General features: G+C 53.2%; 50 protein-coding genes and 2 pseudogenes (1 of these 52 running past the window's edge). 29 read left to right on the forward strand and 23 right to left on the reverse strand.

Going from position 1 to position 57,671, the window contains the following annotated elements:
• The 7 genes and pseudogenes from L1D43_RS00005 to L1D43_RS00035 form a co-directional block, all read right to left on the reverse strand.
• A protein-coding gene (locus tag L1D43_RS00005; protein WP_239849444.1) for an IS3 family transposase occupies positions 1–1,112 on the reverse strand; the annotation gives its coding sequence in 2 pieces (ribosomal slippage) (positions 1–845 and positions 845–1,112; 1,113 coding nt annotated over the 2 pieces). This gene is flagged as partial in the annotation.
• 80 nt (positions 1,113–1,192) lie between these two features.
• Positions 1,193–1,532, reverse strand: a pseudogene (locus L1D43_RS00010) (transposase); the annotation flags it as partial.
• 279 nt (positions 1,533–1,811) lie between these two features.
• Positions 1,812–3,119 carry an McrC family protein gene (locus L1D43_RS00015; RefSeq protein ID WP_239849445.1) on the reverse strand — a complete coding sequence of 436 codons (1,308 nt, stop codon included), beginning with the start codon at positions 3,117–3,119 and terminating at the stop codon, positions 1,812–1,814.
• Positions 3,120–4,316 carry an AAA family ATPase gene (locus tag L1D43_RS00020; RefSeq protein WP_239849446.1) on the reverse strand — a complete coding sequence of 399 codons (1,197 nt, stop codon included), beginning with the start codon at positions 4,314–4,316 and terminating at the stop codon, positions 3,120–3,122.
• A complete protein-coding gene (locus L1D43_RS00025; RefSeq protein ID WP_239849447.1) occupies positions 4,258–4,857 on the reverse strand; it encodes a hypothetical protein in 600 nt (199 codons plus the stop codon). Before L1D43_RS00025 ends, L1D43_RS00020 begins: the two co-directional genes overlap by 59 nt.
• A gap of 313 nt (positions 4,858–5,170) precedes the next feature.
• Entirely contained in the window at positions 5,171–7,360 is a 2,190-nt protein-coding gene (locus L1D43_RS00030) for an N-6 DNA methylase (RefSeq protein ID WP_239849448.1), read from the reverse strand.
• A gap of 2 nt (positions 7,361–7,362) precedes the next feature.
• Positions 7,363–8,397, reverse strand: a complete 1,035-nt coding sequence (locus L1D43_RS00035; protein WP_239849449.1) for a DNA adenine methylase — start codon at positions 8,395–8,397, stop codon at positions 7,363–7,365.
• Positions 8,398–8,800: 403 nt separating this feature from the next.
• On the opposite strand from L1D43_RS00035, the pseudogene L1D43_RS00040 reads away from it, so the two are divergent.
• Positions 8,801–9,693: pseudogene (locus L1D43_RS00040) on the forward strand (IS3 family transposase).
• 394 nt (positions 9,694–10,087) lie between these two features.
• The gene (locus L1D43_RS00045) at positions 10,088–11,551 is read left to right on the forward strand and encodes a serine hydrolase domain-containing protein (RefSeq protein WP_239849450.1); all 1,464 of its coding nucleotides are present in this window, start codon (positions 10,088–10,090) and stop codon (positions 11,549–11,551) included.
• Between the two features lie 123 nt (positions 11,552–11,674).
• On the opposite strand, the gene rraA is transcribed toward L1D43_RS00045, so the two are convergent.
• Positions 11,675–12,160, reverse strand: a complete 486-nt coding sequence (rraA, locus tag L1D43_RS00050) for a ribonuclease E activity regulator RraA (RefSeq protein ID WP_011867166.1) — start codon at positions 12,158–12,160, stop codon at positions 11,675–11,677.
• Between the two features lie 336 nt (positions 12,161–12,496).
• Between rraA and L1D43_RS00055 the strand changes: the two genes are divergently transcribed.
• The 4 genes from L1D43_RS00055 (at position 12,497) to L1D43_RS00070 (ending at position 17,735) form a co-directional block, all read left to right on the forward strand.
• Positions 12,497–12,751: a YgjV family protein gene (locus L1D43_RS00055; RefSeq protein WP_033539479.1), complete on the forward strand. Its 255-nt coding sequence runs from the start codon at positions 12,497–12,499 to the stop codon at positions 12,749–12,751.
• Positions 12,752–12,848: 97 nt separating this feature from the next.
• Positions 12,849–13,379 (forward strand): phosphatase PAP2 family protein, encoded by a 531-nt coding sequence (locus L1D43_RS00060; RefSeq protein ID WP_239849451.1) that lies wholly within the window; start codon positions 12,849–12,851, stop codon positions 13,377–13,379.
• Between the two features lie 25 nt (positions 13,380–13,404).
• A complete protein-coding gene (locus L1D43_RS00065; RefSeq protein WP_239849452.1) occupies positions 13,405–14,457 on the forward strand; it encodes an MJ1255/VC2487 family glycosyltransferase in 1,053 nt (350 codons plus the stop codon).
• Between the two features lie 98 nt (positions 14,458–14,555).
• Positions 14,556–17,735, forward strand: a complete 3,180-nt coding sequence (locus tag L1D43_RS00070) for an HD domain-containing phosphohydrolase (protein WP_239849453.1) — start codon at positions 14,556–14,558, stop codon at positions 17,733–17,735.
• A 36-nt stretch (positions 17,736–17,771) separates the two neighbouring features.
• Here L1D43_RS00070 and accC read toward each other — a convergent pair whose 3' ends face one another.
• The 4 genes from accC to arfB all read right to left on the reverse strand — a co-directional run bounded on the left by accC (position 17,772) and on the right by arfB (position 20,586).
• Positions 17,772–19,124: an acetyl-CoA carboxylase biotin carboxylase subunit gene (gene accC / locus L1D43_RS00075; protein WP_239850998.1), complete on the reverse strand. Its 1,353-nt coding sequence runs from the start codon at positions 19,122–19,124 to the stop codon at positions 17,772–17,774.
• A gap of 34 nt (positions 19,125–19,158) precedes the next feature.
• Complete coding sequence (gene accB / locus L1D43_RS00080) at positions 19,159–19,602, reverse strand: acetyl-CoA carboxylase biotin carboxyl carrier protein (protein ID WP_239849454.1); 444 nt, start codon at positions 19,600–19,602, stop codon at positions 19,159–19,161.
• Positions 19,603–19,608: 6 nt separating this feature from the next.
• Positions 19,609–20,061, reverse strand: coding sequence for a type II 3-dehydroquinate dehydratase (gene aroQ, locus L1D43_RS00085; protein WP_239849455.1), 453 nt, complete (start codon positions 20,059–20,061; stop codon positions 19,609–19,611).
• A gap of 114 nt (positions 20,062–20,175) precedes the next feature.
• Positions 20,176–20,586 (reverse strand): alternative ribosome rescue aminoacyl-tRNA hydrolase ArfB, encoded by a 411-nt coding sequence (gene arfB, locus L1D43_RS00090; protein ID WP_239849456.1) that lies wholly within the window; start codon positions 20,584–20,586, stop codon positions 20,176–20,178.
• A 110-nt stretch (positions 20,587–20,696) separates the two neighbouring features.
• On the opposite strand from arfB, the gene L1D43_RS00095 reads away from it, so the two are divergent.
• From L1D43_RS00095 to L1D43_RS00125, 7 genes are all read left to right on the forward strand, one after another.
• Entirely contained in the window at positions 20,697–21,080 is a 384-nt protein-coding gene (locus tag L1D43_RS00095) for an STAS/SEC14 domain-containing protein (RefSeq protein WP_160793814.1), read from the forward strand.
• 49 nt (positions 21,081–21,129) lie between these two features.
• Positions 21,130–21,312 carry a DUF3012 domain-containing protein gene (locus L1D43_RS00100; RefSeq protein ID WP_011867156.1) on the forward strand — a complete coding sequence of 61 codons (183 nt, stop codon included), beginning with the start codon at positions 21,130–21,132 and terminating at the stop codon, positions 21,310–21,312.
• Between the two features lie 141 nt (positions 21,313–21,453).
• The gene (locus L1D43_RS00105) at positions 21,454–21,885 is read left to right on the forward strand and encodes a hypothetical protein (RefSeq protein ID WP_239849457.1); all 432 of its coding nucleotides are present in this window, start codon (positions 21,454–21,456) and stop codon (positions 21,883–21,885) included.
• Positions 21,886–22,097: 212 nt separating this feature from the next.
• The gene (locus L1D43_RS00110) at positions 22,098–23,378 is read left to right on the forward strand and encodes a TolC family protein (RefSeq protein ID WP_239849458.1); all 1,281 of its coding nucleotides are present in this window, start codon (positions 22,098–22,100) and stop codon (positions 23,376–23,378) included.
• An 81-nt stretch (positions 23,379–23,459) separates the two neighbouring features.
• Positions 23,460–24,683 (forward strand): efflux RND transporter periplasmic adaptor subunit, encoded by a 1,224-nt coding sequence (locus L1D43_RS00115; protein WP_239849459.1) that lies wholly within the window; start codon positions 23,460–23,462, stop codon positions 24,681–24,683.
• Between the two features lie 12 nt (positions 24,684–24,695).
• Positions 24,696–27,926 carry a CusA/CzcA family heavy metal efflux RND transporter gene (locus L1D43_RS00120; RefSeq protein ID WP_239849460.1) on the forward strand — a complete coding sequence of 1,077 codons (3,231 nt, stop codon included), beginning with the start codon at positions 24,696–24,698 and terminating at the stop codon, positions 27,924–27,926.
• Positions 27,927–28,752: 826 nt separating this feature from the next.
• The gene (locus tag L1D43_RS00125; RefSeq protein ID WP_239851000.1) at positions 28,753–29,973 is read left to right on the forward strand and encodes a carbohydrate porin; all 1,221 of its coding nucleotides are present in this window, start codon (positions 28,753–28,755) and stop codon (positions 29,971–29,973) included.
• 97 nt (positions 29,974–30,070) lie between these two features.
• Here L1D43_RS00125 and L1D43_RS00130 read toward each other — a convergent pair whose 3' ends face one another.
• The 4 genes from L1D43_RS00130 to L1D43_RS00145 all read right to left on the reverse strand — a co-directional run bounded on the left by L1D43_RS00130 (position 30,071) and on the right by L1D43_RS00145 (position 34,768).
• Positions 30,071–32,350, reverse strand: coding sequence for an aminotransferase class V-fold PLP-dependent enzyme (locus tag L1D43_RS00130; protein ID WP_239849461.1), 2,280 nt, complete (start codon positions 32,348–32,350; stop codon positions 30,071–30,073).
• A gap of 361 nt (positions 32,351–32,711) precedes the next feature.
• Positions 32,712–33,173, reverse strand: a complete 462-nt coding sequence (locus L1D43_RS00135) for a YhcH/YjgK/YiaL family protein (RefSeq protein ID WP_239849462.1) — start codon at positions 33,171–33,173, stop codon at positions 32,712–32,714.
• Between the two features lie 99 nt (positions 33,174–33,272).
• Positions 33,273–34,298, reverse strand: coding sequence for a DUF3080 family protein (locus L1D43_RS00140; protein WP_239849463.1), 1,026 nt, complete (start codon positions 34,296–34,298; stop codon positions 33,273–33,275).
• A 38-nt stretch (positions 34,299–34,336) separates the two neighbouring features.
• Positions 34,337–34,768 carry a hypothetical protein gene (locus L1D43_RS00145; protein ID WP_239849464.1) on the reverse strand — a complete coding sequence of 144 codons (432 nt, stop codon included), beginning with the start codon at positions 34,766–34,768 and terminating at the stop codon, positions 34,337–34,339.
• Positions 34,769–34,885: 117 nt separating this feature from the next.
• Here L1D43_RS00145 and L1D43_RS00150 point away from each other — a divergent pair, with 117 nt between their 5' ends.
• The 3 genes from L1D43_RS00150 (at position 34,886) to L1D43_RS00160 (ending at position 37,914) form a co-directional block, all read left to right on the forward strand.
• Positions 34,886–35,941, forward strand: coding sequence for an alpha/beta hydrolase (locus L1D43_RS00150; RefSeq protein WP_239849465.1), 1,056 nt, complete (start codon positions 34,886–34,888; stop codon positions 35,939–35,941).
• A gap of 210 nt (positions 35,942–36,151) precedes the next feature.
• Positions 36,152–36,730, forward strand: a complete 579-nt coding sequence (locus tag L1D43_RS00155) for an LON peptidase substrate-binding domain-containing protein (RefSeq protein WP_041509900.1) — start codon at positions 36,152–36,154, stop codon at positions 36,728–36,730.
• Between the two features lie 242 nt (positions 36,731–36,972).
• Positions 36,973–37,914, forward strand: coding sequence for a pseudouridine synthase (locus tag L1D43_RS00160; protein ID WP_239849466.1), 942 nt, complete (start codon positions 36,973–36,975; stop codon positions 37,912–37,914).
• Positions 37,915–37,974: 60 nt separating this feature from the next.
• On the opposite strand, the gene L1D43_RS00165 is transcribed toward L1D43_RS00160, so the two are convergent.
• Entirely contained in the window at positions 37,975–39,855 is a 1,881-nt protein-coding gene (locus L1D43_RS00165; RefSeq protein WP_239849467.1) for an alkaline phosphatase D family protein, read from the reverse strand.
• Position 39,856: 1 nt separating this feature from the next.
• Positions 39,857–40,540 carry an MliC family protein gene (locus L1D43_RS00170; protein WP_239849468.1) on the reverse strand — a complete coding sequence of 228 codons (684 nt, stop codon included), beginning with the start codon at positions 40,538–40,540 and terminating at the stop codon, positions 39,857–39,859.
• Positions 40,541–40,886: 346 nt separating this feature from the next.
• Here L1D43_RS00170 and yegS point away from each other — a divergent pair, with 346 nt between their 5' ends.
• From yegS to L1D43_RS00195, 5 genes are all read left to right on the forward strand, one after another.
• Positions 40,887–41,810 carry a lipid kinase YegS gene (gene yegS / locus L1D43_RS00175; protein WP_239849469.1) on the forward strand — a complete coding sequence of 308 codons (924 nt, stop codon included), beginning with the start codon at positions 40,887–40,889 and terminating at the stop codon, positions 41,808–41,810.
• Positions 41,810–42,733, forward strand: coding sequence for an SDR family oxidoreductase (locus L1D43_RS00180; RefSeq protein ID WP_239849470.1), 924 nt, complete (start codon positions 41,810–41,812; stop codon positions 42,731–42,733). Before yegS ends, L1D43_RS00180 begins: the two co-directional genes overlap by 1 nt.
• A 69-nt stretch (positions 42,734–42,802) precedes the next feature.
• Entirely contained in the window at positions 42,803–43,984 is a 1,182-nt protein-coding gene (locus L1D43_RS00185; RefSeq protein ID WP_239851002.1) for an ATP-binding protein, read from the forward strand.
• A complete protein-coding gene (locus L1D43_RS00190) occupies positions 43,981–44,517 on the forward strand; it encodes a response regulator (protein WP_239849471.1) in 537 nt (178 codons plus the stop codon). The genes L1D43_RS00185 and L1D43_RS00190 overlap by 4 nt, the downstream gene beginning before the upstream one ends.
• A gap of 200 nt (positions 44,518–44,717) precedes the next feature.
• Positions 44,718–45,698, forward strand: a complete 981-nt coding sequence (locus tag L1D43_RS00195) for a sensor domain-containing diguanylate cyclase (RefSeq protein ID WP_239849472.1) — start codon at positions 44,718–44,720, stop codon at positions 45,696–45,698.
• A 75-nt stretch (positions 45,699–45,773) separates the two neighbouring features.
• Here the strand turns inward: L1D43_RS00195 and L1D43_RS00200 are convergent, their stop codons facing one another.
• On the reverse strand, positions 45,774–47,831 hold the full coding sequence (locus tag L1D43_RS00200) for a TonB-dependent receptor (RefSeq protein WP_239849473.1): 2,058 nt from the start codon (positions 47,829–47,831) through the stop codon (positions 45,774–45,776).
• A gap of 513 nt (positions 47,832–48,344) precedes the next feature.
• Here L1D43_RS00200 and L1D43_RS00205 point away from each other — a divergent pair.
• Both L1D43_RS00205 and L1D43_RS00210 read left to right on the forward strand, forming a co-directional pair.
• Positions 48,345–48,500: a hypothetical protein gene (locus tag L1D43_RS00205; RefSeq protein ID WP_160290145.1), complete on the forward strand. Its 156-nt coding sequence runs from the start codon at positions 48,345–48,347 to the stop codon at positions 48,498–48,500.
• A gap of 181 nt (positions 48,501–48,681) precedes the next feature.
• Positions 48,682–49,056: an aldehyde-activating protein gene (locus L1D43_RS00210; protein ID WP_239849474.1), complete on the forward strand. Its 375-nt coding sequence runs from the start codon at positions 48,682–48,684 to the stop codon at positions 49,054–49,056.
• A 161-nt stretch (positions 49,057–49,217) separates the two neighbouring features.
• Here L1D43_RS00210 and L1D43_RS00215 read toward each other — a convergent pair whose 3' ends face one another.
• Complete coding sequence (locus L1D43_RS00215; RefSeq protein WP_144202655.1) at positions 49,218–49,427, reverse strand: molybdopterin-binding protein; 210 nt, start codon at positions 49,425–49,427, stop codon at positions 49,218–49,220.
• An 88-nt stretch (positions 49,428–49,515) separates the two neighbouring features.
• Entirely contained in the window at positions 49,516–50,412 is an 897-nt protein-coding gene (locus L1D43_RS00220; protein ID WP_239849475.1) for an EamA family transporter, read from the reverse strand.
• Positions 50,413–50,601: 189 nt separating this feature from the next.
• On the opposite strand from L1D43_RS00220, the gene L1D43_RS00225 reads away from it, so the two are divergent.
• The 6 genes from L1D43_RS00225 to L1D43_RS00250 all read left to right on the forward strand — a co-directional run bounded on the left by L1D43_RS00225 (position 50,602) and on the right by L1D43_RS00250 (position 55,637).
• Positions 50,602–51,102, forward strand: coding sequence for a MarR family transcriptional regulator (locus L1D43_RS00225; protein ID WP_239849476.1), 501 nt, complete (start codon positions 50,602–50,604; stop codon positions 51,100–51,102).
• 403 nt (positions 51,103–51,505) lie between these two features.
• On the forward strand, positions 51,506–52,684 hold the full coding sequence (gene nirK / locus L1D43_RS00230; protein WP_239849477.1) for a copper-containing nitrite reductase: 1,179 nt from the start codon (positions 51,506–51,508) through the stop codon (positions 52,682–52,684).
• Between the two features lie 64 nt (positions 52,685–52,748).
• Positions 52,749–53,609 carry a hypothetical protein gene (locus L1D43_RS00235; protein WP_239849478.1) on the forward strand — a complete coding sequence of 287 codons (861 nt, stop codon included), beginning with the start codon at positions 52,749–52,751 and terminating at the stop codon, positions 53,607–53,609.
• A 17-nt stretch (positions 53,610–53,626) separates the two neighbouring features.
• A complete protein-coding gene (locus L1D43_RS00240; RefSeq protein ID WP_239849479.1) occupies positions 53,627–54,265 on the forward strand; it encodes an SCO family protein in 639 nt (212 codons plus the stop codon).
• Positions 54,266–54,285: 20 nt separating this feature from the next.
• Positions 54,286–54,738, forward strand: coding sequence for a copper chaperone PCu(A)C (locus L1D43_RS00245; RefSeq protein WP_239849480.1), 453 nt, complete (start codon positions 54,286–54,288; stop codon positions 54,736–54,738).
• A gap of 122 nt (positions 54,739–54,860) precedes the next feature.
• The gene (locus L1D43_RS00250; RefSeq protein ID WP_239849481.1) at positions 54,861–55,637 is read left to right on the forward strand and encodes a Crp/Fnr family transcriptional regulator; all 777 of its coding nucleotides are present in this window, start codon (positions 54,861–54,863) and stop codon (positions 55,635–55,637) included.
• On the opposite strand, the gene L1D43_RS00255 is transcribed toward L1D43_RS00250, so the two are convergent.
• Together L1D43_RS00255 and L1D43_RS00260 are read right to left on the reverse strand one after the other, a co-directional pair.
• On the reverse strand, positions 55,621–56,823 hold the full coding sequence (locus L1D43_RS00255; protein WP_239849482.1) for a GGDEF domain-containing protein: 1,203 nt from the start codon (positions 56,821–56,823) through the stop codon (positions 55,621–55,623). The genes L1D43_RS00250 and L1D43_RS00255 overlap by 17 nt on opposite strands.
• 178 nt (positions 56,824–57,001) lie before the next feature.
• Positions 57,002–57,671: the end of a GGDEF domain-containing protein gene (locus L1D43_RS00260; protein WP_239849483.1), read on the reverse strand. Its footprint extends 1,262 nt past the window's final position; only the last 670 of its 1,932 coding nucleotides appear in the window; its start codon lies beyond the right edge, outside the window — the gene reads right to left on this strand; the stop codon is at positions 57,002–57,004.

Consider the following 57,671-nt stretch of genomic DNA (forward strand, 5'->3'; position numbering starts at 1 on the left):
GCCGCCATTGTACTGATGCGGCCTGATTTGACTGTAGTATCTAATTATATAGCCAACCATGCTGTGCCAAGCTTCAGTTAAACTACGATAACCACAGCTCGGCACCCATTCTGTTTTCAAGCTTCTAAAGAAGCGCTCCATCGGACTATTATCCCAGCAATTACCTTTTCGAGATAAGCTTTGTTTAATTCGGTATCGCCACAGGGTTTGACGATATTTTCGACTCGTATAATGCGTGCCTTGATCGCTATGGAACATGACTCCTGTAGGCCTTCCTCGTGACTCATAAGCCATCTTTAATGCTTTGCTTGTTAGCTGACTGTCGGGTGAAAAGGATATAGCCCAACCAACAGGTTTTCGTGCAAACAAGTCGAGGACAACCGCTAGATAAGCCCAACGGCTTCCGGCACAGRCATAAGTGACGTCTCCGACCCAAACCTGGTTTGGTGCAGTAACAGCGAACTGCCTCTCCAAATGATTAGGGATCTCTACATGCTCTAGAGGTTGCTTCCTATACTTGTGCTTTGGTAATTGCCGACTTACCAAATCGAGTACCTTCATGATTTTAGTTGCTCGATATCGACTCAGGCTAATGCCAGCATTAGTGACGATACCTGCAATGGTTCGGGCTCCTGCTGAACCATTGCTAGCGTTGTGAGCCTCTTGAACAAGTGCTCTTACTCGAGCTTCAGGCGCAGGAATGGCTTTTGGCCGTGTTTTCCTGTACTTGTAACTGCTGCGATGGACGTCGAATATGCGACATAGTTTTAAAATGCTGTAGCTCTGTTTGAGTCTCTCAATTATCGAGAATTTTTCAATGAGTCTGACATCAACAGAGCTGTAGCCTTTTTTATGATTTCGTTGTGCTCTTCTAGCTCGGCGATCCGTTTTTTAAGCTCTCGGATCTCTATCTGTTCTGGCGTCAATGGCGCGGCTTTTGGGGTGATCCCCAGCCTCTCTTGTATTAGCTGCCTTACCCACTTATCCATAGCAGATTTGCTCACATTCATAGCTTTAGCTGCTTCGACTACTGAGTAACCTTGGTCAACAACCAGCTGAGCTGCTTCAAGCTTGAATTCTGGGCTGAAAGTTCTTCTCGTACGCTTTGTCATAGTTCCACCTGTTGTGTACGAGGTGCATCTTAACACCTCTAATCAGGTGGCCTAATTCACTATGCCACTACANGTTTTAAAATGCTGTAGCTCTGTTTGAGTCTCTCAATTATCGAGAATTTTTCAATGAGTCTGACATCAACAGAGCTGTAGCCTTTTTATGATTTCGTTGTGCTCTTCTAGCTCGGCGATCCGTTTTTTAAGCTCTCGGATCTCTATCTGTTCTGGCGTCAATGGCGCGGCTTTTGGGGTGATCCCCAGCCTCTCTTGTATTAGCTGCCTTACCCACTTATCCATAGCAGATTTGCTCACATTCATAGCTTTAGCTGCTTCGACTACTGAGTAACCTTGGTCAACAACCAGCTGAGCTGCTTCAAGCTTGAATTCTGGGCTGAAAGTTCTTCTCGTACGCTTTGTCATAGTTCCACCTGTTGTGTACGAGGTGCATCTTAACACCTCTAATCAGGTGGCCTAATTCACTATGCCACTACAAAACAACAAAGCCTCGACCGAAGTCAAGGCTTTGTCATATGAGATATGGTGCCCGAGGACGGACTTGAACCGTCACTCCCGAAGGAAACGGATTTTGAATTCACTGCTAACACTTTGAAGTGGCTAGCTGTGTTTGGATTTTTTTAGATTTATTTATCACTCTCCGAGGAAGGCTTAGGATCTAGTTTGCAGGTGTTAAACACATTTTTAACCAATGATACTTGATATGCCTTCACAGAGATTCAAAGCAAATTGATTCAACCCACCTTCTTTAGATATACAACGCACCTCAACTTGAACACCAATAACTTCAATATCATCGATGTTTATTCTCTCAAAAACAGTACAACGCCCTGTTATTATTTGATCTTCACATGGAGCAGCTGGATAAATCAACACCACCTTGCCACATTTAGAAGCACGAGAAAAAGCCAAAGCCTCATAGATATCACTTTCATCAATTCGAAGTCGTCTCTTCTCAATATGACCTTTATACTTAGCATCCACTATAACTCTAGGGCGCTTCCCATTAGATTCAATTATGCAGTCAGGGTAAACAGATATTTTAGTTTTCGAGTAACTATCCAGTCTTTCCCTTCTTCCTAATAAGAATTGCTTCTGAGATGAAACAAAATGAGCACCAAAACCCAGTCTAACAGCAATAGTTACTAAATCTTCCCAAACTCTCCAAGTAGATATTACGTAACCTGGAGCGCTAGCTAATCCTTGATTATAATGCAAGCCAAGTCCATTAAGGATATCGACCGAAAGAGCGTGAATAGAGTTCCAAGAACGATGCCTCGGTGGTACTTTTTTCCTACTAACATGACTGAAGTTTCTTTGTGGAGATAAATCACTTCTTAAACGCAACAACCTCCCCATAACACCGGGGTCTTGCACTTGAGGGAGCAAAATGTTAGTAGCAGCTAATATATTCGAATTCCATTCATTAACTCGATCAAACCTAATAACTTCTTGCTTGAAACCCTCAGAGGATGGAAATATTAAATCAATGGGTTCAGGCTCTCCATCCAGAAAAAAATCTTCCGAATAAACTTTGCGATAAGTTCTTAGAGGCCTGCGTTTCACCTCGTCATACATACATACCAAAGCATGAGCTACGAGAGTTGGCAGCCCCCTCGAAACCCCACCAGAAGACGACAGCTTTTCAAAAGCTAACAATTGACCATGTGAAGAGAGAAAAGATAGATAAAAAAAGTCTTCTCTCCAGGTCGAATCCGTTTCATCAAGACCAAGAAACTTTGGAGCAACTTCAAGCTCCAAAGAAGGGGATAACCTAACTAACCCGGCAAATTTAATTGCTCTATAACCATTTTCCCCATTTATTATTGGATTTTCGGATAGGTTTAAAAGTGAGGCAATTCTCTTTCCCGCATTATTTAATAGCAAGTCTACGTTTGATTTATCGACTCCCAGTTTCTTCGATATCTCTTTGGTAAGATTTTTTGAAGACCCATACTCTACTAAAGATATTCTTTCGCGAAAGTTACCCATTTACTCATCTCTAGAGAAAGCTCGCAGCGCATCGTAAATCATACTAGCGTCAAATCTACTAGGCCCTTCAAGCTTAAACCTAATCTCACTCGCAAAAGTGGTTTCTACTAATTCAAAAGGGTTATACTCGGGACCATCGATTGCATTAAGAGTTGAAGCTAACCCTCTTATATCTCCGAAAAAAACCTCTTCAACATGTGCAAATATCTTTGTCCAACCAACACATATAAATTCCAACGCTTCAAAGACGTCCAAGTCTTCGGGAAGTTCGTGAGTCATCAATATACCGTGACCGATTCTAAATTCAGAACCACGCCCAAGAGAAACCTGTTCATTAATAGATATCCAAGCAAGAACCGAAGCTTCAAAGACATCAGATATTGAGCTAGGCTCCGCCGGTAATGCATATGAATCATCGCGTTTTATGTTATAAAAATCCCTTAAAGCTCTTTCATTAGGCTCTAATTTAAGAGGTTCCCAACGTCTTAAGAAAGCAACATCTAGAGGTTCTACTGAGGCATCAGCTTGGTTCATTGCAGCCAATATATACAGGTCACTCGGTAAAGCATACTCAATAAACTCACCTGAAAGTGGATCGAGTAACTCAAAATACTGAGTTCCGACTAATTTACTTCCATCAGGGGCTAAACGTTTATCTGACTCAATCGCAACCAAAGAGCCACCAAAAACCTGAACTGCTGGTCCACGATTAATTTCATCAATAATAAGAAGTGAAGCGCTATTAGAGGAGTTTGCGTGCTCACTTGCTCTGTATAATACCCCTTTAACAATGTAGAAACCTGAACCCGATTCGACATTGTTAACACAAGGTAAAACACCAGAAACAAAATCACGATACTTGGAGTTTTGGTGAAACACCGTTCGAAAAACCATACGGTTTGTTTTATATGGAGCGGGAACCCCCTCCATCACTTTACCTGGAGAAGGAGGAATTGGAATTGGATTGGAGCGTTCTAACGCTGGGGTACCGTGAGAAGAAGATACGCCAAGCCCAGTTTCAAAGGCCAATGCTACTTCGGCAAGCAGGCGAGATTTTCCTGTTCCAGGAGCACCAGACACTAGCACGTTTTTCGAACGTGCTAGTAGTTTAAGGGTTTCTAAACATTCGTCAGAGAAATCACTTACCATTACAGTAGCAATCTCCTGTAATGAAATCCTTAAAGCCAATTGCTGCATGACCTACTGGACGCTGAGCATCTAGACAAGCTAACAATACATCTGCGACTAAAGGATCCCAGTAACCAGCAGCACGAAGAGTTCTTTCTTCGGCGTAATAAGGCCAAACTGAATTATCATTTAACTGAATAAGTAGTAAAAGTACCCGGTTTCCAACACCACCATGAGGCATAAGACTAGTATCAAAACATCCATACTCATGAACCCTAACGATACGTCCCTCAGAAGGACGTGCATCGGTCGGTGGTTCGAAAAAGGACTCTTTAGTCTGAACATTGCCGTGAGAATCATTCCAGCAAAAATGTCCTTTGAATACGTCAATAACTTCTCTACGACCACCGCGTCTCCGTTCTTCTTGTACAAGGAATGGAAACATTTTGGCTATGGCAGGTTGAAGACGTGAAAAAGCTCCGAAACGAAAATCTCGAGCACCTCCTCCTGAAGGAGTATCATTCGACTGTGCATGAATTTTTCGTAAATCACCAGGAACAATCTCTTTAAACAGAATGCGCGCAACTTGGTTGTTAGATGAAGTAGTCACAGCTTTTCAATCCTCATTACAAAACAAAAGCATTACTAGCAGTCAACCGCTAGACTACATAGGAACAACTTTCTATCGATCTAAGCCAAATAGCTAAAGTCGCAATGCAGAGTCATTAAAAAGCGCTCAGTTTTTTTGACAAGCTCATCATTTCTGTTGCAATACGACCCCATATTGTGTCAACTGCTCGAAACTATAGACCAAAGAAAGATTCTCTCCAAATAATCCTGTCATATCATGAACATAAAGTCCACAAATACAAAAGTCATTTTCTCTCATTTGAGCCCACAAAGATTCAGGGAGAATAGCACCATTAGACAGATTGACCTCTAACTGAAGCTTGTGAAGGTATAAAAGGAATCGCACCTCTAGCTAGCGCATTTTCTAATCGAGATTTATACTTGTTCCGAACATCTTCAGACAAACCATATGTTTCACACAGCCGAAACAGAATGAAGTCCCTGGTCACCGTGGAACGAGTTTCGTCTTTCAAGCAAGGTTGACTGCGATCTAACAGTGGAAAATCGTGAAAGATAAGCTCTACGTCATCGAAGGATAATTGATAGGCAGAAAAACATAACAACTCTATAGAAGTTCGGATTTCAGCCATTTTCATAGCATTATCATACCCAGCACCATTGTGATCTAAGTCAATTAATTTCCTGACTGAATTAATAATTTTCTGGCCCACTTCACTGCTAACTTCAATTGGGGCGAGAGGAATACTGCGTAAAAGAAAGTAGTTGACCGTGGTTGTCAAGACACGCCTCAATAACCAATCGAAAGCAAAGCTGTTAACAATTCCCAACCACAACAGAGTTTTTTCGTTAGCATCATCCCCAAAGAAGCTAACTGTAGGCACTTTATTCCCACATACAACACCAGAAGGAATCAGAGTTGCCATCATCGCTCGTTCATTAGTTTGACCAGCAATATCACAAAAACCAGCTCGAGCAACTCTCACTCTTTCTTCTAACTTACTCGGTAACTCATCTGGAAGAATACGAAACTGCGGTTGAATTGAAGACTCTCCGATTTGAATCGTTTCCCAGACTGCCTTTCGACCTGTTCCAGACCTATAAGCTTTAGCTCCAAGCCTAAATTGATGCACCATTCTCCCCTCAACTAGAGGTATTCCGCTTTTATCAAAACGTTTAAACACCCCTTTATCTCGGGTCATATCAACTTCTCGATAGAACTTTGCATTCCACTTACCCTGCCATTCTTCACCATTTTCATACATCTTTTTGAATACATTGTATTCTTCTTGATTTCTAAGCTCAGGTAACGACAAGTCCGGACGATATTGTTTTAAAACCTCATAGTCAAATATTACACCAAGATCTGTAAATACCCTTCCATCTAAAGACTTGGCATGTTTTAGAACAATTTCGTCTGTTTTATTTTCCGCCCCCCCCTGAAAAACCATGTTTACAAATTTCACACGACTATCTATTGCAAAGTATTTAGCCTTATTATCGAAAACAGTAAAACTGATAAAGCCTGAAGATTCTAAAATTTTACGTCGTAATTTTAATGTTCCTTCCGATCTAATAACCCCACCAGGAATAAGAATGGAAGCAGTTCCATTAGAACCGAACAACCTAAGTATTAATGCCGTAAAAGCCATATATAAATCCATTTCACCACTATCAGCTTCAGGATATAAAATCGCTAGTTTTTCAGCATAGCTTTTAGTTTTTAATCTCATGTTTTGATAACTTTCGTCATCTATATTTGAGATTTCTCTCCCATAATGACCAAGATTACCAATACTATTTAAGTACTCATGCTTTATAGTTTTTACTTTTTCCCATGGAGGGTTAGCAATCACCAACCCAAACCCATCAGTAGCAATTTCATTCCATTCATCATAGAACAATGAATCACCACAGACCCAATTTTGCCTCATTGCAAACAAGGCATTTAAATCATCGGTTAACGAAGCCAATGACAGCATCGCTCCCCTCAAAGCATTAAGAGACATATCAGCAGCAACTATATAGTTCTCCATAAATTCTGCTGACTTATTTTTATCATCTCCACAGTTAATGTATGTTATCGCCGCCAACAATATTCCAGTACCACATGCAGGATCGATTATCGGTCTTAACTTATCCCAACGTTTATTTCCCTCTTCTGCAATGTGGAGAGCTAATCGATGATCTGTATAGTAAGCACCAGATGACTTCCTTTCGTGTGCTTGTAAAGGCTGCGTTGCCAAAGAAGACAATACTAGCGCTGTAGGTACCGGTATGTTTTTTATTAGCTTTACAAGCTCACAAGCGCCATCAAGAAGAGTCTCATAACTTAAAATACTATCTATTTCAAATATATTATGGAATTTTTTAACATCATAACCACCCACTATAGATGAAACGCACTCCAAATAAAGCAACCTAGCTTCAAACCTATAATCTTCCGTTATACTAGAAATCAGGCCATCCAGGTGATTGTTAATACTTTTATAAAGCTTATCTTCTAAAGTTATATATTTAGACATACTTACAAACCAGAAACGCCACTATATTCCACCAAATATTCGGTAACTGTATCACCATTGGAACTTGCTACTTTATTAGGGCGGTACCTTCCAATTGATGCAAGAGGGATCAATTTAACACTTCCGGTTAACTCCAACTCAGTAACTAATTCATTTAAGTCAACATGGCCTTCACAACTATAAGATAATATGACTTTTTTACTTTTCAACTTTGTTATCAATTCAACCAAAGATCTTAAGGCTTTTCGTTTATAACAGAACACAGACGCTTTATGTTTCCATGGCCGCAGGCCACTAACACCCTCAACTGTGGGATTATCATTAATTGTTATAGTCTCAAGTATGTGATAATAAGATGCATATTGTCTTTTTGTGTACGGAGGATCTAAATACACAACGTCATTTTCTGTGACGTTTAATTCAAATGCATCTAGATTTGTTGTTTCAACAATATTATCAGAATCATTCAAGTCTCGCTCTTTCAATTTTAATTCTGACAATGCTTGTTTCTGCCACTTAGATAAGAAACAACCATATGTTCCAGCAATATTTGCTACTCTATTAACTGCACTAATAAGGTCAGCTATTAAAACTTCTGATTCTAGGCCATCAATTTTTCCTGATGAATACCATTCAGAGATAACCTTTCTTATTCCATCTATTTTCTGTGCATTATGCTCAGTAAAGTATTTCCTCTCAATTCCACACAATTTAAGAGATACAGGACTATATTCTCTCCAAATTACACCATTAATTCCTGGAACATTATTTAACGTCTCTATTGCTGAAGAGTACCCACCGACATTCAGAAATTTAGCGTGATTAAAGCTCATCATACGAGCAGAAGCCATTGTAACTGCGGAGATCAAGTGATCGTTGATCCAAACATTCCACCCAAGCTTATGTGCTTCTGCTGCAACAGCCCCAGTACCACAAAACACGTCTACAAACCGACCACTATCGCTTGTCGGTTTTCCAACATACTTCACAATTTCTTCTGTAAAACGAGCTTTAGAGCCAATATATCTAAATGTCATCTATAACCTACTGATTTACAAATACTTTTCAAAAAATAATCTTAAGCTTTTTAGCTCTAAAAAGCACAATATCTTACATCTTTCCATTTTGAATAGCGAATCAATAATTGAAAGTCTACCCTCTCAACTGTCAGTAATCCGCCCCAATGAATATGAATGTAAACCCCGTGAATTAACCGCCGCCACAAAACCTTAGACAAGAAAAAAAGGAGCAGCCACATAACGCAACTGCTCCCTTCCGGTTCAAAGACATCAATTATCGAAGATCATAAAAAAGCTCAGGCAGAGCATCTTCACCAATCTTCTCCGTCAACTGCACAACCAAGCGATCTGTAGTGGCATAGTGAATTAGGCCACCTGATTAGAGGTGTTAAGATGCACCTCGTACACAACAGGTGGAACTATGACAAAGCGTACGAGAAGAACTTTCAGCCCAGAATTCAAGCTTGAAGCAGCTCAGCTGGTTGTTGACCAAGGTTACTCAGTAGTCGAAGCAGCTAAAGCTATGAATGTGAGCAAATCTGCTATGGATAAGTGGGTAAGGCAGCTAATACAAGAGAGGCTGGGGATCACCCCAAAAGTAGCAATGGTTCAGCAGGAGCCCGAACCATTGCAGGTATCGTCACTAATGCTGGCATTAGCCTGAGTCGATATCGAGCAACTAAAATCATGAAGGTACTCGATTTGGTAAGTCGGCAATTACCAAAGCACAAGTATAGGAAGCAACCTCTAGAGCATGTAGAGATCCCTAATCATTTGGAGAGGCAGTTCGCTGTTACTGCACCAAACCAGGTTTGGGTCGGAGACGTCACTTATGYCTGTGCCGGAAGCCGTTGGGCTTATCTAGCGGTTGTCCTCGACTTGTTTGCACGAAAACCTGTTGGTTGGGCTATATCCTTTTCACCCGACAGTCAGCTAACAAGCAAAGCATTAAAGATGGCTTATGAGTCACGAGGAAGGCCTACAGGAGTCATGTTCCATAGCGATCAAGGCACGCATTATACGAGTCGAAAATATCGTCAAACCCTGTGGCGATACCGAATTAAACAAAGCTTATCTCGAAAAGGTAATTGCTGGGATAATAGTCCGATGGAGCGCTTCTTTAGAAGCTTGAAAACAGAATGGGTGCCGAGCTGTGGTTATCGTAGTTTAACTGAAGCTTGGCACAGCATGGTTGGCTATATAATTAGATACTACAGTCAAATCAGGCCGCATCAGTACAATGGCGGCCTCACTCCGAATGAGTCGGAAAGGCTTTACTGGAAAACTTATAAAACCGTGGCCAATTTTAGTTGACCACTACAGCGTGCCTCGGCAGTACCTACACATAAACTTGCCACAGGCAATTGATACACCATGAAGTTATGGTTTAAAGCTCTCCTTTAAACATCAAGCTAGTTTGAGGTTAAAAGTAAATTACACCTAACTTATCTGGCCTAAACAGCCTAGCCACAATCTTCATGCCATTTCGGGCATCAGCTTAATCGATATCTAGAGGCTCGGGTGACAGTGCAATACCTAAGTAATTGTCATTAGGGTAAATATCGGTAGACTATGCGCACTATCACTCGAAGCTAATTTAGATAACTCACTTCGGGTGTCATACCCTGCACCTTATACTTTTGCTACTTATCAAGCGCTATAAAGGGTGTTTTATCTCAACGATTACAATTAAGGAAATCCTGTTCTGATGTTTAGGAAAAACATTCGCCTACGTTTACATGTTGTCTCATTAAGCACACTATTACTGATCGGTGGACTCTCACAGGTAAAAGCCGATGAAATAGACGATTTTCTGCTGGAGAAAATGCGCACAGCCAATATTCCCGGATTACAGCTGGCAGTCGTCAAAGACAATAAGCTGATAAAAAAAGCCAGCTATGGTCTGTCAAACTTGCAAGATCAAGTCACGGTAAAAAACCATACCCCTTTTCCCATTTATTCGATGACGAAAGCCTTTACCGGCGTTGCTATTATGCAACTTGCCGCAGAGAACAAGTTATCGGTCAACGATCCGCTTTCAAAGCATTTAGATGACTTGCCTAAAGCGTGGCAACCACTAACTATCCGCCAGGTGCTAAGCCATACCTCTGGTCTACCCAAAATATTAAATGGTCATTGGGTTGATTTAATTGCCAATGGTCAACCCGAACCTGCGTGGCAGGAAGTACTTACCTTACCCATGCGTTCTGAAACCAATACCCGTTTCGAATACAACCAAACAGGTTACATCTTGCTCGGTAAAATTATTGATAAGTTATCGGGCCAGCCGTTTGCCAACTATATTCAGCAAAATCAGCTGGCTAAACTAGATATGCCTATCACCTTGGCGGCAGGTTTTGCCCATACTGAATCCATAGTTCCCAATCAGGCTCGTCCCTATTTTGCCGGCAATCAGGGAAAGTTTCAGACGGTACAAATTACTTATGATCCCTTCTTTAGAACCGCGGCGGGTATGAGCGCAACTGCGACCGAGCTTGCTAATTACGCGATAGCGCTGCAACAGCAAAAACTGCTCGATAAGGAACACCTTAAAGAGCTGTGGACACCTACTCGTTTAAATAATGGTAAGACCGCAGGCTTTAGTAATTTAGAAAATGGCTATGCCCTTGGCTGGCAAACGATTGGGCGAGAACAGCATCCGGCAGTGAGTGCCAGTGGTGGCGATGCCACTTCAATGGTGATTTATCCAGAAGATAACTTAACCATCATTGTATTAACCAATAAGTTAGGTAGCTTACCGATATTCTTCATCGATGAAATTGCTGGTTTTTATTACCCTGAGATGAAAGCTGAAAATGGTTGGGGATTGTCAAAAGACTTATTCACACTTTTCCAAGGAATGAAAACACAGGGCTTTAACCAAGCCATTGCTTTAGCGGATAAAATGAAAGCAAGTGCACAGTTTGATGTGCAAGAAGTTAACCTTTTGGGCTATCGCTATGTGGCTAAAAATGAACTAGCAAAGGCATTAGAGATATTTAAGCTCAATGTTCATCTGTTTCCCGACAATGCCAATGCCTATGATAGCCTAGCTGAAACCTATGCAGCGCTTGGCAATAAACCTGAAGCGATAGCTCATTACGAAAAAGTACTCGAGTTTTTGCCGAACAATCAACATGCCCTTAAGCAGCTAGCCCGGTTGAAACAATAACTAGCAAAAGTGATTGCAGAGGCAAGGGGGGCTATCGATAGGCCACAAAAAAGGACGACTCTCGGTCGTCCTTTTACGATTAGATGGCTAAGCCAAAATTATCATGCCATTTCGGGCATCAGCTTAATCGATATCTAGAGGCTCGGGTGACAGGATGATCCCTGTGTTGTCGGCGTAGATATGGTCGGCTGGTAGGAAGGTGACGCCGCCGAAGTTAACCGGGATCTCCAGTTCGCCCACGCCGTGTCCGTCTGCACCGACGGGAATGGAGGCCAGCGCCTGAATACCTATGTCCAGATCTTCCAGTGCGTCGACGTCGCGTACCGAACCATAAACGATAATGCCTTCCCAGTTATTTGCCACGGCTATCTCGGCGATGTTGGCATCGACCAATGCACGACGCAGGGATCCGCCGCCGTCGACCAGCAATACCTTGCCTTCGCCATCTTGTTGCAGTACTTCAGCGATTAATCCATTGTCTTCGAAGCATTTAATGGTGCTAATTGAACCGCCGAAAGAGCTACAACCACCGTAATTACTGAACATGGGCTCAACAACATCGACCACATCAATGTAAGTGTCACAAAGTTCTGAGGTGTTGTATTCCATAAGTCATACTCCTGTAGAGAGGCATTTTACTGGGATAAATCAGCAATATATTGTTACCAGCCAGTATATAAGGGATTCTTAAAAAGAAAAGCGTTATAACTCACGCTATTGGTGATAATAGCGCCGTTTGGCTAAGTTGTTGTAATCTTTCTTTCATTGCTTTCTTATTGTGCAAAAAACATGACCAAGGTCATTAAATAACGTATTTTAATTACAAGCTGGGGCTAAATTTGTTAGTATGTAGGTAGTCAACGATTAACTTAACTTTAACTTGCTTTAGGGGCACGGATCCCCCAGTTAGCTTATGGACGGCAGAGGGCCTTAAGAAGGTGCCTTATGGAAGCTTCAAACACAATTGAACTAATCGGCTATTCCGCCTCGGTGATGGTGGCTATCTCTTTGATGATGAAAGATATAGTTTGGCTAAGATGTCTTAACTTTACCGGCTGTACACTGTTTGTGATCTACGGGATCTATATCTCGGCCTGGCCTGTGGCCGGCATGAACGCCTTTGTCGCCTGTATCAATATCTATCACTTAGTGAAGTTATTCCGCGCTAAGTCTCAGGTGGGCAATACCGCCGAGGCATAAGGCTTATCCCTGTCATAAATATTTAGGCTAGATGTCACCTAGGCGTCATAGCGAGTTTTTAGGCTCCTGATCATACCTTAATGATCCGGAGCCTTTTATGTTTCAGACCTTAGCTAAGCTAGATCGCCAGGTCTTTGCCGCGATCAACGCCTGTGGCGTGGCTTACCGTCTAAACCCTAAGGCCAGGCTTATCTCGGCCACGGGCGACGGGCCTTATTATCTCTATCTGTGTGTGCTCTTGCTGCTGCTCGATGAGCGGGGAGAGACACTGTTCAACCTGGCGCTCGCCGCCTTCATCATAGAGCTGCCCCTCTATCTGGCGCTCAAGAACAGTATTCGGCGTACGCGTCCCTGTCATCAGCCTCTGCCCGGCGGCGATAGCCTGATGCTCACCTTCGAGCCATCGGATAAATTCAGCCTGCCTTCGGGCCACACGGCGGCAGCCTTTGTGATGGCCAGTGCCATCGCTTGGTGTTATCCGGCTTTTGCCTGGCTGGTCTTCGGCTGGGCGACGATCATAGGTGTTTCGCGTATCATCTTGGGCGTGCATTACCCGCTGGACATTCTGGCGGGGGCCCTTCTGGGCGTGGCGAGTTGCTACCTGGCTTTACCACTCGTCGGGCAATAAATCACTAGCAGGAGTCAGCACAAACATGCGTATTCTTTACGGCGTGCAAGGCACAGGGAATGGCCATCTCAGTCGTGCCAGAGTCATGGCGACGGCCCTTAAAAATCAGCGGGTCGATGTCGATTTCTTCTTCTCCGGTCGTGACAGTCAACGCTATTTCGACATGCAGTGTTTCGGCGAGTATCGCACCCAGGCCGGGTTAACCTTTGCGACTCAGAATGGCTGTGTCAGCATCGCCAAGACGGCTCTGCAGAACTCCCTGAGCGCCCTGGTCAAAGATGTGCGCGGCCTAGATCTCAGCGGCTATGACCTAGTGCTTAACGACTTCGAACCTGTCTCTGCCTGGGCGGCACGGCTTCAGGGGGTGCCCTCTATCGGGGTGAGCCATCAGGCGGCACTGCAATACGATGTGCCTAAGGTGGGCAACGGTTGGTTTAACCAGATGTTGCTCAACTACTTTGCGCCGGTCGATCGGGCGCTGGGCTGCCACTGGCACCATTTTGGCTTCCCGCTGCTGCCGCCTTTCGTGGAGGTGAGCGAGCTGGTGAGCTATAACTCCCACGACATTTTGGTCTATCTGCCGTTCGAGTCGCCCGAGGATATCAACGCATTGCTCAGGGACTTTGACGAGTATCGCTTCCATGTGTTTCATGGCTCGGCAGCGCCCCAGAGCTGCGCCGAGCATGTTATCTGGTCTGGCTTTAATCGTGACGGCTTCAAGGCCAAGCTGGCCCAGTGCGGTGGGGTGATCGCCAGCGCCGGCTTCGAGCTGGCCAGTGAGGCGTTGACCCTGGGTAAGAAGCTGCTGGTGAAGCCGCTTCATGGCCAGTTCGAACAGCTCTCCAACGTGGCGGCGCTTGAGCTGCTCGGCGCCGCCGAGAGCATGAAGTGGCTCGACCCCGCCGCGGTTAAGCGCTGGTTGCGGGCGCCTAAGCCCGAACCTATCGCCTATCCTCAGGTGGGGGATGCCCTGGTCACCTGGCTAAAGCAGGGTAACTGGCATGAGGGAGAACGCCTGTGTCAGGAGCTGTGGCAGCAGGTGGAGTTACCCGAGTCCTGGCGCAATAAAAGTCCTTAATGTCTGCATTTTTAGGATGTTAACCCAACAATAAGGTGGAGCATACGGATCTCTTACTATACTCTGTGAGTAGGACATTCATGGGATAAGGATACCGCATGCTGGGCCTCCACTTGGCGAAACCCAAACGCCTCACCATACGTTTTACCGTGGTGGGCATCTTCATTATTGCGACTCTGTTTACGGCCTCGGTGGCGATCGGCCTGCAATACTATTTTGGTCAGCGCTTGGCCACGGAGGCCAGTCTCCAGCTCTACAATCAGAGCGCCGACAGCACGGGCAGCTACCTGAACCAACTCGATAATCAGGCGATTAACACCACTAAGTTGGTGGCTAACTTCGAGGGGCTCTATACCCCCATGGGACTGAGCGAAGAGGCCAAGCAGGTGTTCAGCCAGGCGATGCGCTCAGCCAGGTTTATCTACGCCATCTATCTCGGCAGTCCAGACGGGGACCTGTTCGAGTTGGTAAACCTCGATGCCCACCCCATAGTGAGACGCCAGCTCAAGGCCTCACTGGAAGATCGCTGGGTGATCATCAGTATTCAGGGTAAGGGCGAGGGGCGTATTCGCGCCTTTCATTACTTAGATGCCGACTTCAATCAGCGCGCGAGCCGGATGGAGCCGACAGATTACGACGCCAGCATCCGCCCCTGGTTTATCGACGCCCGCCCGGACAGGGTGTTTAAGACAGAGCCCTATCTGTTTCAGAACCTACAGGCCCCTGGCATCACCTATTCGATCCGTTTGCCAGGCAGCGAGGCCGTGCTGGCGGTAGATGTTGCCCTGTCGAGCCTGGATGACTATCTGGCACAATTGGGTAGGGGGGATGCCAAAGCGGGGCGTGAGGTCTATGTCTATCGAGAGAGTGGCGCCCTGGTGGCCTCTAATCACCAGCAGGTCAATCAGGCGGAGCTTCCCGCGCCTGTGCCGCTAGCCCTGACCCCTGAGGAGCAGGCCTTGGTCGCCAATACGCCACCGCTCATCGCCTCCAACGAGACAGACTGGCCGCCGATCGATTTTGCCGTCGCCGGGCGCCCCATGGGCTACAGCATAGACGTGCTTAATCTGGTGGCCGAGATGACGGGGCTAACCATCAACTACAACAATGGCTTCACCTGGCCCGAATTTGTCGACAAGTTCAAGGCGCGGGAGATCAACCTGCTGCACTCTGTGCTGAGCAGCGAGGCCAATCAATCGCTTGGGGTCTTTAGTCAGCCGTTTCTGAGCATGCCCTTCGCCGCCGTGACAGGGCCGGGCCAGGCGCCGATTAAGCATGTGGCTGAGCTGGCGGGCAGGCGGGTGGCCATTCCCAAGGGCTGGTCGATCATCCCTATCATACGCCAGTATTTTCCCGAGATAGAGGTGGTCGAGGTGTCGTCGACCCGAGGAATACTGCAGGCGGTGAAAGAGGGGCGGGTGTTTGCGGCCATCGATAACAGCATAGTGCTGCACTATACGGCGCGGCAATATTTTATCAATGACCTACAGTTTCACGAGGATCTGGATTACGCCCCCATCGACATTCGGGCGGGGTTGAGCATAGTGATGCATCCGGAAAACGCCGACCTTGTCGCGCTGATCGACAAGGCCATTGCCCATATCAGCCCAGCACAGGTGCAGGCGCTACGCAACAAGTGGTTTGCCGAGGGCCAGCAGGTGGCCCCTGCGAACGTGCAGGGTACAGTGCCCTACAAGGCGTTGATCGATATCGCCGCCGATCCCGGTCGGCAGAAACAGCTAGTCGCCATCTCGCTCAACGGCGAGCCCTGCTTTGTCTATGTCTCTCCCCTTGGTAGTAGCGCCGCCGAACAGGAGTTTTTTGCCATCTTGGTGCCCCAAGAGATGTTGCTGGCTTCTAGCCTGGATAAGGTGAAGCAGTCGATAGCCATCACTGGGCTCTGCCTGCTGCTGGCGCTGCCGTTTTCCTGGGTGTTTGCCTCGCCCATCATCTCGCCGATCAAGCAGCTGGCGCTGGAGAACCTCAAGGTGAAGTTTCGCCGTTATGACGAGGTGACTAAGGTAGACTCCTATATCAAGGAGATCGACGAGCTGGCGGTTTCCCTGGTGGATATGGCCGAGTCGATTCGCCAGCACGAGCAAGACCACAAGGCGCTGATGGACGCCTTCATCAAGCTGATCGCCCAGGCGATCGATGACAAGTCCCCCTATACCGCAGGGCACTGTAACCGGGTGCCCGAGTTGGGGCTCATGCTGGCCGAGTACGCAGCCAAATCGGATCTGCCTGCCTTCGAGGCGTTTCGCTTCCATAACGCCGACGAACACAGGGAGTTTCGTATCGCGGCCTGGCTCCATGACTGCGGCAAGATCACCACGCCAGAGCATATCGTGGACAAAGGCAGCAAGCTGGAGCTGATCTATAACCGCATTCACGAGGTGCGCATGCGCTTCGAGGTGTTGTGGCGCGACGCCGAGATTAACTACCTCAAGCAGTGCTTGGAGCGCCCCGAGTTAGCTGCCGTGCATAAAGAGGAGCTGAACCAACGCCGCGAGCAACTGAGGGAAGACTTTGCCTTCATCGCTGGGGCCAACGTGGGCGGCGAGTTCATGGATCAAGCCGATATCGATAGGCTAAAGGCGCTGTCGCAAATCACCTGGCAGCGTCACTTCGACGATCGTCTCGGCCTCTCGCCGGTGGAGGAGCTCAACTATCCCGAGTCTACCAAGGAGATCAGCCTGCCGGTGACAGAGCAGCTGCTGGCCGACAAGCCAGAGCATGTGGTTCCTCGCCATCGCCCCGAGCTGTTCGATCCTAAGTTTGGCATCAAGATGACTGTGCCCGAGGCGCTCTATAATCAGGGGGAGATCTATAACCTGAGTATCTCCCGCGGTACCCTGACCGACGAGGACAGATTCAAGATCAATCAGCATATTACCAGCACCATCAAGATGCTGGAGAACCTGCCATTCCCGCCGGAGCTAGCCCGTGTGCCTCGCTATGCCTCGACCCATCACGAGACGCTGATCGGCACTGGCTACCCCAGAAAGCTCAGTGGTGACGACCTGTCGATCCCCGAGCGCATACTCGTGCTGGCGGATATCTTCGAGGCGCTCACCGCCGCCGACAGGCCCTACAAGAAGGCCAAGCCGTTGAGCGTCGCCATCGATATTCTGCATAAGATGGTGCTGGACAGCCACGTGGACGGCGAGGTGTTTAAGCTGTTCCTCTCAAGCGGCATCTATCTCGAGTACGCTAATCGTTATCTGGCGGCGGAGCAGATCGACGAGGTGGATATCGACAAGTACCTGGCGGCCTAGTCGAGACTGGAATGGGTTTTGCAGTCTTGCAGGCACTTATTTTCCAGGCAAGAAGGTATCTTCCAGGTAGTGAATCGAGGTCTCGCCTCGCTGCACTTGCGGGTCGGCGAGCAACGCCTTGAGTAGCGGCACATTGGTCTTAATGCCTGTGATAGTCAGTTCATCCAGGGCGGTTCGCATGCGGGCGATCGCCTCTGGCCTGTCATCCCCCCAAGCGATCAGCTTGGCGATCATGGCGTCATATTGGGGCGGCACACTGGCGCCGGGGGACAGGTGGGACTCCCAGCGCACCCCCAGGCCGCCGGGCACCACCAGCCTGTCTATTCGCCCGGGCGAGGGGGCGAAGCTGGTGGGGTCTTCGGCATTGATGCGGCACTCAATGGCGTGGCCCTTGGGCTGGATTAACGACTCTCGTAAGGCGAGGGGCTCGCCCTGGGCAATAAGCAGCTGCTGCACTAACAGGTCGACTCCGGTGACCATCTCTGTGATGGTGTGCTCCACCTGAATGCGGGTATTCATCTCCATGAAGTAGAACTCGCCATCCTGATAGAGAAACTCCAGGGTCCCGACGCCGCGATAGCCTATGGCCTGACAGGCCTTGATGCAGCTCTGACTTATCTGCAGGCGCTGCTCGGGCGTTAACCCAGGCGCCGGAGCGGATTCGATCACCTTCTGCTGGGCTCTTTGCAGCGAGCAGTCACGCTCGCCCAGTGAGATGCAATGACCCTGATGGTCGCAGAGCACCTGCACCTCGATATGACGTGGCCGGGTGAGGTATTTCTCCAGATAGACGCCGCCGTTGCCGAAGGCGGCCTCGGCCTCCTGGCGGGTGAGTGCGATGGCCCCAAGCAGCTGGGCCTGATCCTCGACGACCCGCATCCCCTTGCCGCCGCCCCCAGCGGTGGCCTTGATGATCAGCGGGTAACCTATCCGGGCCGCGATCTCTAGGCTCTGGGCCTCATCATCACCTAACAGACCGTCTGAGCCAGGCACGGTCGGCACGCCTGCGGCCTTCATGGCGGCGATGGCGCTGACCTTGTCGCCCATCAGGCGTATGGTGTCGGCCTTGGGGCCGATGAAGTGAAAGCCGCTGTCGGTGACTTGCTGGGCGAAGTCGGCATTTTCCGCCAGAAAACCATAACCCGGATGGATAGCATCGACCCTGGCGAGATCGGCGGCGCCTAGGATGGCGGCGATCTTGAGGTAACTCTCTTTGGCGGGGGCGGGGCCGATGCAGATCTGCTGATCGGCGAGCCTGAGGTGATCACTGTCCTTGTCGGCGCTGGAGTAGACGGCGACCGTCTTGATGCCCAGCTGGCGACAGGCGCGTATGATGCGCAGGGCAATTTCGCCGCGATTGGCGACCAGGACCTTGTCGAATCGACGCATCAAAGCTGTCACCTTAGCCTCCTGGAATCTGCCTCTATTCAATCACCATTAGAGGCTGATCGAACTGGACGCCATCGCCGCTCTGGCAGAGGATCGCCTTCACTACGCCTGCGTGTGGCGCCTGAATTTGGTTCATCATCTTCATCGCCTCTATGATGCAGACGGGTTCGCCCTGTTCGACCCGCTGACCCAACTTGACCAGCGGCGCGGCATCGACTGCGGGGGCGAGATAGAAGGTGCCCACCATGGGGGAGCGCAGCAGGGTTTCCTCCTCAAATTCGGTTTGACTGGCTTGCGTCTCAGTCTCAGTCTCAGTCTCTGTCTCGCTCGCGAGGGTGACGCCTGGGGTTTGAGTTTTCGGCGAGCAGGACACCTGGCGGCAGAGGCGAATCGACTCCTCGCCTTCTTTGATCTCCAGCTCTGTGATATCCGATGCCTGCACCAGCTCGATCAGTTTTTTTATCTTGCGAATATCCATGGCAGGCTACTTCTCCTGAGCGGCTCTGACGCGGGCGATGGCCGAGTCCAGGGCATAGCGATAGCCTTGTTCTCCCAGGCCGCAGATGACGCCGACCGCCTTGTCGGAGAAGTAGGAGTGATGCCTGAAGGCCTCTCTGGCGTGCACGTTAGAGAGGTGCACCTCGATGAAGGGGATGGCGACGCCGAGCAGGGCGTCTCTTAGGGCCACGCTGGTGTGGGTAAAGGCCGCCGGATTGATGATGATGAAGTCGGCGTCGCTCTGATGGATGGCGTCGATCAGCTCATGTTCGGCGTTGGACTGAATATGATCCAGGCTGGCGCCTTGCTCACCAGCTAGCAGCTTAAGCTGCTCGACGATCTGCGCCAGGGTGTGATGACCATAGTGGCCGGGCTCGCGTCGACCCAGCAGGTTGAGGTTGGGGCCGTTTACCAGGAGAATTTTCACCGATTTGCTCATGCACAACACCTTATGGATTCAGTCTTTTAAGTCAGATACCTGCAACTTAGCACACTTATCGGCGATTTTGGCTACTCGTTACTAAAATTCAGCTTGGCTTTGCCTGCTTGTTGGCTAGAACTGTTTCTGCCTGAGGGCCTTGGTGGCGCCGCGCTGTTTCTTAGCGTCGACTCGCCTGCGTTGGCTGGCCTTGGTAGGTTTAGTCGCGACCCGTTTCTTGGCGGTGTGACCTACGCTAGCCACCAGGGCGATAAACTGTTCCAGCGCCGTCTGACGGTTGGCGTCTTGGCTGCGACTGGCCTGGCACTTGATGATGATCTTGCCACTTTGCGTGATGCGATGATCCGACTTGGCCAGCAGGCGCTGTTGATAGAACTCCGGCAGGGAGGATCGGCGAATGTCGAAGATCAGCTGGGCCGCGGTGGAAACCTTGTTGAGGTGCTGGCCACCGGCGCCACTGGAGCGGATGAATTGCCATTCCACTTCATTATCGGCTAGTTGGACGCGTTGAGAGATCCGTATCATCTGAGTTCGCTTGTCGGCATGTTCGGCTTATTTGATCTAGACCTGTATCATTGGCTAGTCAAAATGATGCAAAATGGTCGCCAAATTAGGCGCCTTCTCGGAGTGTGAGTATGTTATGTCAAATCGCCGATATCACCAATGGGGTGATCAGTTTATTTGCCAGCGGGCGATTGTCGACCCAGGACTATTGCAACAAGATAGTCCCCATCATTGAGGAATATCAGCAGGCCTCGGGCAAGGTGTGCCTCTATATCGAGGCCGACGTGCTGCTGGAAGGCTGGGAGAGCCAGTCGCTCTCGGGCGTGGGTGAGCTGCAACTGCCCAGGTTCGATGCCTTGGTGCTGGTGGGTGGACCCGATTGGTTTGGTAACGCCGTGCGCCTAATGGGCCCCTTTATGCAAGGGGAGGTGGCGTGGTATGCTCTCGAGGATAAGCCCCAGGCTATCGAGTGGATCACCGCTAAACTGAGTTGTCCGATCGATCAGGAGTCTTAGGCTCCAGGACTGGTAATATTACTATCTGACATCCTTAAGGAATCTCTTCATGTTAAAATCTTCACTCTCTCTGACGTCTGCTGCACTGGCCTTAGCTCTGATGGCATCGCTTTCTGGTTGTGCTCCCGAGGTGGGTAGCGAAAAGTGGTGTAAGCAGATGGAAGATAAGCCTAAGGGTGATTGGACGGCCAACGAAGCCGCCGACTACACCAAGCACTGCGTATTCAAGTAATGGCGTAGCGGGTGGCAAGTGTGATCTGGCTGGCATGACGGGACGAATCTCCTGTTAATTTAGCGATAGCCGTGGAACTATTTGCCACCCCTTGAGTCTGATTACTCGACCTTTTTACGCTTTTTCCCTTTTGGAGTTTGCTTGAGTCGCTTCTTTCGACAACTGGTTCACAAGTTAGCCTTGATGATGATAGCCGTAGTCGCACTGCAGTTTGCAGGGGCGAATCTTGGCGCGCATCAGTTGCATCTTGGCAGCCATGAAGAGGAGAGCGAAACCCATCCCCATCTGCAGTTTACTGCCGAAGTGGTGAGCCTGGCTCAGTGTGTCGATTGCCAGTGCGCCTTCGATGAGCCCGAGCTAGAGACGCCACATCAACACCAGATCAGCAAGACAGAGACTCAGACCTTCGATCTCTGCCTCGACTGCCAGTGTCATGGCGGTCACGTGACCTTAGTGTCTCAGCTGGCCCTGACCCCTTCTGTGCCCGTGAGCGATGAGCCCGCGAGCGCCAGATTGCACTACCTGCCACCAGAGCAACAAGCGGCTTATCGCCCACCCATCTTACTTTCTTAATCTTCTGAAAATAATGCCTTTTCAGGCCCTGTGTATGGCGCGGGCACTGTTGGGTTACCGTTTTTTATCGGGCGTTCTCTGTTAACTGCCAGACTTGGGCCGTGGTGAATTATCTTGCCGCGGGTCGATGCTGTGCGTTTGCCTGCCTAGCTATGGTTAACCATGCCTTGGCAGGCAGCAGAGAAGCCTGATCCTTAAGATTAGGAATTGCGATGAGAAAGAGCTTAATCGCCACCGCATTATTGGGCGCCATATGGGGCGCGCCACTGTTCGCCGAAACCCTTTACTCAGAAGCGGGAGAAATTGCGCCGGCCCCCTTGCTGGCGCAGATAGATAAAACAGGTTTTCAGGGGTGGCTCGCCCCCCTGATGGCCAAGGTGAATCAACTGCCTGAGATCCAGGCGCAGCAGGCCAAGGTTCGTCAGGCTAGGCTCTTGGTTGAGGCCACAGACAGGCCCGTCTATAACCCCGAGCTGGGGGTGAGCTACCAAAATGCCAGCGAAGATACCTATACCCTGGAGGTGAGTCAGACCCTAGACTGGGGCGACAAGCGTGGGGTGGCGACACGTGTTGCCCAGCTCGAGGCCGAGATCTTGCTGGCCGATAATCGTCTGGCCCGCAGCCAGCTCTATGGAGAACTCTTGATGGCGCTGGTGGAGCAGGCGCAGCAGGCGAAATTACTCGCCTTTCAGGGACGTTTGCTAGAGAGCGCCAAACAGCAGGTCGCCATCGCCAAGCAGCAGTTGGAGGCGGGGGTCCTGTCACGGGCCGAGCTGCAGCTGATGCAGCTGGATCTGGCCAGTAAGGCCGCGGATCACGCGAGTGCAGAGCAGGCCTCGCTGGCCGCCGATGCCAGCGTGCTCAGCCGCTTTGGCGAGTTGGAGTTGCCCTTCGCCGAGTTTATCGGCGCCCTCGGCACAGCGGCGAGTGGCGAGGTTGGCCCCGAGCTGCCCGCATTGGCCGGCGCCTACCAGCAGGTGATGATGGCCAAACTTGCCAGCCAGCAGGTGGCGGCAGATACCAGCGCCGATCCCAGTATCAGTTTGAGCGCCGAGCGTGAAGGCGAGGAGAACAAGCTGGGAGTGGGGCTGTCGATCCCGATTCGGATCCGCAACGATTATCGCCAGGCAAAGGCCGCGGCCGGAACTCAGGTCGCCATCGCCGAGCAAGATTATCTGGCCCGTGAGCGTAGCCTCACTCAGGCCGCCAAACTCTTTCACCTAAGCCTGCCCAGGCTGCAGCAGCGTTACCGCGAGTGGCGTGAGTTGGTGCTTACCTCTGGCGCCGGTGTGCAGGATGCCCTGTCACAGCAATGGCGTGCGGGCGACATCAGCACCAGCGACTATCTGCAGGGGCAGCGGCAGCTGGCAAACAGCTATCTGGCGGGCCTCTCCCTCGAGAGCGCCCTCTACCGCAGCTGGCTCGACTGGATGGGGCAGAGCGGTCAGCTGGAGGAATACCTGCAGCGTCAGCTCGGCCGCGAAGGCGTTTAGTCGCGCTAAGGCGCTAAAGCTAGCGAGCGGATTTTAGCGAGCAGGCTTTAGCAAAACGGATAAAGAATTTAGGTGAAAAGTATGAAGAATCAATCAAATAACAAACGTTTCCTACAGTTAAGCCCATTGATGCGGGCCATGGGCTTTGGCGCCCTGATGACGATGACGGCCATGGGCGGGGTCGCCCTCGGCGCGGAGGGACATGATCATAGTGCCGAGCCGGACAATAAGCCGCTGACACAAGAGTCGACACTAGCGCAGGCTAGGAATCAGAGCGAGGATCATGGCGACCAAGAGGCCCATGGTGGCGAGCTAGTGCTCAGCGAGGAGCAGCGTCAGCTGGCGGGGATCCGTGTAGGGCAGGTAAGCAGTCAGGGCTTCAGTCTGGCCGCGGTCGCGACGGCCACCCTGGTGGTGGACAGGGAGCGTACCGTGACCCTGGCACCTCAGCTGGATGTGCGGGTGCTGGCGCGTCATGTGGTGCCGGGACAGGAGGTCGCCAAGGGCCAGCCCCTGTTGACCTTGGGAGGGGCCGCCGTGGCTCAAGCCCAGGCGGATTACATCAATGCCGCGGCCGAGTGGGGCCGGGTTAAACGCATGAGCCAGAGCGCGGTGAGTGCCAGCCGCCGTCTGCAGGCGCAGGTGGATGCAGAGCTCAAACGCGCCATACTCGAGGCCCTCAAGATGACGCCGGCGCAGATCGAGGCGCTGGAATCGGATCCCGAAATCATAGGCAGCTATCGGCTGCTGGCACCGCTTGCTGGTAGGGTGCAGCAGGATGTGGCCATGCGCGGACAGGTATTTGCCGGTGGCACCGCCCTGATGCAGCTCACCGACGAGTCTCACCTCTGGGTCGAGGCGCAGGTGACGCCGACTCAGTCTCAACAGATCAAGGTAGGCAGTAAGGCGCTGGTGAAGGTGGGCGACTTTAGCCTGGAGGCCGAGGTGATCGGCCGCTCCCATGAGATCGACAGCGTCACCCGCACCGAGCAGATCTTGGTGGCCTTCGCCAATCCGGGCCACGTGCTGCACGCCGGTCAGTTTGCCGAGATCTATCTGGCCGACAACAACCAGGATGGAGTGATCTTGCCCGATGCGGCGCTGACCCGCGGCGGTGATGGCGACTGGCAGGTGTTTGTCGAAGAGGGGGATGGCTTCGAGGCCGTCGAGGTCGAGGTGAGTGAGCGCCAACGCGGCATGAACCTGGTGCAGGGGCTGAGCCCCAAGATGCGTGTAGTTGTCTCGGGCGCCTTCTTCCTGGCGTCAGAGCAGGCCAAGTCAGGCTTCGACATTCACAACCACTAAGAGGTAGCCCCTATGCTTCAGAAACTTATCGATAGCGCGATACGCAATCGGCTTCTGGTGGCCCTGGCGCTGCTGTGTGGTGTGGTAGCCAGCGTCGCCATGTTACCTAAGCTCAATCTCGATGCCTTTCCCGATGTCACCAATGTACAGGTGACGGTCAACACCGCCGCCGAGGGGCTGGCGGCCGAGGAGGTGGAAAAGCTGATCAGCTACCCGGTTGAGTCGGCCATGTACGCCCTGCCATCGGTGACCGAGGTGCGCTCCTTATCGCGCACCGGTCTCTCCATAGTGACAGTGGTGTTTGCCGAGGGCACAGATATCTACTTTGCCCGTCAGCAGGTGTTTGAGCAGCTGCAGGCCGCCAGAGAGATGATCCCTGACGGGGTGGGGGTGCCCGAGATAGGCCCCAACACATCAGGCTTGGGACAGATCTATCAGTACATTTTGCGGGCGACGCCCGAGTCCGGCATAGATGCCGCCGAGCTAAGGAGCCTCAACGATTATCTGGTGAAACTCATCATGATGCCGGTAGGAGGGGTGACCGACGTGCTCTCCTTCGGGGGCGAGGTGCGTCAATATCAGGTGCAGATTGAGCCCAATAAGCTGCGCAGCTATGGCCTCTCTATGGCCCAGGTGACCCAGGCGCTGGAGAGCAACAACCGCAACGCCGGTGGCTGGTTTATGGACCAGGGACAGGAGCAGCTGGTGGTGCGCGGCTACGGCCTGTTACCCGCAGGTGAGGCTGGCCTGGCGGCGATCGCCCAGATCCCACTCACAGAGGTGGGCGGCACGCCAGTGCGGGTGGCCGACATCGCCAAGGTAGACTTTGGCGCCGAGATCCGTGTGGGCGCGGTGACCATGACCCGCCGCGACGATAGCGGCACGCCGCAGTCGCTGGGCGAAGTGGTCGCAGGTGTTGTGCTCAAGCGTATGGGGGCTAACACCAAGGCGACTATTGATGATATCTCGGCCCGCACCGCCATGATAGAGCAGGCCCTGCCCAAGGGGGTCTCCTTCGAGGTGTTCTACGATCAGGCGGATCTGGTGAACAAGGCGGTAGAGACGGTGCGCGATGCCCTCTTGATGGCCTTCCTGTTTATCGTGGTGATCCTGGCGCTCTTCCTGGTGAACCTGCGCGCGACTTTGTTGGTGCTGCTCTCTATCCCAGTCTCCATCGGCCTGGCCTTGATGGTGATGGCCTACTTTGGCATGTCGGCTAACCTGATGTCCCTCGGCGGGCTGGCGGTGGCTATCGGCATGCTGGTGGATGGCTCAGTGGTGATGGTGGAGAATATCTTCAAGCATCTGACCCAGCCGGACAGACGCCATTTCGATCAGGCCAAGGCCCGCGCCTCGGGCGAGTGTGACCCCTACCACGGCGAGGAAGATGGCCTAGGAGAAGGAGAGCGCAGCGGCATCGCCCTGAGGGTCATGCTGGCCGCCAAGGAGGTGTGCAGCCCCATCTTCTTCGCCACCGCCATCATCATAGTGGTGTTTGCTCCCTTGTTTGCCCTGGAAGGGGTAGAGGGCAAGCTGTTCCAACCCATGGCGGTGAGCATCATCCTGGCCATGGTGGCGGCGCTGTTTGTCGCCCTGATCGGCGTGCCGGCCCTGGCTGTCTATCTGTTCAAGCGTGGCGTGACCCTGAGGGAGAGTCCGGTACTCAAGCCTGTGGAGGCTATCTATCGCAGGCTGCTCAGCGCGACGCTGGCGCGTCCTAAGCTGGTGGTGCTGACCGCGGTCATGCTGTTTGGGCTCAGCATGGCACTGCTGCCGAGACTCGGTACCGAGTTTGTGCCTGAGCTCGAGGAGGGCACCATCAACCTGAGGGTGACCCTGGCACCGACGGCCAGCCTGGCCACCTCATTGGATGTAGCCCCTAAGCTGGAGGCCATGTTGATGACCTTTCCCGAGGTCGACTATGCCTTGAGCCGTATCGGCGCCCCAGAACTGGGCGGCGATCCTGAGCCTGTGAGCAACATAGAGATCTATATCGGCCTTAAGCCGATCGAGCAGTGGGAATACGCCGAGACGCGTCTGGAGCTGCAGCGCAAGATGGAAGAGAAGCTGAGCGTCTTCCCCGGCCTGCTGTTTACCTTCTCTCAGCCCATCGCCACCCGTGTCGATGAGCTGCTTTCCGGGGTGAAGGCGCAGCTGGCGATCAAGCTGTTTGGCCCAGATCTCGAGGTGTTATCCAGCAAGGGGCAGGCGCTGAGTGAACTGGTGTCTGGTATCGAGGGGGCGGTCGACGTCTCCCTGGAGCAGGTCTCCGGTGAGGCCCAGCTGGTGGTGCGTCCCAAGCGCGATCTGCTGGCCCGCTACGGCATCAGCGTCGATGAGGTGATGAGCCTGGTGAGTCAGGGCATAGGCGGTGTCAGCGCCGGGCAGGTGATCGACGGCAACGCCAGATACGACATCAATGTGCGTCTGGCCAGCCAATATCGCAGCGCGCCCGATGCGCTGGAAGATCTCCTGCTCAGCGGCGTAAATGGTGCGACCGTACGCCTAGGCGAGGTGGCCGATGTGGTGGTCGAGATGGCGCCGCCCAATATCCGCCGCGACGACGTGCAGCGACGGGTGGTGGTGCAGGCCAACGTGTCGGGACGCGACATGGGCTCTGTGGTCAAGGATATCTACGCCATAGTGCCTCAGGCCGACCTGCCGCCGGGCTATACGGTCGTGGTCGGCGGTCAGTATGAGAACCAGCAGCGGGCTCAGCAGAAGCTGATGCTGGTGGTGCCTATCTCGATCGCGCTGATCGCCCTGCTGCTTTACTTCTCCTTCGGCTCTATCAAGCAGGTGGGTCTGATCATGGCCAACGTGCCGCTGGCGCTGATCGGTGGTGTGGTGGCCCTCTATGTCAGCGACACCTATCTGTCTGTACCCAGCTCCATCGGCTTTATCACCCTGTTTGGGGTGGCGGTGCTCAATGGTGTGGTGCTGGTGGACTCGATAAACCAGAGGCGCGCCTCGGGAGAAGCCCTCTATACCAGCGTGTATGAAGGCACTGTGGGCCGCCTGCGCCCCGTTTTGATGACGGCGCTGACCTCGGCGCTGGGGCTGATCCCAATACTCCTGTCTAGCGGTGTGGGCAGTGAGATCCAAAAGCCACTGGCGGTGGTGATCATAGGCGGCCTGTTTAGCTCTACCGCGCTGACGCTACTGGTGTTGCCGACCCTGTACCGCTGGCTATATCAGACCAAGGCGCTTAAGGGGGACAAGGAGTTGGAAGCCCTAGACTAGTTTGTTGCACCAAGACTAAGTGATTCGATGGGGCCAGGGACGGCCGGAGGCAGCGGTGTTTTCAGTTTGCCATCGCAGTTGCGCCTCCTTGGTGATGCTTGAGGGAATGAGACCTCCTCCTTTCAGCCTCTGCTCATTACTAACCTTGTGAGGAGAGACCCTAAGGGGAATTCCTTAAAGTGAACACGCGCGGCAGGAGGCCGCGCTTTTTCGTCTTTTCAAGCTGCTCTTTCAAAGTACTGTTTCAAAGTACTGCTCCAAAGTGCTGTATTAAACTGTCATTTCAAACGGCTTTAGCTCCATAGTCTTGCCCGCCTAGGGCGTGGAGGATTGATACGCTTTGAGCTATATGCCGCTAGATGGACAAACCTCATACTCCCTAGATAATGGTTGAAGCAGAGCTTAGCGATAGATGCTTACGTCCCCTCCAGTCACCTCCTATTTTGATTTGATCTGTAACTAATTTTCCGCATTTTTACCGATGCTTTATCCTTGCTGTATCGCAATTTTCTGTAGTTTTTGGGTGAAATGTGTTAAATTTTTTCACCTAATGCTCAGAGCGAACTCATTTTTGTTCGATTTGGGTCACATCTTTGCTGTCGTCGATAATAATACTAATAACTTTCATGATTTGAGTGCTAATTATTTTAGCTCGATGTTTATTCATTTTGCTAAGCGTATGAGGGCTCTGGTTTCCATGGTGACCATCTACCTGCTTGAATTAGCGGGTGAGGTGCTTTTGGCCTAAGTGCGCTCTGGTTTCTATACTCATGATGTTGATGGCAGCTTAAAAGCAGAAAACTAAATAAATCAAAGAGGATGAATGATGATTCGCTATACACTTGCAGCTAGTTGTATCGCGCTGGCCCTGAGTGCCAATGCTGGCGCCACGACAGTGGATGAAGAGCTTAAGGCGCTCAAGGCGCGTATCGAGCAGTTAGAAGCCGAGAAAGAGCAGGCGCCCGAAGAGAAGGAGATGGATAAGTCGATCAAGTTTGGCGGCGCGGCCCGTTTCCAATATTCCTACGAGGACTATTCGGACGCCAATACCGATCGCGGCGGTGATTTCGACTTCGACCTCTTCCGTATCGATGTAAATGGTAATCTGGACGACGTTATCTTCTCTGCCCAGTATCGTTGGTTCGAATATATGAATGTGATCCATCATGCTTGGGTCGGCTATAACTTCGATGAGGAGCAGCAGGGTAAGATAGGGGTGACTCAGGTGCCGTTCGGTATCCTGACCTATGCCTCGAACAACTACTTCTTCAGTTCTAACTTCTACCTGGGTCTCGAAGACGATTATGATCTGGGCCTGAACTACACCTATAAGAGCGACAGTAATCGACTGGATCTCGCCTTCTACAAGAATGATGAGCAGGGTGGCCTGGATGGTTACGTGTCGGATCGCACCCACAGATATGCCTATGACGTAGTAGGTGTTCGCTTGGCGGGCGAGGGGATATACGATGCGCCAACCGCTGGCTATGCCGCCGGCGAGAAGAACACCTTCAATGCCCGTTACAGCCATAACTTTCAATTTGACGAGGTTAAGCTTGAGCTAGGCGTGTCGGGTCAAATGGGCCAGCTTGAGATAGAAAACGGCACCGATGGTGACCAGGTTGCCGCGGCGGTACATGGGGTGCTTAACTATGATCGCTGGAACCTTAAGTTGCAGCTCACCGACTACAAGTATGATGTCGATGGCATGGATGTAGAACGTATGGTGGTCGCCGCCTATGCCTTCTACGATTCTATCCCTGCCGAGGCGACCAGTTATGTGGCCGACCTTGCCTATAGCCTGCCGGTAAAGTGGGGGCCAGTATCAAACCTGACCTTCTATAACGACTACTCGCTTGTTACCGACAAGCCGAGTGGCCAGGAAGACACCTTCATGAACGTGACCGGGGTGGCGGTCACCGCAGGTGGTCTCTATACCTATTTCGATTTCGTGGTGGCCGAGAACCAGCCTTTCATCGGCGGCTCTATGGTGGGTGATGGCGGCACTAATAAGCGCTTTAACATCAACTTCGGCTACTACTTCTAGTGGGCTAGTGGGCTAGTGGGCTAGTGTGCGCCAATAAAAAACCGCATCATTTGATGCGGTTTTTTTGTGTCGGTCAGCTGAGGGGTAATAGCAAACCTTAACTGTCGCTCAGCGCATAGCCGCCCTTGAGGTGGGCTATCTTGTTAAAGCCGAGTCTGTGCAGCGCCTGGGCCGCCACCAGTGAACGACTGCCGCTACGGCAGACCAGTACCCACTCGACATCGCTTTCCTGTTTGTGCTCCTGTACGAACTGCACCAGCCTGGTCATAGGCACGTTGATGGTCTGCTCACCCAGGGCACCCAGCTCATGTTGCAGGGCATATTCATGGGGCTCGCGAATATCCAGCAGTTTAATCTTAGGTGACTGACCTACTTGCAGCCTGAGCGTCTGGCTGTCGTACTCCTTCACCTTGGCCTTGTCGCAATCGCCTGTGTAGGCGCCGCAGATGATCTCGCTGCCGGCTTCATCCTTGAGATGAGTGTCCAGTCTCGCTTTTTGCTGCTCGAACTGTGCCATAGATATGGTGCCGTTGATCACCTCGTTCAGCAGCGGATTGCCCCTGAACTCGGCGGCGAAGCTGGTGGTGAACTCATTGTAGTAGTCGTGGCTCGGGCAGAGCAGGGTGTCGTCACCTACCAGGCTGTGTAGTAGCTTGAGGCTGTTGTACATCTGCTTGGCGCAGCTGGTGTCGAAGTTGGTGCGTCCCAGGCTACCCATCAAGACGAGATCGCCGCAGAAGGCGTAGATCACCTCTCCCTGGGGCGAGCACAGCAGCAGGCTGATGCTGTCATTGGTGTGGCCGGGAGTCGCCAATTTCACCAGAGAGAACTGACCTAGGGAGATCGACTGTGCCGGTCTGGCACCTATCTCAGTGATCTGATGTGCCTCCGGCCAGCCAAGATGATCGCTTGACTGCTCGGGCAGATAACGTGCGGCCAACTCCGCACGTCCCGAGACATGATCGGCGTGACCATGGGTATCGATAAAGGCGACTGGGGATAACTGCTGGCACTGCAGCAGGGTGTCGATACGCTGACTCAGCTCGGGCAGGGGATCGATCACCACGGCTTGTTTACTCTGCTGATCGGCGTAGATCCAGCTGCAGCTTGACCCAGACTTGAGCTGAACCAACCCGTTAAGCGGCTTCTTATCTGCGAGGGCGTCATTGCCGCTCAAGGTCAGGCAGCTGTTGCCCAAGGCGTTAGCGGCAGACTGGATGCGCTCGCAGGCCTGATCGACCTCAGCCTGGGTCATGGCGGGGCCGAAGGAGAGGCGAATGGCCGACTCGCTCTGCCAGGCGGGCAGTCCCATGGCATCGAGCACGAAGCTGCGGGTCACCTTTGAGCTGCAGGCCGAGCCTGAGCTGACGCGGATATTGGCGGCGTCGAACAGATCCATGATCTCCTTGCTGCTAAAGCCGGGCACGGCGAAGTTTAAGGTAGTGGGCACGCTGTTATCGAAGCTGTGGTTAAACACCAGCGTCGGGAAGGCGCGGCGCAGCGCCAGAGCGAGCTGCTCGCGGTAGCCTTTAAGCGTTGCATGGCCATAGAAGGCGCTGTCTTGTTCGGCCAGAAGCATGGCGAACACCTCGTTGAGCGCCGCCATGCCCGGCAGGTTCTCGGTACCCGATCTCAGTCCACCTTCCTGACCACCACCTGCGATGAAGGGGGTGAAAGGTGCGCCTTCGCGAATATAGACTAGGCCGATCCCCTTGGGTGCATACAGCTTATGACCACTGAAGGGGGCGTAATCTATGCTGGTTTGCGCCAGTGCCAGCGGGCGTTTACCCAGCGCCTGGACACAATCCACCATCCAGAACACCTCAGGATTGTGCTGACGAATGCAGGTATCCAGGGCATCGAGATCTTGATACACGCCCGTCTCGTTGTTGACCGCCATGGTGCAGATCATCAGGGCGTTGGGCACTTCTCTGGCGATGAAGTCGCGATCCAGCTCGCCATGCTCATCGACCGGAATCGCCTTGAGCTGGGCACCTATCTCAAGCAGATCATTCCAGTGGGCAAGGGAGTTGGGGACCGCCTTATGTTCGGTGGCACCATAGAGCAGGCTATATTGCCTGTTTGGCTCCAGGCTGGCTTTGGCCTTGATGAGGGCGGAGAGTATGGCGGTCTGTATGCCTTCTGTGGCGCCGCTGGTAAAGATGAGTTTGCCTTGGCCGCTGCCCAGCAGCTGTTTGGCCCGAAGGCGGGTCTGCTCCATCAGGCTCTTGGCCTTCAGGCCTGTAATATGGCTGCTCGAGGGGTTGCCGAAAAGCTCCTCCATGGCGCCAAGCGCTGCCTTGGCGGCCTGGGGTAATACGGGGGTGGTCGCGTTGGCGTCGAGGTAGATCTGGCTAAGTGGGGATGTGTGATGCATGGGATACTCGCTGCTGATTATTTTTATTATTAGAAAAAATTCCCATATAACAAAATGGTATATGTAATTCGATGTGGCTATATTAGCAGCTTGTGAGTATTGATCAAGATCATGTTTTTGCCGCCCATAGGGCGAAATGTGTGTGTTGTTGGAGCGCAATGGGGGATTTGGTGAGAGGCGCTAGGGCGTAGATAAGCTAATTTGCCCAAGATCTATTGCGTCTCCTAGCAGATTTGCCTAAGAGCTGATGTGTCCAACAGAGGGGGTGACAATTTGTATCAGATGAATGGGCTATTGAATGGCCGCCTGAATGAGCGACGGGAAGTGAACATGCCCGCGACGGGCGCGGGCAGCAGGGGGACTAGATCTTGACCTTGATCACCACCTTTCTCACCGCCTGCGGGGTCGCCGAGACGCCAGGCATATGCATGTCCTGAGGGAAGAAGAGGGCAAACATCCCTGCCTTGAAGGGGATAAAGGCCGCGCGCGCCTTGTTGGACTCATAGTCATATTCGGCGTAGTCGTGCTTGTCATAATAGGGCTTGGATGGTGTCTGATCCGCCAGAGGCAGATAGCCAAACTCCTCCTCACCGCTCACCACATACTGGACGTCGATATATTTACGATGCACCTCGAAGGGCTCTACCTCTCTGGGCTTGGTCTCATAGTCGTTGACGATGACAAAGATATCTTTGCCTTCAAGCTCATAGTTGCCCACGGGCAGCTGAGTAAAGTCTGTCTCCTTGAGGTGCTGTAGCGCCTTGGCAATGCGCGGCCCCAGGTGGGTGTAGTGTGCCAGGTTATCTAGGGTGTCTAAGATCATGGTCGGATGCTCAGGCTGGTAGGATGCAATAAGGTGGCGACAGTGTAGCAGGCTTTTCGACGGGCAGGATAGCCTCTGGTGTAGCAGCTTATCTAGCGGTTAGGTGGAGGAGCTAGGCGGGGCAATATTGCAGCTCTGCCTGAAGGCCAGCCACCACTTCACATGTCTGCGCATCTGGGTCTTGAGCTGTTCTGGCAGGGCATCAGGCTGCTGGCCAAAATAGTGGTCGATGAAGGGCTGATGGCTGCTGCCTTCGAACAGGGAAAGTAGCGGCTCACTCAGGCGGTAATGTAGCTGGTTGAGCTGTGACAGGTAGGCCTGGGTTTGCGCCAGGTAGTATTTATGAAACACATTTTGCAGTATCTCCTGTTTGCGGTTGGCATGACCGGGGCGGCAGGCGACCGACGCGCTATGTGTTGACAGATAGTCATTGAGGCCATGGAGCTGCGCCTGGCTGTAGGCCAGGGCTCGAAGGTACCTTTGTAGCAGCGTTTGGTGGGCCATGAGGGCAAGCGCGGGTTCGATCTGCGTCGTGTCTATCTGCTGCCATTGTTCCTGAGTGATGTTGCGCTTGATGCTCAGCAGCTGGCCTATGGCCGACTCTAGCTCGAAGCGACCGGCGCGCATCTCGCCGAGCACCAGAGAGTCGTAGCCGATCCTGTCTCTGGTGAGCACCCGATTAAAGTAGGCCATCGCATTATCTTGTTTCTGCTCGAGGGCCTGTTTCAGCTTGGTCTTGAGCTCTCCCTCTTCTAAGGTATCGATGCAGGCGGGCGCTAGTTGAATAAACCTTATCTGGTAGATGAGTTGCTGGCTTGGGGGCGCCACCTTGCCGAGCGTGCTGTTGTGGTCTGCGATGAGGCGACCTAAGGGACAGTGACCCAGAGACAGAGTCTCGAGTATCGAGATGGTGATCGGGGCCAGCTCTGCTATTTTGGCTTTGCCGAGTTGTAGTGGCTCGAAAGGAGGCGGCGAGTAGGCTTGATCGATCACATGGGCCAGGCGCTGACTATAGTCTTGCCAGAGATAATCTACATCCTTGGCCCGCTGACAGCCAGCTAGCGACAGCAAGAGGCTGATAAGCATAAGGGCCTTGAGCATCGAGGTGACGTGAGTCTGCGGCAAGTTGCCCCCTTAAGAGATTGTTGGCCTTAGGCTCGCCTCTATTGCTTGCTCGCCTCAAGGGTCAGCTGCAGGCCGTGGGCCTCAAAGCCAGCACTGAGACGGGAGATGAGCCCGTCGTTGAGTGATAGGCTAACCCTGATGGCCTCAGTGTCAGTCACTATCTCCAAGCCTTCGAGTCTGGCGTGGCAACGGATAATATCTCTATAGGCGATCAGGCTCTGCTTGCCAAGGGAAGTACGGCCCGTGAGAGGAATATTGGCAAAGGCGATCGCTTGGGGGGTAAAAATGATCTCTTGTTTCAGCAGGGCGCCAGCCCACACGAGCATGGCCAGACAGTAACCCATGAAGAGTAGCCATTCACCGTCTAAGTCACTCAAAAAGAGCTGCTTAATGATAAACAGGCTGACCGTCAGCGTGATGATGACGTAGGCGAGTGTTTGGTTGGGCTTAATTTTTACCGTGTCGTCCATTTTGTTCCTCAGTGACCTCCTGCCACCGCCCTATTTTAATCGCGCTGACAAGTTTAGTGCAATTCTTATAGAATGGCTTTTGGCATGCACACAGATAAATTCAGGGAGCCGAGTTAGGTGCTTAAGTTACGTTTTCTCGCCGGGCCGAAAGCCTACAAACAGATCGCCGAGCAGGGACTGAAACCCGAGTTATTTACCCAGGTGTTGGCGGCGTCGGGTGGGCCCAAATGGCTCGGTATCGCCGCGCTGGATAAGTATCTGTTTGGCACCTTCTTCAAGACGAGACAGACTCCGCTCTATACCCTGGGCGCCTCATCCGGTGCTTGGCGTCTGGCCTGTTTGGCCCAGCAAGACCCACTGGCGGCCTACGAGCGCCTGGAGCGGGAATATATTGGTCAACGTTACGAGACCAAACCCAGCGCAAGCGAGGTGTCGCATAAGGTGGCGGGGATCGTCTCGGGCATATTGGGGGCGCAGCAGGGGGCGGATATCGTCAGCAATCCTGTGATTAAGAGCCATTTCATCGCCTGTCGTGGCCGTCATCTCAACCGCCTGTCTCACAGAGCCGCACTTGGTGCCGGTCTTGCCACCACGGCGGTCACTAATCTGCTGAGTCGGCGCACCCTGGGATGGCACTTCGAGCGTTACCTGTTTGGTAGCGGCGGCGCAGCCTCGCCTTTTAATGAGTTAAAGGATCTGCCGGGTCGTCACCTGGCCCTGACCGGGGAGAACATCGCCCAGGTTCTGCTGGCCACCGGCTCTATCCCCTGGGTGCTGGCACCTGTTGAGCGCATCGAAGGCGCTCCCGCCGGCCATTATTACGATGGTGGCATCACAGATTATCATTTCGATCTTCCCCTGGCCCACGCGCCTGGGTTGACCCTCTATCCCCACTTCTACAGCAAGATTCTGCCCGGCTGGTTTGACAAGTCGCTGCCCTGGCGCAGCGCCAAACGCAACTATGACAACGCCCTGATCTTGGCCCCTAGTGAGGCCTATTTAAAGCAGCTTCCCTATGGCAAGTTGCCGGACAGAAATGACTTCAGCCGACTGAGTACGGAGGAGCGGATGCGCTATTGGCGACAGGCGGCGCAGATGAGTGAAGTACTGGCAGAAGACTTAGATAAGGTATTAAAAAGTGGCGATATTATGCGTTACATTAACACTTTCTAATTAATTGGCTGCAACAAAAGGGAATCTTTTAGGGTCTAATAAGCGAAGGACCGGGTATTTTGATTGGCATGGCATCGCCGATCCAATAATGGCGTTTCGGGCAGTAATTTCGACAACTGCTACACTTTATCATTATTGCTCCTTGGTTATTTTTCAGTCGCACTGACTCGACACTCACGGCGATCACCCACCAAGGGGGAGGAGGTTGCTATGTTGACTCAAGAGATGGCGTTGATCACCCGCGACGAACTACTTTTGCCCGATGGCAGAATAGAGATACGAGTGGCGGGGCCTAGCAGCTTGAAACTGATTGCCGAGGTGCTCAAGGGGCACTTCCCGCTAGCCTTTGCCATGTCTCGCCCTCAGGCGAATCCCCCCTGTTATCCACTGGCGACTCAGTGCGAAATCATAGACTTCAATCAACTCGAAGACGACTGTCTGGGTCTGGTACTGGAAGGTAAGCAGAGGGTGAAGATCTTCTCGGCGGCCAAGCGACGTGACGGTAACTGGATAGCTAGAACCCTGAGTTGTAGCAATTGGCGCGAAGAGCCCATCAAGGGGGAATTTGAGCTGATCAGTGCAGCACTAGAGCAGTTCTATCTGGTCAACCCCGCCCTGCAGGAGCTCTATGGCGATCTGCATCTGGAAGATGCTACCTGGGTCAGCCAGCGTTGGCTTGAGGTGCTGCCACTTTATAACCGTGATAAGCAGGTGCTGGTCAATCAGCCCGATTGCCATAAGACTATGGATTTCGTGCTGGAGCTGATCAAGTCCCACGCGGGGCAGTAATACCGATCTCATGGTCATCCTAACTGGTTAAAACGCTCGATGAGGGCGTTACTCTTTTCGATTGCAGAGTTGCTAGGACTTAAAAGCGATACAGAATGCTGCAAGCGTGAACGCTAAAGTTCAACAGGCACTTGTCATCGAAAATCCTGCCTGGTTCTCAAAGGTTTTTTCCCGCTATATATAAATACCACTGACTGTGATTGGGATAATTTGCTCTCATCCGGGCGGCAATTTTTGTTACCATGGTCGCTCCTTCATCTTTAGGCCTTTCTGTCATGGTGCGCGCGGCTCAAGCCTCCTTTATCGTCTTACCTCAAACCGCCAATCCCCCGGCGAGCGTTTATGACTATTTCTGTCAGCGGTTCGATAATATTCCAGCCGACGTCTGGCGAGAGCGTTTTAATGCGGGCAAGGTGCATTGGCAAGACGGTCAGGCGCTGGCACTCAGCACCGCCTATCGGCCACAGCAGAAGGTGTATTACTACCGCGAGGTCGCCCATGAGGCGACGCCTCCCTATAGCGAGTCTATTCTGTATCAAGATGAGCAGATAGTGCTGGCCAACAAGCCACATTTCATGGCCCTGCACCCAGGAGGCGAGGTAATTAATCAGTGTTTAATCAACCGTCTAAGGGTACGTACCGATTGCAAACAGCTGATCGCCGCCCATCGGCTGGATCGCGCCACCGCCGGCATCGTCCTGCTGGTCAAGCAGAGTGAGCACCGCGACGCCTATCATGGGTTGTTTCGTCATGGGCAGATCACCAAGGAATATCAGGCCTTGGCGCGGCTCACTCCTGAGTTACTGGCGGAGCATAGCGCGGGAAAACTCAGCCTGCCCAAGCGTTGGACGGTGAAGAATCGTATCGATAAGGGAAGCCCTAGTTTTACCATGCGCATCGTCGAGGGTGAGGCCAATAGTCACTCGGAGATCGCCCTGGTGAGCGTCGAGGGGGAGATAGGGCGCTTCGAGCTGATGCCGGTCACAGGTAAGACTCACCAACTGCGGCTGCACATGAACAGCCTGGGCATGCCTATTCTCAACGACAATTTCTATCCCGTTCTTCAGCCCAAAGGCAGTGAGGATTATGAACAGCCGATGAAGCTGCTGGCGCGTCGCCTGGCTTTCACGGATCCTGTGACGGGTCGGCAGCTGGATATCAGCCTGCCGGAACTCTCACTCTAGAAGCATCACTCTAGAAGTCTCACTTTAAAAACCTCATTTTAAAGGCCTGCCGGATAAGACTTAGCCGTTACGAGACTGGCGTGGCGGCAGGAACTCTGTGGTACTCATGTCGCCATGGAGCACGGCGATTTTCGAGGGGGCACCATCTGTAGCGAAGCTCACCACACCTATGCCGCTGGCGTTGATCAGCCGCTGACTGCGCATGCCGTTGGGGCGTCGACCGCGAATGGACATGCGTTTGCGTTTGGTAAACCAGTTGAGCGGCGAGAAGTGACCATAGAGCCAACCGTTCAATTTGTCGAATACGGGTAGCAGCTTCTCGGGAAACTGATTCTTGATGCCGCTCGAGGTGATCTGATAGATCTGCGGCCCCTGAGTGCGAAAGCGGATCCCTATGTCGTAGGCGAAGGAGTAATGCACATCGCCCGAAAGGATCACGAACTGCTGCGGCGTCTTACGATGCAGGAAGATGCTTAGCAGGGTGTTGGCCGTGCCGGGATGGGCCATCCAGTTTTCGGCGTCCACCAGGAGGGAGGCGCCGATAAAGGTGGCGGCGCGCTGCACCGCCTCGATCAGTTTTACGCCGAACATGGGCGCCGCCGAGACGATAATCACCTTCTCCTGTCCCACTAACTGTTGCTGAAGCTCCATCAGGGCTTCCCAGTCCATCAGACCAGAAGGCTTGGCCAGGTTAGACTCGCTGCGCCAACGCTGGGTGCGGGTGTCCAGTACCACCAACTTGGGGGAGGTATTGAGGCTGTAGTGCCACTCGTCAAAATCCAGTAGCGCCTCGATTAAGGTGTCGTGCTGCGCCTCCTCGCGACTGGCGAGAAACTGCTTGAGCTGGGGCAGAATGTCGCCGCTAAACTTGCTTTTTTGATTCCCCAGGCCCTGAAACACCAGATAACCGATCAGCGCATTGCCTATGATGCGTTTCGAGAAGGGGTGGCCATAGGCCGCCTGTTCCCATTTGGCGGTGAGGTTCCAGTCGTCTGTGATGTCGTGATCGTCGAAGATCATGTAGGTGGGAAGGTGTGCCAGCAGGCGCCGCACCTTGGTCAGCCCCGCCTTAAACTCCAGCAGGTGTAGCCACTCCTTCTGCCATCTCTGCTGATTGCTGGGTGACAGGCCCGTCACCTCCTTAGGGATATCGATCAACTGCCACAGCTCGGGTGACCAGCTAAGCAGGTAGAGGGCGACGATCTCGGACAGACTCACCAGGTGATTCTCGGCGATCGACGAGGTAAAGATGGGGTGATTGATATACCAACGTACCAGTGCGCTGCCCGCAGGATATTCGGTGCGAGGCAGTAGCTTCTTGTGGCGTTGATACATGGCCGCCGGATGATAGCTTATCTGCTTACTGTGGCCGAGTGGCGCCTGTTGAAACTCCTCCTCATACAGGCCTAATTTTTCTATGACCTTGCCAATGGCGAATAGCATGGGGCCGGCGACATCGTCGACATAGATCTGATCGCCGCTGAGCATCATCAGTGCCGGCCGTTTTGCCGCATCCGGCGCGATTTCCACTTGGGTATCGGCGGCAACCATGGCATCGCTGCTGTGGTGATGGGCGTTGCGACAAGAGCCGTGCAGCAGGGTGTCTATCTCAGGCTTTATCACGAAATCCGTGCACTCGCCGTCGCCATAGCTCAGTTGCTCGAGCGGCGCGAACAGATCCCCATGCTGGCTGTCGCTGAGCCGGTAGGGAATACTCGTGCCGACAGGATTGAGCCCTGGCTGGCTAAGATGGATCAAGTAGAAGAAGGCGTGAGTGCCGAGTTCGAGACACTCTACGGCGTCACCCTCAAGCAAGTGCCGAGTCTCACCCAGGGTGAGCGTTAACTGTGACAGCGGCGCACTGGTCACCAGGGTGAGAGTGAAATGGTCTGCGTCGCAGTGACGCAGCATGGGTCCGGTCAGCAGCAGAGGTAGTGTCATATCAGTCGGCGAGGGTGCAGATCATAGGGTCGGCGCCATAGCCCCAGGTGATGCGCGCCTCGCCGTGGTGTTCCCACAGTAATTCGTTGCGTCCCTGATAGCGGCTGCCGCTGGCGCTAGGCTGGCTGACCATGAGCGAGACGCTATCGCCAAATTCGGCGATGAGGGTTGCAGGCTCGGTGGCGAAATAGCTGACCATCACCTGTTTGGCTTTGATACCGTTGCATTGGTAGCTGACCTCGGCAGTGGGGGCGATAAGACGATATCTGGCTTGCAGCTCGGCGATACGCATCTGGTAGTTGTCGCGCACGCACTGTGTTTTATCTTCACTCTTCCAGCACTCGTTACGCCCCTTTATCCAGCCGCGTTGTTCGGCTTTCAACATGGGGGGATGCTCGTTAACGGCCTTGGCATCGGCAGCTCGGAACACCTTGGCCATCTGTTGGTCAAGCGCGGCCAGATCGGCGTCATGGCAGATCAGGGTCTCTATGCTGGAGAGTTTGTCGCCGTTACAGTCGAAGCTGGGCTGGTTGGCCATGTGATTTTCTGGCTTGTTGGGCGCCTGATTTTCGGTTTGCGCTGCAGAGGGCGCTTTTGAAGAAGACTCGCTATTGGCTTGCATGGCCTGCTGGCTGCAGGCTGGCAGCAGTATGCTGGCAATGGCGAGTATGGCTAATTTGTTCATGGTTAAGCTCCAAGCTTGGGCCAGATATCCTTGATAACACATGAGCATATCCTGTTGTGCCGGGCGCGGCAAATCCATGGCGCCTGTTTATCCCCCAGCCTTAATATTTGTTTATCTACAAGTGTTTGGCGCGAGTCGAGGGCTATGACGCATGCTTGCACGCTGTGAGCTTTGAACAATCCAGGGCAGGGCGCGTTTAGAGAAGTCAGCAGGCCACAACAGAGCTTAGATATGAAACGAGAGATGAAACTCGCTTTATGGGGCACAAAGGTGTGAGTCCAGTTTAGCCGATACTGTCTTGCTGCTATGATGAGTTGAGCAGGTGGCCCCAGGCAGGAGATTAGCAATGAAACTTCGCATCATACTCAATGGTAAGAAGGCCGGTGACGAGGTGCTTCGCCAGGCGATCGACAGGGTGCGGGCCGATCACGAGATTCAGGTGCGCGTGACCTTTGAAACCGGGGATGTGGCCCGGCTGGTGGATGAGGCTATCGCCGAGGGCTGCCGGCGCCTCGTCGCGGCGGGTGGTGACGGCACGGTGAATGAGTTGGTGGACGCCCTGATGCGGCATACCAGCGACGAACGCTGCGAGCTGGCACTCTTGCCTATGGGGACGGCCAACGACTTTGCCACCGCGGCCAGGGTGCCCGGCGACTTCGAGGAAGCGCTGCGTCTAGCGGCCCAGGGAGAGGCCTATGGCGTCGATGTGATCCGTGCCAACGACAGGTATGTGATGAATATTGCCAGTGGCGGTTTCGGCGCCCAGGTCACCGCCAACACGCCGGTGGCGCTGAAACACTTTCTCGGTGGCGGTGCCTATACTCTGTCTGGGTTGGTGCAGGCGCTTAATTTCAAGCCCTATGACGGCGAGTTTATTATTCATGGCGAGGCCAGTACCCAGCAGCTGCTGGTGGGCGCCGTGTGTAACGGACGTCAGGCCGGTGGCGGCCAGGTACTGGCGCCGGATGCCTATATCAACGATGGCCTGATGGATCTGGTGGCCCTGCATCACTTTCCCATCGAGGCACTGGCGCAGGTGATCGCCGAGCTGCAGTCGCCCAAGGCCGATAATCAGTATGTGAAGTATCATCGCGACACCCAGGCCAGCTGGCGCTCCACCCCGCCTATGCCCATTAATCTCGATGGCGAGCCTATCGCCGAGTCGCGGGTGGAGTTCGAGCTTCAGGCTGGCGCGATCGCCATGGTGCTGCCCAAGGATTGCCCCATGCTACAGCCGGGCAGCGAGCCGATTAACAGAGAAACCCATTAATGTTGAAGATAATGATAACCGGGGCCACAGGCTTGCTGGGGCGCGCTTTAGTTGAGCAATTTGCAAAAGAGCCTGTGACGCTGCTGGCCTGCGGTTATTCGCGCGCCGGAGCCGATATGCATAGGCTGGATCTGACCGACGAGAGTGCGGTAAAGCAATTTATCGAGACCCACAAACCCGAGGTGATTCTACACTGCGCGGCAGAGCGGCGACCGGATGTGTCCGAGCGCGACCCCGAGGCGGCAAAGGCGCTCAATCTGGCCGCCACCCGGCAGCTTGCCCAGGCGGCTAAGGCCAATGGCGCCTGGCTCTGTTACATCTCCACAGATTATGTGTTCGATGGCACCTCACCCGATTATGACGAAGAGGATCAGACGCATCCGCTCAATTTCTATGGCGAGACCAAGCGTGAGGGGGAGCTAGCCTTGCTTGAGGTGTCCAGTGAGTTCGCCGTGCTACGTCTGCCTATCCTCTATGGTCGGGTCGAGTCGCTGGATGAGTCGGCGGTGTTGGTGATGCTCAAACAGCTGGTGAATCAGGCGCCCACCCAGCAGGATGATTGGGCGGTGCGCAGCCCCACCTCGACACTGGATATCGCCAACGCCCTGGTTAAGCTGGTGGCACGTCAGCAGCGGTTAGGTGGTGTGGCGGGCATCTATCATTTCACCGGGAGCGAACGGATGACCAAGTACCAGATGCTGCTTAAGATGGCCGAGATCCTGGGGCTGAGCAGCCAGCACGTCTCGCCTCAGTCGAGCCCGAGCGACCTGGCCCAGCGACCCAAGGATTGCAGCCTGAGCATGGCGCGCCTCAACTCTTTGGCAATAAAGAGTGAAATCGATTTCGAACAGGGGGTAAAATACAGCCTGTCCCGCTCGGGCGATGCCCTGGCGAAGATAGGATTAGCCTTTGATCTAAAATAGGAATCTAATGTGACGACCCTGAGTTACGGCCGCTACCGCGCCGCCGACCAACTGGCCCTGCTGCGCATCATGGCCCTGATGCTGAAACTCTGTCTCACCTTCCTGTTTGCCGACACCTTTGGCTTGTCGCTTCACAGTCCGGCATTGAACCTGACCCTGATCCTCGAGGCCTTCTATTTAAGTTTTACCTTCTGGCTGAGAAAGCCCCTGCTTAGCAGTGACTCGGGGCTATTTATCGCCCTGGTGCTCGACACTTTGCTGTGGATCTCCTGGCTCTATTTCTCCGGCGGCGCCACCAACGCCTTCATCTCCCTGCTATTGCTGCCGATAGCCATTGCCGCCGTTCTGCTGCCCTTCTGGGCGCCCTGGTCTCTGGCCCTGCTGTCGAATGTTGCCTACAGCCTGATGTTGTTTAACATGCCCCCAAGTGCCATGAGTCATCACGGTATGGATATGCAGTCTCACTACCTGGGGATGTGGGTCAATTTCATCATTTCATCCCTAGTATTGACCACGAGTGTGGCCTTGCTGGCCAAACGCATGCGGCGCCAGGATGCTCAGCTTGCCTTTATGCGTGAGGCGCAGTTGCGTCAGGAGAAGTTGATCGCCCTCGGTACCGCCTCGGCGCAGATGGCCCACCGGCTGGCGACCCCACTGGCTAGCATGAGGTTGCTGGTGGATGAGTTGCAGGAGGAGGGCGATAGTCCTGCGCTGCAGGAGATGAAGTCTGCACTGGCGGTGTGCGAGTCCACACTGACGGCGCTGCGCAGCGCTACCGAATCGATCCGCGAGGGGGCGAGGCGCCTGGAGTCGGCCGAACAAGTGCTGAGCGGCCTGACAGAGCAGGTCAATCTGCTGATGCCGGCGGTGAAATTGTCGTTGGAGCCAGACAAAGGACTCGACAAGTTGCAGCTGCGGGTGGATGCCAGCCTGCAGCCCGCGTTACTGGCACTCATCGAGAATGGTGCCAGAGCCAGCCAGGAGGCGACGGGGGAGCAGAAGGTGAGCTTCTCCGCCCAGCGTCAGGGGGATGAGCTGGTGCTTGGGGTGCGTGACTTTGGTTCGGGTATTCCGGCGTCACTGTTGCAGCAGCTCGGTCATCAGATCGTCGAGCAGCCCAAGGGGATGGGCGTTGCCCTCTTGCTTAGTCATGCGAGCCTGGAGCGTCTCGGCGGGCGATTAATCCTCGGCAGTCATGTGGATGGTGGCGCCGTGGCACAGGTCTATCTGCCGATACAGGGGGCAGCATGAAACGACTCTTGATCATCGAAGATGAGCCGAGCTTTGCCGGGATCCTGGCACGGCGCATGAGCAAGCACGGCTACGAGTGCGCGTTGGCGCACGATGCTACTCAGGCGCTACTCAAGGCCCGTCAGTTTAAACCCAGCCATATTCTGCTGGACATGAAGCTGGCCGATGACAATGGCCTGGCGCTCATTCCCCCGCTCAAGGGCGCCGTGCCCCAGGCCGTGCTGGTGCTGTTGACCGGCTATGCCAGCATAGCCACCGCCGTCGAGGCGATGCGCCTTGGCGCCGACAACTACCTGACCAAGCCTGCCGATACCGCCACCCTGCTTAAGGTGCTGGACGATAAGGCGCCCAAGGCGATCGCTCCCGAGGTGGATGAGGCGCCCCTGAGCCCCAAGCGGGTCGAGTGGGAACATCTGCAGCAGGTGTTGACCGCCAACAAGGGCAATGTGTCGGCGACGGCGCGCCAACTCGGGATGCATAGACGAACCCTGCAACGTAAGTTACTCAAGAAGCCGCAGGATATCAGTCAATAACCAGATTGGATCATTGCCCTACCGAGCCTTTCGTCCCATAATTTGATAAAAGATGTATTTTTTATGTTTATTATTGAGGTTTGAATTGCTCTCCGTTGGCCTCTATGCTCTAAGACATGGCTAGTTCACAGGCAGGTGCGCTTGACCTTAGGTTGAGACGCTAGGAAGGCGATTTCGTTATCCTCAAGAAAGGAAAGACGATGTCGACAGATTCTTTGTACAGCAGTGAGCGCTTTCTTCTCGATAATCCTATCGATCTCATCTCACTCGATAAATGGCAGAAAACCGTCAACCTGCTGGCCCAGGTTTTTAACGCACCGGCGAGTTTTCTGGTGCAATATACCCCCAAGGGATTTCAGGTAACCATCGCCAGTAAACAGGTCAGCAATCCCTACCCGCCCGGAGTGGTTATCGCACCCGATACCAATATCTTCTGTCGGCGCATCGTCGAGACCCGCTCGGATCTCTATGTGCCCAACGCCAAGATAGATCCCTGCTGGGAAACCAACCCCGAGGTGCAGAAAGATGGCTTCTCCTCCTATCTCGGGGTGCCGGTGTTTTGGGGCGATGGTAGCTGTTTCGGCACCTTCTGCGTGATGGATCGCGACAAGACAGATTACCAGGCCAGCTATTTCGAGCTGATCCACCAACTTAAGGAGATCATCGAGGCGGATCTTGCCCTGCTGGATATCTATGGTGAACTCAAGCAACTGGCCCACCTGGATGACCTGTGTCATATCAATAATCGTCGTGGATTTAAGGGGCTCGCCAGGCAGCGTATGAAGCTTGCCCAGCGAAACGAGAGCCGCTTGGCCCTGCTCTATATCGACGTCGACGACTTCAAGGGGATCAACGATGGCCACGGCCATTCGGTGGGCGATGAGGTGCTCAAGTTGCTGGCGGGGATCATCAAGCAGAGTGTACGTGGCTCGGATGTGGTGGGGCGTATCGGCGGCGATGAGTTTGTGGTGCTGCTCATGTGTCAGAATGACGAGGACGTGATAGCCACCGAGACGCGAATCATGCAGGGGTTGGATAACGCCATGCTCGACAGCCATCTGCCCGAGGTCACTGTGACCATAGGCCACAAGATAGCGGATCAGGATGTCCGCCTGGATGTTCTGTTGGTTCAGGCCGATGAGGATATGTTTAGGCGTAAGCGCGATAAACAGGCCCTCTAGATAAAAAAATCCCCGAGCGTGCAGGGTGCTCGGGGACGGGAGCGCAGTGGAGGGTTCCCAAAACGAGTTAATGCTTTAGAAGCGATATTCACCTGTGAGCCAGGCGCTCTGGCCTGTGCCCGGCGTGCGTTGTCCTGGCGTTAGGTCGGCATTGAACACCCGGTTGTAGCCGCCGAGGTGATCTTCATAGTCGATGTCGAACAGGTTGTTGATACCCGCCTTAATCAGCCAGTTCTGCCCGTCGTAGGCCAGCATCAGGTTGACCAGGCCGTAGCCCGCGCTGGTTTGCTCGGCCTGGCTATGTGAGACCTTGTCCTGAGCCGCCACCATGACCCCCTCGATGCGGGCCGACCAGTTACCCTCTGTGAAGTTGAGGCCCAGATTTACCCGTGGCGGCGCAATGCGGTACAAGTTATCGTCGATGTCGCGGCGCTCGCCACTGACATAGCTGGCCATAAGATCCAATTGCCATTGGTCGGTGAGCTCGTAGCTGGCGTTAATATCCATACCCAACAGCTGGGCATCGACATTGGCAAATTCCATGGGATCTTGGTTACCCATCATGTTGGCGGCCATGATCACCGCAGGATCATTCGACTTCACTCCCTGGATATAATCGTCGATACGATGCAGGAAGATGCGTGGGCTGATGTTCAGTCCCTGGCGGTTGAAGTCGGCACCTAGCTCCAGCTGATAGGCGGTTTCCAGGTCGAGATCCATCTTGCCCACATAGGTGCGACCGTCGGCGAGTCCACCGGTGGACTCCATCGGGATCCACAGGTATCTCTGCTGGTAGCTGGCACTGTCTTGTTTGCGGGCCAGCCCCAGTATCCAGGTTAACTCCTTATTGACGCGGTAACGGCCGTTGAGCACCAGATCCACCCCAGTTTGAGCCTGGGCGCGATCGGCCTGGTTATATCTGTCCATCAAGACTTTGATGGCGGGCATGGCGCCGGCCATGGAGTGGCTGACCTCGTCGGCATCGCTGCGATAGTGTTTGACCCTGGCGCCCAACTGCCAGTGCCACAGATCGAATTCCTGTTGCCACTGGGCGAAGGCGCTGTAGGTGTCATTTTGCACCTGGTTGAAGTTATCGACCCTGAACATGGGCTTGGTGGGATCTGTGATCACCGAGTTGTGTTCGCTGAGCTGGCTGTCGAGGCCAAATAGCCAGGCGTCTCTGCCTAGGGTCAGTGCCATATCATAGCTCTTGCTCTCGGCGTTATTGTAGCGGGCGTTGGCACTCTCGGGCTTCTGGCGTTCGCTGAAGTTGTCCATGCCGTGTCTGGCATCGCTATAGGCGAGATGCCAGTCGAGTTCCCAGGTGTTGAGCCTGTGCTGGCCTTCGAGCTTTATCCTGTCGGTGCGGATGAAGTCGATATCCATCGGCAGCGCCGGGGTGCCCGCCTCTGTGGTTTCCAGATGTTGATAGCCGATGGCGATGGACTCATCTTCTAGCCCCTTGTCGCTGAGGTTAAAGCGATATTGGCCACCGACGATCTGTTTATCATAGCCGCTGGGGGAGATGCGAAGATCGTTACCGGACTTCATATCCTCATCCCCTTGCATGAGATCACCATAGACAAGCAGGGCGTGCTCTTTGCCACCGACATTGACCTTGGCCCCAAGATGGCTCTGGGCGCCATTACCCTGATACTGGGCGGCGACGCGTCCTTGGGTGTCGTTAAAGCTGGCCTGGGACTCGATCACCTTGATGCTGCCGCCAAGGGTATCTGTGCCGGCGGAGACGGGGGCGATGCCACGGTGCATCTCGATACGCTCACTATTGATCAGGCTGGCATAACTCAGCGGCGTGTCCATGGCGTTGGGGCCTGCACCGGCGAGGGAGACGCCATTGACCTGAGTATTGACCCTGTCGCCGAACAGGCCGCGATATTGTGCGATGCCGGTCAGCGGGCCGTTACCGTTGACGGCGGTGCCCGGCAGTTGGGTCAGCAAGCCGCTGATGTCGCTGACGGGGGCCTGTGCCTCGGGGGTTACCGAGGCGTAGCTGCCCTGGTGAGCACCGTGGACTTCAATGATTTCGAATGCGGCTTCCTGAGCCTGGGCAAGAGGAAGGGTCAGCAAGGCTGTGCCGATAGAGAGCGTAAGGTGAGAGAGACGCAGCGCCATAATATTTGAGTTCTTAGGTTATTAGGTGGCGGCATTTTGGCAGCCCGGTTTAGGCGTGACAAAGGCAAACTCAGATAGTGCGACAAGGTGTCGCACCCGCTGCGCACCCCAGGGGATTGGCATCTAAGATTCAGGATTTCGGCGCCATTAGGCAGAGATTCAAACAAGTGTTTGCTTTATTAATCAGTGTGTAAGTAGTGATTTTTATGGTCTGAAGATTAATTATTTTAAGGATAAATCTGGCTTGGTTTATTGTTTTGGTAAGATTGAATATAAAGTTCACTTTATAAAACTCAATTTAATTAAACACTTACTTGGTCTGCAGTTTCCCTTGTCATGTTTCTTGGTTTATTTGTATGACCAATAAAATTCATTGACATCAATAGTTTTCAGTCTTTTAATCAAACTCAAGTGTTTGATAAATTAAACGCGGCGGGCGTTTTGTTGTGCTCTCAAATGCTTAATTAGGGCTGGGTGATTTACCGGCGAGCTAAGATAAATTGGGTATTGATTATGGAACATGAAACAAATACAGCGCGTAGCGTAACCGAAACCGATTCTGATCACGGCGCCATGACACGTCGACAATGGCTACAGGAGATGCTGGCGGGTAACGAGACAGATCTTAAAGATGAAGAGCCAGATTGTTATGTCCTGGGATATAACTAACGGCTAACAGTAACCGACACTCGCGCGTCATCGCTTGATAAGCTCGTCTTGATAGAGTTCGCCTTGATAGAGTTCGCCTTGATATAGCGAGGCCTGATAGAGAGCGCTCATAGAGAGCGCCTTGATATGAGAGGGTTAACCTTATAGGTTAGGCATGACTCAAAAATAAGGAAGTTTTAGCATGCAACTCTCTTGTCATTGTGGGCAGGTACAGCTGACCCTAGCGACACCACCGGACACCTTAACCTCTTGCAACTGCTCCATCTGTAGTCGTTACGCCGCCCTATGGGGCTATTTCGATCCTAAGGACGTCAGCCTTAACGAGCAGGCTACGTCCGGCCAGGAGGAGAGTGCGTCTGTGGGTTATAGCCATGGGGATAAGTATCTGGTTTTCTACCATTGCAAGCGCTGTGGCTGCGTGACCCATACGTTGACGACGGACAAGGTGAGCGAGCCCAGGATAGCGCTGAATTTTAGGATGGTGCCACAGGCGCTGCGCAAGAACATTCAGATCCGCCACTTCGATGGTGCCGACACCTGGCAATACTTAGATTAAAGTCGCCTAGATTAGAAGCACCTAGATTAAAAGCACCTAGATTAAAAGCACCTAGATTAAAGGCGCTTAGATTAAAGCGTCTCGATTTTATCGTTTAGACTAAGCTGTGTCGGCATAAGGCATCTTTCAGCCCTATGCCTAAATCAATCTCGAAAGAGTGATTAGTCGACGGCGATCATCACATTGCTTGCCTTGATGATGGCATAGGCTTCGCCGCCCACCACCAGACCCAACTGTTCACATGATTTCTTGGTGACCACAGAGGTGATCTCAACGCCTGGGGCTAGCTCGATCACCACTTCGTTGTTTACCGAACCTTCTTCGATTGCCTTGATCTTGCCGGTAAGGTTGTTGCGTGCGCTAATTTTCATACTAATTTATCTTCCTGTTAATTAATGAAAAAGCCATGGTAACCCTTAGTGTAAACAGGGGACACTCAGACATAGATATTTGTGAAGCCTATTGGAGTTTCGCCTGAGCGACACGCCTGCGCTCGCCGATCAGACCGATGATCTGTGGCATCAGGGAGGCGGTTATCATGGCCAGCATCAGCAGGTACTGATGGGGCGTGAAGGATTCGCCCAGCAGTACCATGCCCGAGACGATACCCGCCACTGGGTTTGCGATGCCACCAAAGGTAAAGTCCACCACGCTCATGCGCTGCAACAGCCAGACATACATGATATAGCCCAGTACGGTATTGAGCAGGATGATCCAGCCGATGCCGACAAGGTTGTTCGGGCTGAGCTGGCTAAGCGCGTTGCCATAGCCTTGGGGCGCCAGCCAGGCATGCACGCTTGCAGCCATGCTCAGCAGCACGCCGCCGATGATCAGCTGCCAGGTCAATACCGTCCACCAATGCATGCGATCCCCAAGGGCCTTAGTGATGCCACTACCGACTATGATGCAGCTGATGGCCGCCAACATGGCGAGAAGACCTATGGGGTTGAGGCTGATGGAGTTGGGGTTAAACAGTAGCCAGGCAAGACCGATCAACACCAGGCCGAAGAAACCCTGGGTCAGGCCGGGGCGCCGCCCATGAAACAGCCACTGGTAGAGCATGGCAAATACAGGCACAGAGATCATACCGACGCCCGAGATGGCCGAGGGCAGGGTGAGTGCCATGACGAAGATCAGGCTAAAGAAGGCGGCGATATTGATAAAGCCGAGTCGAAACAACAGGCTCCACTCCTGACGCTTGGGCAGGCTGGGTTTGATTGCCAGCAGGATAAGGCCAGCCGGCAGTGCCCGTAAGGCACCAAGCAACAGGGGAGGCCAGTCCGGCAGCGTATATTGGGTCACCGCATAGGTGGTGCCCCAGAAGAAGGCGGGGATCATGGCAAGGAGGACGTTCATATTTATCTCAACAAAAAGTATCTTTATGTAAAGATATTAGTCTGCGCCTTTTGTTTCTGCTTGTAAAGTACCTCAGGATTAATTATCTTTGCCTGAAGATAAATTACGATGGTAGCACTGTCACCTAACTATCCTGAGCGCGGGATAAGTAAGTCGTAATCATTAACCCCAATTGTTCCCGGAGAGCAGATGAACTCAGATCACCTCGATGGCGTCGATCGCCTCACAGCCCAGTGGGCCAAGGAGAAGCCGCAACTCGATACCCTACCTATGGCGATTCTCGGCCGTCTGATGCGTATCTATAAACATCTGGAGGCAGAGGTAAGCGCCTGCCACAAGCAGTTTGGTATCAGTATGGGGGAGTTCGATGTGTTGGCGACCCTACGTCGCTCGGGAGAGCCCTATCGCCTGACACCGTCGGATCTGCTCGCGGCCATGATGCTCACCTCGGGGGCCATGACCAATCGCGTCGACGGACTGGAGAAGAAGGGGCTGGTGTTACGCAGCCACAGTCAGGAAGACAGGCGTAGCGTCAGTGTCGGGCTGACGGCGGCTGGGCTCGCGCTGATCGACGAGGCTATCCTGGCCCATGTGGCGGTGCAGCAGGCCCTAACCAGCCGCCTGTCGCTCGATGAGAAACAGCAAGTTAATGCGCTATTTAAACATTGGTTGCAGGCATTTGAGTCTTAAGTTTGCCCTTCATCTGTCGGTAGAGGCCAACCTGAATCTGCCGACTTTTTCACCGCTCCTTCCCATTTTCTCTGTAAATAAAAGTATACACTTGGTCTAGGTTGGTGGGACTCGCTTGGTCACTTTGACAGCCTGATACTTGCTTTCTATTGTCCTTTTAACTCGCTTGCCGTCTGGGTTAGCGAGCATTTTTACCTCAATTCCTGCCCATCTTTTCGCCGACATTTAGCCGCCTTTTTGGGCTAATTTAGCCAAATTGAAATTTATTGAGCGACTTGACCAAAGTCAATTTCAATCCGCGCCAAAGGAATAATCTTAGCGCAACAAGGTAATAACACCTTCATCACAGTGGCTCTGGCAGTTTGAACCCCTTTGGTGAAATGCGCTAACAACGGAGTATTTTATGAAAAAGCAATCTTCTACCCCTGCAGTCAATGTCGATCAGCAACGTCGTAGCTTCTTAAGTGGTTCAGTCGGTTTGGGCATAGTGGGTGCGGGTATGGCGGCAGGCCTGGTTTCTGGCAGTGCCTCGGCCACCACACAGACTAAGTCGGACCGCATGGCTAACTACAAGGCGGATCAGCTGGAACGCGTGACTCAAGAGTTAGTGCCACCACCTATGGTGCCTAAGCATGATCAGGTCGCCAAGGGTAAGCCCAAGGTTGTACAGGTGAAACTGGTGGTAGAAGAGAAGCAGATAGAGCTGGAAAATGGCACCAAGGCCTGGGTCTGCGCCTTCAATGGCAGCGTGCCTGGTCCGCTCATCGTCTGCCATCAACATGACTTTGTCGAGTTGACACTGGTTAACCCTGCCAGCAATGCCCTGGCTCACAACATCGACCTGCATGCAGCCACAGGTGCGCTGGGCGGCGGCGAATTGACCCTGGTTTCTCCAGGTCAGGAGGTTACCTTCCGCTTCAAGGCGACCAAGGCGGGTACCTTCGTCTATCACTGTGCGCCGGGCGGGGTGATGATCCCTTGGCACGTGGCCATGGGTATGCATGGTGCCATAATGGTATTGCCTCGTGAGGGGCTAACAGACGCCGCCGGCAAGCCAATCAAATATGACAAGGCCTACTATATTGGTGAAGCCGACTTCTATGTGCCTAAGGATGCCAAGGGTAAATACAAGGCCTATGACACTGTGATGGGCAGCATGAATGACGTGCTGGAAGTGATGAAGACGCTTACCCCTTCTCATGTAGTGTTTAACGGTGGTGTGGGTGCCCTGACAGGCAAGAATGCCATGACCGCCAAGGTGGGTGAGTCTGTACTCTTCATTCACTCTCAGGCCAACCGTGATACCCGTCCTCACATCATCGGCGGACACGGCGACTATGTCTGGCCTGCCGGTTCCTTCACCGATGCGCCTCAGACCAACCTGGAAACCTGGATGGTCGCCGGTGGTAGCGCCTGTGCCGCACTGTATAACTTCCGTCAGCCTGGCCTCTATGCCTATGTGAACCACAACCTGATCGAGGCGATCATGAAAGGGGCTGCCGCCCACATTAAGGTCGACGGTGAGTGGGATGACAACCTGATGGTGCAGATCAAGAAGCCATCTAGCATAGCCACGGCCTAAGGCCACAAGGCTCGAGTCTAGGTTAGGCTCGAGCCACCTATCATCACGACTTGGGGAGGTGCAGATGCAAAGGTTATTCCTGATGGGATTGCTGATGATGCTGGGACTCGTCTCTATGAGTCCACGCGCAGAGGCCGCCGAGGTGGATTATGGCCTGGAGGCCAGCGTGTATCTCTGGTACGCCAGTCTGGATATGGGCCAAGCAGACAAGCGTCTTGCGCCACAGAGCGATCTGGTCGATCACGCCGAATATGCCGGTAGCCAACCCGGGAACGGCGCCCATCATCTGATGTCTATCAACCTCATCAGCCGCAGCCAAGATGGTATAGAGGTAGAGGTGGAGACAGAGTTTCAGCTCACTTCTCCTAATCTCTCTCCCAACCCCGCTACTGACGAGGGCGAGACAGAGGTGCGGGGCCAATACGTGGTGCAGCGCCTGAGCCTAGATAGCCAGGGCCTGGTGCGCAGCAGCGTCACCCTGGTCAACGAGTATGATGATTTTACCTCTCGCTACCGCCCTGCGGCAGAGATAAACCTGGTTCGCGCCGCGCTATACCGCTGGACTGAGTCGCTCGACAGGCTGGATGACGTGACTCTGCTCGGTCTGCTGGCTAAGGATGCAAGCTTTACCGGTCCGGAAGATGCTAGCCAGACCCCGAGTCAGTATCTCGCCTATCTGCACAGCCTTAATCACAGTAACAGTCGCCGGGTGATTAAGAATTACAGCCTCACGCCAGAGGATGGGCAATATCGTCTGAGTTTCGAGTATCAGTGGACCGCCACCAATAGCGACGGCGACGTGGAACTGGCGAGGGTCGGCGTCACTATGTTGCTGGTCGTCACGCCCGAGGGGGCCAAGGTGGTGCTATACCGTGCAGAGTATCTGCCGCCGGTAACCGATCTCGGCGCCGAGGTGCGTTGTTGACAGAGAAGGAATTGAGTATGACACAAGCTATTCAACGTAAGTTTCATCTGGTGCTGAGCCTCTGCCTGCTGCTCATGGGTAGCCTGATTAGCGGCACTAGCATGGCGAACATGCCTATCCTCAAGGGGATTGGCGGCGACTTTAGCCTGCGCAGCAGCAAGGGGGGTGAGGTACGCCTGTCGGACTTTAGCGACAAGGTGGTGATGATGTTTTTCGGTTACACCAACTGCGCCGACATCTGCCCCACCACCATGGCGCATATCAGTCAGCTGATGAATCAACTCCCGAGCGAGAGCCGCGAGCGTATTCAGGTGCTCTTCATCAGCATCGACAGCGACTATGATACGCCCAAGCATTTGAATAAATACCTCAGCTATTTCGACCCCAGCTTTATTGGCCTGGTCGACGAGCGGGAGAAGATAGATGAAGTGGCCGCGCTTTTTAAGGCCGACTACACCAAGCTGGCCGAAGAGAAGGTGACAACAGAGTATAAGAAGCTGAGTCTGGAAGATAGCAAGGCGCCTAAGCGTCAGGGTTATCTCTATTCCCACACCGCCAAGATCTTCGTGCTCGACGGTAAACAGCGGGTACGTGGCTTCTTCTACACAGGTACCCCCATAGATGAGATGCGTCAGCAGATAGAGAGTCTGCTTTAATCATGAAAGAAGGAAATTATATGAAAGCTCGATTCTGTTTGTTTGTTTTGCTTTGTAGTTGGATTGGTGCCGCTCAGGCCAGCGAGTTGATGGTACACGACGCCTGGATCCGCGGCATGCCGCCCACTTCTCGGGTCGTGCCTGTCTACCTGTCGTTGCATAACCCCAGCGACAAACCACTGGTGCTGAAGGCCATCAGCAGCCCTAGAGGCATCGTCGAGCTTCACCAGACCCTGATGGAGAATGAGGTGATGCGCATGCAGGGCGTTGAGGCGATTCAGATCCCACCCCATGGCATGGTGAAATTGGCGCCCGGTGGCTACCACGGCATGATGTCAGACTTTAAGGCCGGGGTGCCTGCGCTCGGCGAAGAGGTGGCGCTTACGCTGACCTTGGCCGATGGTGAGATCCTGTCTGTGGTGGCAAAAGTGACGGCCAAGGGAGAGGCTCACGACCATAGCATGCATCACTAAAAATGCCTTCACGCGCTTTTTGATTTGATTCATCTTTAATACCTGTTCATTATGATCTAGATCACGACTTGCCAGCAGGTTGTGATTTAGATTAACGGAGCAACAGGACTAAGGAAGGCGCGATGATAACCGATCCACAGATTAAGGCCTGCATTCACAAACACCATCTGTTTTCGACACTGGGCGAAGAGGAGCTTTGTCGCCTGCTCGGTCAGGCAGCCAAGATCACCCTGGCCGCCCATGAAAACTTGTTCTATCAGGGGGATCTGGCTAAACGTTTCTACTTAGTGATCCAGGGGCATCTGCAACTCTATCGCACCAGCCTGCAGGGGCAGGATAAGGTGATAGAGGTAGTACGCGAGGGACGCACCTTCGCCGAAGCGCTGATGTTTAGCCGTCAGGCCTCCTATCCCGTGTCGGCCCAGGCCGTGTCCCACTGCACCTTAGTGAGCTTCGATAGCGAGGCTTATCTCGCCATGCTCAGGGGCAATCCCGATGCCTGTATCGCCGTGATGGCGGAGATGAGCGTTAGACTGCGTAAGGATATTAACGAGGTAGAGCTGCTCTCGGTGCAGAATGCCCAGTCGCGTCTGCTGCTTTTTCTGCTGCGAAACATGCAAAAGATAGGCGACAACCAGGGACGGGTCGAGTTGGATATTCCTAAACGTGTGCTGGCATCGCGCCTATCGATTCAGCCGGAAACCTTTTCCCGCCTGATGAAGAAGATGGTAACCGAAGGGATCATCAGCGAGTCACGTGGTGCCATAGACATTAACGATCTCGCTAAGCTCTATACCAGTGCCAACTTGCCCTTGGCCAATCAAGGGATGAATCCTAGTGAGCCCCTTATTCGCTCTAATAAGGCGCCCTGTCAGCAGATTGCTATTGAGATGGTGTAGCCTGAGCCTGTTCTAGCCGCTCTGCCGTGCAGCAGCGATCCCTGCCGGTTTCCTTGGCGCGGTACATCGCCTTGTCTGCCAGCGCCAATAGGCTGTCCGGCGTATCGCCTGTTGCCGTAGTGACTATGCCGAAGCTGGCGCTAATGGGGATCAGGCTGCCCTGCCAGTTGAGGCTGGATTGTCTCAGGGCCTGCTGCAGTTTCTGGGCGATGATCTCCGCCACCTCGCCATCTGTGCCGGGTAACACCAGCAGAAACTCCTCGCCGCCGAGTCGGCAGAAGATGTCCATGGCGCGGGTGACCTTACCTATCTGCTGCGCCGTCTTAACGAGCACGGCGTCCCCGGCAGAATGACCAAACTTGTCGTTAATCTGTTTGAAAAAATCCAGATCGAACAGGATCAGGCTATAGGCTTGAGCATCCCTGAGCCAGCGCTGATGTAGCTGCTCCAGTTGCTGCTGCATGGCGCGCCGGTTCCACAGCCCTGTGAGGTAGTCCCTGTCAGCCTGTTGACGCATCTTCTGCACCAGGCGGGTGAGGGCGTTGCCCATCATGATCACGTTTATCCACAAGGTCATGACGACATACAGCCACAACATGGGGATGGCGTCGGCGCTCTGAATGCTGGCCAGATGGGATTTGAGCGCAGGCTCGATGAGCAGCAACAGCGCCCTGAGGCCGAAAATGACGCCCATCAGGGCTATGGGGCTCAAGAGGATCACGGCGATGGGGCGTTTGACAGTGTTTTCCAGGGCGACCAGGTTGTCTTTGGCCATCAGCAAGAAGGTGCTGGCGGCCATGAAGGAGAAGAAGATGCCCAGGGTATCGCTGGCTTCTATGTTGGGTGGCTGAGTTAACATCAAGAGCCCCGTCAGGAGCAGTAAGGCGAGATCTATTTTGATGCTGCTTGGCAGGCGAAACAGGCGTTGGGTGCCGCTACGAAGCAACACGAAACCGAGTAACAGCAGCATGTCTGCCCCCAACCAGTAGAGATAACTCGGCGTCTGATCCCTGAGGGTTGTGAGCAGTATGCCGAGTAGAATTAACACATTGCCAAGGGAGAAATAGCTGCTGGCGCGGGGAGCTATGCCTAAAGGGTAGGCCATAAGGCCCCAGGCTAAGGTAGAGGTACTGGCGAGCAGGCAGATAAATAACACCAGCAGCTCGGCAATGGGGTCAATATTCATAAGCGATCTTTTTATTTTTTTACACTATAAAGCAGCAGTGCCGTCGAGTGAAACTGTTTGTTACTAAATTGTTATCTTCATCTTGTCCGTCAGCGCGCTCGCGCTTATCAGGTTTCGCGGCGCTGGGGGATTCGGTCTGGCCTTAACTGTTGGTTCTCAGCCGTGGCTTGACTTGAGTTTAGTCTGAGCTCAGATAGTCGCGTTCGAAGGTCTGCGCATCCACAGGTCTGCCATACAGATAACCCTGGCCGAAGTCGCACTCCTCCTGGCGGATAAAGGCATCCTGCGCCTGAGTCTCTACCCCTTCGGCGATCACATTGAGTGTCAGCTTCTTGCCCATAGCGATGATGGCTCGGGTTAGCTCTCTGTCCTGCTCGTTTTTCTCCAGATTGGTAATGAAGCAGCGATCTATCTTCAGGGTGTCGAAGGAGTATTTTTGCAGATAGCTCAGTGAGGAGTAGCCGGTGCCGAAATCGTCGAGGGAGATCCTTACCCCCAGGGCCTGCAACTGGCCTATGATATGCTGCGCCAGCTGCTCATCCTGTAGCAGCACCCCTTCCGTGATCTCCAGTTCCAGGGAGGAGGGAGGTAAGTGGTACAGGCTCAAGAGGTTGGCAATATAGTCGGCAAAATCGGTGTCGCGAAACTGTAGCGGCGAGATGTTGATCGCCACCCTAAACGGCCTGCTGGGATCTTGGCTGCGCCACTTGGCGGCCTGTTCGATGGCGGTATGCAGCACGAAGTTACCTATGGCGATGATCTGACCATTGTGCTCAGCCAGGCTGATAAATTGATCTGGCGGTACATTGCCCAGCTGCGGGCTGTGCCAGCGAAGCAGCGCCTCGGCA

This window comes from Shewanella sp. Isolate8 (assembly GCF_022398495.1).
Classification (GTDB): domain Bacteria; phylum Pseudomonadota; class Gammaproteobacteria; order Enterobacterales; family Shewanellaceae; genus Shewanella; species Shewanella aquimarina.

What these genes read in the sequence shown, in the direction of transcription:
- L1D43_RS00030 (WP_239849448.1), bottom strand. Translation starts at nt 7,360, where the DNA reads ATGTCTAAATATATAACTTTAGAAGATAAGCTTTATAAAAGTATTAAC.
- L1D43_RS00135 (WP_239849462.1), bottom strand. Translation starts at nt 33,173, where the DNA reads ATGATCTTAGACACCCTAGATAACCTGGCACACTACACCCACCTGGGG.
- L1D43_RS00100 (WP_011867156.1), top strand. Translation starts at nt 21,130, where the DNA reads ATGTTAAAATCTTCACTCTCTCTGACGTCTGCTGCACTGGCCTTAGCT.
- L1D43_RS00165 (WP_239849467.1), bottom strand. Translation starts at nt 39,855, where the DNA reads ATGACACTACCTCTGCTGCTGACCGGACCCATGCTGCGTCACTGCGAC.
- L1D43_RS00225 (WP_239849476.1), top strand. Translation starts at nt 50,602, where the DNA reads ATGAACTCAGATCACCTCGATGGCGTCGATCGCCTCACAGCCCAGTGG.
- L1D43_RS00130 (WP_239849461.1), bottom strand. Translation starts at nt 32,350, where the DNA reads ATGCATCACACATCCCCACTTAGCCAGATCTACCTCGACGCCAACGCG.
- L1D43_RS00070 (WP_239849453.1), top strand. Translation starts at nt 14,556, where the DNA reads ATGCTGGGCCTCCACTTGGCGAAACCCAAACGCCTCACCATACGTTTT.
- L1D43_RS00170 (WP_239849468.1), bottom strand. Translation starts at nt 40,540, where the DNA reads ATGAACAAATTAGCCATACTCGCCATTGCCAGCATACTGCTGCCAGCC.
- L1D43_RS00205 (WP_160290145.1), top strand. Translation starts at nt 48,345, where the DNA reads ATGGAACATGAAACAAATACAGCGCGTAGCGTAACCGAAACCGATTCT.
- L1D43_RS00155 (WP_041509900.1), top strand. Translation starts at nt 36,152, where the DNA reads ATGTTGACTCAAGAGATGGCGTTGATCACCCGCGACGAACTACTTTTG.
- L1D43_RS00180 (WP_239849470.1), top strand. Translation starts at nt 41,810, where the DNA reads ATGTTGAAGATAATGATAACCGGGGCCACAGGCTTGCTGGGGCGCGCT.
- L1D43_RS00245 (WP_239849480.1), top strand. Translation starts at nt 54,286, where the DNA reads ATGAAAGCTCGATTCTGTTTGTTTGTTTTGCTTTGTAGTTGGATTGGT.
- L1D43_RS00210 (WP_239849474.1), top strand. Translation starts at nt 48,682, where the DNA reads ATGCAACTCTCTTGTCATTGTGGGCAGGTACAGCTGACCCTAGCGACA.
- L1D43_RS00120 (WP_239849460.1), top strand. Translation starts at nt 24,696, where the DNA reads ATGCTTCAGAAACTTATCGATAGCGCGATACGCAATCGGCTTCTGGTG.
- L1D43_RS00020 (WP_239849446.1), bottom strand. Translation starts at nt 4,316, where the DNA reads ATGCAGCAATTGGCTTTAAGGATTTCATTACAGGAGATTGCTACTGTA.
- yegS (WP_239849469.1), top strand. Translation starts at nt 40,887, where the DNA reads ATGAAACTTCGCATCATACTCAATGGTAAGAAGGCCGGTGACGAGGTG.
- L1D43_RS00015 (WP_239849445.1), bottom strand. Translation starts at nt 3,119, where the DNA reads ATGGGTAACTTTCGCGAAAGAATATCTTTAGTAGAGTATGGGTCTTCA.
- L1D43_RS00185 (WP_239851002.1), top strand. Translation starts at nt 42,803, where the DNA reads ATGGCCCTGATGCTGAAACTCTGTCTCACCTTCCTGTTTGCCGACACC.
- L1D43_RS00045 (WP_239849450.1), top strand. Translation starts at nt 10,088, where the DNA reads ATGTTTAGGAAAAACATTCGCCTACGTTTACATGTTGTCTCATTAAGC.
- L1D43_RS00060 (WP_239849451.1), top strand. Translation starts at nt 12,849, where the DNA reads ATGTTTCAGACCTTAGCTAAGCTAGATCGCCAGGTCTTTGCCGCGATC.
- L1D43_RS00110 (WP_239849458.1), top strand. Translation starts at nt 22,098, where the DNA reads ATGAGAAAGAGCTTAATCGCCACCGCATTATTGGGCGCCATATGGGGC.
- L1D43_RS00235 (WP_239849478.1), top strand. Translation starts at nt 52,749, where the DNA reads ATGCAAAGGTTATTCCTGATGGGATTGCTGATGATGCTGGGACTCGTC.
- L1D43_RS00240 (WP_239849479.1), top strand. Translation starts at nt 53,627, where the DNA reads ATGACACAAGCTATTCAACGTAAGTTTCATCTGGTGCTGAGCCTCTGC.
- arfB (WP_239849456.1), bottom strand. Translation starts at nt 20,586, where the DNA reads ATGATACGGATCTCTCAACGCGTCCAACTAGCCGATAATGAAGTGGAA.
- L1D43_RS00200 (WP_239849473.1), bottom strand. Translation starts at nt 47,831, where the DNA reads ATGGCGCTGCGTCTCTCTCACCTTACGCTCTCTATCGGCACAGCCTTG.
- rraA (WP_011867166.1), bottom strand. Translation starts at nt 12,160, where the DNA reads ATGGAATACAACACCTCAGAACTTTGTGACACTTACATTGATGTGGTC.
- L1D43_RS00255 (WP_239849482.1), bottom strand. Translation starts at nt 56,823, where the DNA reads ATGAATATTGACCCCATTGCCGAGCTGCTGGTGTTATTTATCTGCCTG.
- L1D43_RS00215 (WP_144202655.1), bottom strand. Translation starts at nt 49,427, where the DNA reads ATGAAAATTAGCGCACGCAACAACCTTACCGGCAAGATCAAGGCAATC.
- L1D43_RS00055 (WP_033539479.1), top strand. Translation starts at nt 12,497, where the DNA reads ATGGAAGCTTCAAACACAATTGAACTAATCGGCTATTCCGCCTCGGTG.
- accB (WP_239849454.1), bottom strand. Translation starts at nt 19,602, where the DNA reads ATGGATATTCGCAAGATAAAAAAACTGATCGAGCTGGTGCAGGCATCG.
- L1D43_RS00065 (WP_239849452.1), top strand. Translation starts at nt 13,405, where the DNA reads ATGCGTATTCTTTACGGCGTGCAAGGCACAGGGAATGGCCATCTCAGT.
- L1D43_RS00115 (WP_239849459.1), top strand. Translation starts at nt 23,460, where the DNA reads ATGAAGAATCAATCAAATAACAAACGTTTCCTACAGTTAAGCCCATTG.
- L1D43_RS00095 (WP_160793814.1), top strand. Translation starts at nt 20,697, where the DNA reads ATGTTATGTCAAATCGCCGATATCACCAATGGGGTGATCAGTTTATTT.
- L1D43_RS00035 (WP_239849449.1), bottom strand. Translation starts at nt 8,397, where the DNA reads ATGACATTTAGATATATTGGCTCTAAAGCTCGTTTTACAGAAGAAATT.
- aroQ (WP_239849455.1), bottom strand. Translation starts at nt 20,061, where the DNA reads ATGAGCAAATCGGTGAAAATTCTCCTGGTAAACGGCCCCAACCTCAAC.
- L1D43_RS00250 (WP_239849481.1), top strand. Translation starts at nt 54,861, where the DNA reads ATGATAACCGATCCACAGATTAAGGCCTGCATTCACAAACACCATCTG.
- nirK (WP_239849477.1), top strand. Translation starts at nt 51,506, where the DNA reads ATGAAAAAGCAATCTTCTACCCCTGCAGTCAATGTCGATCAGCAACGT.
- L1D43_RS00145 (WP_239849464.1), bottom strand. Translation starts at nt 34,768, where the DNA reads ATGGACGACACGGTAAAAATTAAGCCCAACCAAACACTCGCCTACGTC.
- L1D43_RS00195 (WP_239849472.1), top strand. Translation starts at nt 44,718, where the DNA reads ATGTCGACAGATTCTTTGTACAGCAGTGAGCGCTTTCTTCTCGATAAT.
- L1D43_RS00220 (WP_239849475.1), bottom strand. Translation starts at nt 50,412, where the DNA reads ATGAACGTCCTCCTTGCCATGATCCCCGCCTTCTTCTGGGGCACCACC.
- L1D43_RS00190 (WP_239849471.1), top strand. Translation starts at nt 43,981, where the DNA reads ATGAAACGACTCTTGATCATCGAAGATGAGCCGAGCTTTGCCGGGATC.
- L1D43_RS00160 (WP_239849466.1), top strand. Translation starts at nt 36,973, where the DNA reads ATGGTCGCTCCTTCATCTTTAGGCCTTTCTGTCATGGTGCGCGCGGCT.
- L1D43_RS00125 (WP_239851000.1), top strand. Translation starts at nt 28,753, where the DNA reads ATGATTCGCTATACACTTGCAGCTAGTTGTATCGCGCTGGCCCTGAGT.
- accC (WP_239850998.1), bottom strand. Translation starts at nt 19,124, where the DNA reads ATGCGTCGATTCGACAAGGTCCTGGTCGCCAATCGCGGCGAAATTGCC.